This is a genomic window from Sphingomonas yabuuchiae, assembly GCF_001477495.1.
GTDB classification, from domain to species: domain Bacteria; phylum Pseudomonadota; class Alphaproteobacteria; order Sphingomonadales; family Sphingomonadaceae; genus Sphingomonas; species Sphingomonas yabuuchiae_A.
In genome coordinates this window covers 227785-283035 of sequence record NZ_LDTF01000007.1, presented here as the reverse complement: position 1 = coordinate 283035, position 55251 = coordinate 227785, and the positions used below count along the sequence as shown (strand labels likewise).

Below are 55251 nucleotides of genomic sequence, written 5' to 3'. Positions count from 1 at the left end.
CCGAGATGGCCGATATTGTCCTCATGCCGCCACTGGGCCGCACGCAACGCGTTGCCGAAGGCGTCGCCGGAGACGATCTTCAGACCCGAATAATCCTTCCAGCGATCGGGATAGCCGATCTTGGGCGTGAAGGCGGCCAGCTTGGCATGGGCCTTTGCCTTGGTTTCCGGTGCCATCCAGTCGAGCTGATCGATCCGCTTGCCCATCGCGGCCAGGACATTCTTGACCAGCGCATCGGCGGCCAGCTTCGTCGCGGGCGGGAAATAGCGGGCGACATAGACCTTGCTCACCTCGTCGCCGAGCGCGCTGCTCGTGAAGTCAACCGCGCGCTTCCATCGCTCCTGCTGCTGCGGCGTGCCCGACAGGACCGTGCCGTAAAAGGCGAACTGCTCGCGATCGAATCGGGCGGGCAGGACATCGGCGAACTCGTCGAGCGAGCGGAGCAGGAGCTGGTCCTTCAACACCGCAATCGGCGTCGACTGGATCAGCGCGGCGATGCCCGTCACCGCCGTCGGCTGCGCGACGACCAATGTGTCGACCGGCGTGCCTACACCCTTCAGATAGGTCGCGAAGTCGAAGCCCGGTGCGCTCTTCGCCAGATCGGCGACCGTCATCTTGTTATAGGTCTTGGTCCGGTCGCGGCTGTCGATCCGGGTCCAGTGGACCTTGGCGATCTCCGTCTCGAAGGCGACGACCGCCTGAGCCCGTGCCTCGGCATCCGGCTCACCCGCCATGGTCAGCATCTTGGACAGATGCCCCTGATAGGCCGCGCGCTGGGCGGCGATCTTCGGATCGCTGCTCAGGTAATAGTCACGGTCCGGCATCCCCAGACCGGCCTGGCGCAAGCCGACGGTGTAGAGATTGGGCTGGCGCGCATCCTGCCCGACGCCCGAACCGAAGGGGATGCCCACGCCGTTGCGATCCGCCTCGGCCAGCAGGGCGGCATAGCCCGACTTGTCGGTCAGCCCCTTGATCCGGTTCAGCCAGGGCTGGATCGGTGCCAGACCCTTGGCCTCGATCGCGGCGGTGTCGAGATAGGTGGCATAGGCGGTGCCGATCTGGTTCCGCTGCCCCTTGGCCTGTTCCAGAATGGTGTGGGTCCGCTCTCGCGACAGGTCGGCGAGCTTGTCGAACGCGCCATAGCTGGACTTGTCGGCCGGGATGGCGGTGGTCATCGCCCATTCGCCATTGGCAAAGGCGTAGAAATCGTCGCCGGGGCGGACGGACTTGTCCATGCCCTTTTCATCGAAGCCGAACCGCCCATAGGTCGGACCCTTCGAGGCGGCGGGGCTGGTCTGCGCGTTCAGCGCCACGGCCCCCGTGATCGCGGTCGCGCCGAGCAGCGCGGCGATGGCCAAGCTCTTCATCATTCTCTCCAAAACACAAAAAAGGCCCTCCGGTCGGTGCCGGAGGGCCTGTCATTCAGTCGATTACCAGATGCGGACGCGCTGCTCGGGCGTCAGCGCCATCTTGTCGGTCGGCTTGACGCCGAAGGCGGCATACCAGGGGTCGAGGTTGCGCACGGTCAGCACGCGCTCATGACCCGGCGAGTGCGGATCGGACAGCAGCGCCTGGCGCAGCGCCGGTTCGCGCCACTTGGTCCGCCACACCTGCGCCCAGCCATAATAGAAACGCTGGTCGCCGGTCGTACCGTCGATCACCGGCGCGGGCTTGCCGCCCAGCGACTTGTGATAGGCATCGAGCGCGACGGTCAGGCCCGCCAGATCGGCGATGTTTTCACCCAGCGTCAGGCCGCCCTGGATGTGCTGGCCGGGCAGCGGTTCGTAAGCATCATATTGCTTCACCAGCGCGTCGGTGAAGGTCTTGAACCGCGCCACGTCCTGCGGCGTCCACCAATCGGTCAGCTTGCCGGTCGCGTCGTACTTGCGGCCCTGATCGTCGAAGTGGTGGCTGATCTCATGCCCGATCACCGCGCCGATGCCGCCATAGTTCACCGCCGGATCGGCCTTCGGGTCGAAGAAGGGCGGCTGGAGGATCGCCGCCGGGAACACGATCTCGTTCATCGGCGGGTTGGCATAGGCGTTGATCGTCATCGGCGTCATGAACCATTCGCCGCGATCGATCGGCTGGCCCAGCTTGTTGAGGTCGCGCTGGAATTCGAAGGCATTGGCGCGCGCGACATTGCCGACCAGATCGCCGCGCTGGATCTGCAGCGCCGAGTAATCTTTCCACTTGTCGGGATAGCCGATCTTGGGCGTGAAGGCAGCGAGCTTGGCCAGCGCCTTCTGCTTGGTCTCGGGCGCCATCCATTCCAGATTGCGCAGCCGGTCGCCCATCGCCGAGATCAGGTTCTTGACCAGCGCATCGGCGGCGGCCTTCGATTCCGGCGGGAAATATTTCGCGACATATTGCTTGCCGACTTCCTCGCCCAGGCCGTTGGAGACGAGGCCGACACCCCGCTTCCACCGCGCCTGCTGCTCGGGCGTGCCCGACAGGGCGGTGCCGTAGAAGGCGAAGTTGGTCCGGTCGAAATCACTCGACAGATAGCCCGCATAGCTGCGCAGGACCTTCAGCATCGCATAGTCCTGAAGGACGTTCAGCGGCGCTTCGCTATACAGTTTGGCCTCGCCGGTGATCGCGCTGGGCTGCGCAACCAGATAGGCCGGGCGACCCGAGACGCCCAGCGTCTGCATATATTGCGCCCAGGGGAAACCCGGCGCCTTGGTGGCGAAATCCGCCGCCATCCACTTGTTGTAGGTCTTGTCCGCGTCGCGGCTCTCGATGCGGGTCCAGTGAACGCCCGCCAGCCCCTTTTCAAAGTTGAACACGGCCGCCGCGCGCGCCTCGGCATTGGGCTCGCCCGCCAGCGTCAGCATCTTGGCGAGATACGCCTGATAGGCGGTCCGGATCGTCGCCAGCTTGGCGTCGTCCTTCAGATAATAGTCGCGGTCCGGCAGGCCCAGGCCGCTCTGGCCGAAGTTCGGGATGTAGGTATCGGGCGCCTTGTCGTCCTGGCCGATATAGACGCCGAAAGGCGCGCCGACGCCCTGACGCTGGAGCTTGGCCATCTCGACGGCCAGCGCGTCACGGCTCTTGGTCGCCTTGAGGGCGTTCAGCCATGGCTTGACCGGAGTTGCCCCCTTCGCATTGACGGCGGCCTCATCCATGAAGCTGGCATAGAAGTCACCCGCCTTGTTGCCCGGCTGCTTGGTCGCCTCGTCCAGGATCGTGCGGGTCTGCTCCAGCGAGCGGTCCTGCAGGACGTGGAACATGCCATAGGACGAACGATCGGCGGGGATCGTCGTGCTCTTGTACCAGGTGCCGTTCGAGTAATCGAAAAAGTCGTCGCCCGGCTTCACGGCCGTGTCGCGGCCCGCCATGTCGAAACCAAAATTACCGATCTCGGGGCCGTTCTTGGCATTGGGCTTCACCGGGCCGACGGCGGCCTTGTCGACGGGGTTGGCGGTCTGGGCCATGACGGGGGAAATGGCGGTCGTAAGAAGTGCGGCGATCAGCAGAGAGCGCATCTGAATTCCCGAAAAGGAGATGGATGCCACTGTTGTAGCGAGCCGATACGCCCAGTCAAACCGTTAGAAAGTCACGTCAAACCGCGATACCGCTATCAGATTGCCACGCTTTTCCGTCGGTTGCGCCATTTCCGAGCGATCCACACGCGCCATCCGAGCGCCGAGGCGGCATAGCCGAACACGGCGCACCCACCGGTCAGCACGCACAGGCCGAGACCGAAGGCAGGCCCCTGCTCCCACAGCCAGTGAAACGCGCTCAACGCCCATTGCAGCCAGCCGGTCGCGGCTTCGGCCACCGGCTGGGTGTTGATCGGCGTTTCGCTGCGCAACAGAAAGGTGCCGATCCGATAGGCGATGACCCAGATGATCGGCGTGGTCAGCGGATTGGTGATGAAGGTCGTCAGCGCCGCGACCGGCACATTGGCGCGGAACGGCAGTGCGAAGACCGCCGCGATCGCGATCTGCGCGACCGGAAACAGGAACCCGGCCACCACGCCCAGCGCGACGCCACGCGGCACGGATCGCCGGGTAAATCGCCACAACTCGGGCGCCAGGACACGGTGGGCGACCGGCCGGAGCAGCCGGTTGTTCTCCATCGAATCGCGGGTCGGCATGTTGCGCCGGACCCAGGCCAGGGAACGACCCCACAAGGTGGGCACGGCCGTGGCCATCAGCCGCGATCGCGCAGGATACGGCCCTGCTCACGCTTCCAATCGCGCTCCTTGATCGAATCGCGCTTGTCGTGCGCCTTCTTGCCCTTCGCCAATGCCAGCTCCACCTTCGCGCGACCGCGCGAGTTGAAATAGATCATCAGTGGCACCAGGGTCATGCCCTCGCGCGCCACCGCACCGTGGAGCTTGTTTATTTCGCGCTCATGAAGGAGCAATTTACGAGGCCGCTTGGCTTCGTGATTGAAGCGGTTGCCATGGCTGAATTCCGGCACGTTGGAATTGACCAGCCACACCTCCTCGCCGCGCACCTCGGCATAGGATTCCGCGATCGATCCCTCGCCGAAGCGAAGCGACTTCACCTCGGTCCCGGTCAGGGCGATACCGGCCTCATAGGTCGCCTCGATGGCATAATCGAAGCGGGCGCGCCGGTTCTCGGCGACGATCTTCTTCTTGTCGAAGGTTTGGGGTTTCGGACGCATGGACGGGCCGATGTAGGCGCTGAATGCCGCCATGAAAAGCCGCTGATAACCGCGCCGTTCCGTTTCTGGAACGAGGCGTTCAGGGCTTGCGGCGACCGCCCATCGGGATCGTCAGCCGGATCATCGCGCGCTTGCTGGGCATGCCGCCGACATCCACCTGCTCAGCCTCCGCCGAGAGGGTGCCGACACCAGCGATTTCGGTGCGTGCCTTGGACAAGGTCACGGCTCTGGAATAATCGGGAATGGCGCCGATCCGATCCGCGTCGGAAGAGCGACCATATACGACCACGTCACCTCCGCTATCGTCGGGTGGGCACCGGCGAGCAGTCGTCGTCTTCCGGGGCGCAGGCAGGATAGGCCCGGCCACCGCACCCGTCTGCAAGGCGATCATCATCAAGGCCCACATCGGCCGCTCTCCCGGCAACGCCCATCGTCAACGCGATGTTCGTCCGGGATTGCGGCCGAAGGAAGGCCCCAAACGGGAGGGTGGGTTCAGATCAATCCGGCATGGGCCAGCGCGGCGTCGACCTGTGCACGCGAAGCCTCTGACGGCCAGGTCATGGGCAGGCGAACGCCTTGCGGGAAATGCGGCATGATCCGGCTCAGCGCATATTTGACCGGCCCCGGCGAGGCGTCGGTGAACATCGCCTCGTGCAGCGGGAACAGCCGGTCGTGCAGTTCCAGCGCAAGCGCCATATCCCCGCTCGCGCAGGCCGCCTGGAACTCGGCGCACAGGCGCGGCGCGACATTGGCCGTTACCGAGATGCACCCCACGCCGCCCATCGCGTTGAAGGCCAGCGCCAGATCGTCATTACCCGACAGCTGACAGAAATCGGCACCCAGCGCCCCGCGATGATGCGATACGCGGGCCAGAGCGCCACTCGCGTCCTTTACGCCGACAAACACCTGCGGCGCGGCTTGGACGATGCGGATCAGCGTCGCAGGCTGAATGTCCGTCACCGTACGGCCGGGCACATTGTAGAGGACGATGGGCAGCGGCGCGTTCTTCGCCAGCTCGGCGAAGTGGAGCGCGATGCCCTCCTGGCTCGGCCGGTTGTAATAGGGCGGCACCATCAGCGCGGCGTCGGCGCCGGCTTCCTGCGCGGCCTTCAGGTTTTCGATCGCGACGATCGTGTCGTTTGAGCCCGCGCCCGCGATCACGGGCACCCGGCCCCGCGCCTGGTCGACGCACACGCGCACGACATGGAAATGCTCGTCCTTCGGCATGGTCGCGGCTTCGCCCGTCGTGCCGCAGGCGACCAGCGCCGTGGAGCCCTCGGAAATCTGCCATTCGACGAAGTCCCGGAATTTCGCCTCGTCGAACGCTCCGCCGACATGACCGCCCTGATCGTCGAACGGCGTCACAAGCGCCGGAATGGACCCTGAAAACATGAGAGGAAATGCGCTCCTGCTGCGCCGAATGGGACAATTTGTTCAGGACATGTACGGGTAGAGTCCCTATTCTGTCCACCATGATGGCATTGACGAAGGCGGGGGCGCTCCTCGCGACATTGGCAGGATCGATGATCACGCCGGGCGGCCAGGACCAGCTGGACCGGTATCGCACGCAAATGGCGAATATGAGCCCCAACCAATCGACGCAGGGTATGCCCGCCCCGGCCGATGGGGCGATCGCGGCGGCGCTGGCCCAGTGGCGGGCGCTGCAACAGACCGATTCGCTGCCCTTCGACAGCTATGCCGGCTTCCTGATGGCGCATCCCGGCTGGCCGGGCGAAGCGGGCAACCGCCGCGCCGCCGAGAAGCAGGCGGCGAACTTCACCGCCGCGCCGTCGAGCATCGTCGCCTATTTCCGTCGCTTCCCGCCCCAGTCGGCGGCGGGCGGCGTGGCCTATGCCCGTGCCTTGCTGGCGACTGGCGCCCCTGCGGAAGCCGCGCAGGCCGCGCGGACGGCCTGGCGGCGCGGCGCACTGTCGCCGAACGACGAGGCGCTGGTGATGTCGACCTTCGCCTCCGCGCTGACGCCGGAGGATCAGGATGCGCGGATGGATGCACTGCTTTGGTCGGGGCAGACGAGTGCGGCGGCGCGACAGCTCAATTATACCAGCCCGGCACGGCGTCCGATCTTCGCGGCGCGGCTGGCCTTCCGCTCGAAATCGGCGGACGCGCCGAGCCTGTCCGCTTCGACGGCCGAACTCTATGCCAATGATGCGGGCTATGTCGCCGACCGCGCCAGCTGGTTGCGCGACACCGGCGACAGCCTGACCGCACGGTCATGGCTTGCCCGTTCGAGGCAGCTCGTCACCCGGCCGGGCAATGTCGAGAAATTCTATGAGGCGCTGCTGGTCAACGCGCGGGCGGCGGCGAATGACGGTCAGCTCCAGACCGCCTATGACATTGCCCGGCAGGTCGACGACGCCTATCCGACGGGCACCGACGTCTCGACCAAGCCTTATGGCGAGCGCGACGACTATACGAGCCTGGTCTGGCTTGCCGGACAAAGCGCGATGAAGCTTGGGCGCCCTGCGGATGCGATGACGCTGTTCGACCGATACGGCCGGGGCAGCCAGTCGCCACAGACTCGTGCGAAGGGCTTTTACTGGGCAGGCCGCGCGGCCGAGGCGGCGGGTCGTTCGACCGAAGCGGCAGGTTTCTTCGGCCGCGCCGCGCAATATCGTGACCAATTCTATGGCCAACTCGCGCTGGAGCGGACCGGGCGCCCGCTCGTCGCGCCGCCCGCCATCGCTGCGACAAACGTCGCGCCCGCCGTGCGCGCCGCCTTCGATGCGCGCGAGACCGTGCGCGCGGCCAGATTCCTGGGCATGATAGGCCAGTGGCAGGACCAGAGCGCCTTCATTCGCCAGATCGCGGCGGATGCGGAGGACGAGAACGACCATCTGCTCGCGGCCGATCTCTCTCGCAGCATCAACCGCCCCGACCTGGCCGTCATGGTCGGGCGCAGCGCGATGCAGAACGGGCTGACCGACTATTCGGCGGCCGGTTTCCCGACCGTGCCCGTGCCTGCGGGCTATGAGCAAAGCTGGACGATCATCCACGCCATCGCGCGGCAAGAAAGCCAGTTCGACCGCGCCGCAGTCAGCCATGCGGGCGCACGCGGCCTAATGCAGCTGATGCCCGCCACCGCCGCCGAACAATCGGGCAAGATCGGCCTGTCCTACTCGCCCGCCGCGCTGACCACCGATCCGAACCTGTCGATCCAGTTGGGCGCCAGCTACTTCGAGCGAATCCGCAACAATTATGGCAGCTATCCGCTTGCAATCGCAGCCTATAATGCGGGAGGCGGCAACGTAAATAAGTGGCTGCGCGCCAATGGCGATCCGCGCACCGGCACGGTCGACATCGTCGACTGGATCGAGGCCATCCCGTATATGGAAACCCGCAACTATGTGCAGCGGGTGCTGGAGAATGCGGTCGTCTATGACCTGATGAACCCCGCCCGCGCGACCAGCCGGGGGCCGACCCCGCTCAGCTGGTATCTGGGCAAGTCGTCGCGGCCGGGTTGATCGCGGCGGCATAGAGAATAGAGGGGGGCGATGGATCGTCCCAACTATATCACCCCGGCCGGCTATGCCGCGCTGCGTCAGGAATATGAGGCACTGTTCGCGGTCGAACGGCCCAAGCTGGTCGACACGATCGCCTGGGCGGCGGGCAATGGTGATCGCTCGGAAAATGGCGACTATATCTATGGTCGCAAGCGCCTGCGCGAGATCGACCGGCGGCTGGGCTGGCTGTCCAAGCGCATGAAGGCCGCCAAGGTCATCGACCCGGCCCGGCAGGAGGATCGCAGCAAGCTCTGGTTCGGCGCGACCGTCACCATCGCGGACGAGGACGATAACGAGCGCGTCCTGACGCTGGTCGGGGATGACGAGGCCGATGCAGGCCAGGGGCGGGTCGGCTGGAATGCTCCCCTCGTCCGGGCATTGCGAGGGGCCTCGGTCGGCGATCTGCGGCGGGTGACGCTGCCTGCGGGCGAGCGCGAGTATGAAGTGATCGCCATCGCTTATCCCGATCCGTAACCGCATCCGCAACGGTTCGTTTCGCATCCGGTTCTTGCTGCGGATCGGGTGGAGGACAGAATATGCTCAAAGGACGGCGATCGGCGCGGTCCTTCGTGAATGAGTATCGGCCATGCCTATCCCCGCCCGATTTTCCGCCCCGCTTCTCTCGCTGTTCCGCGTCGTCTTCGGCCTGATGTTCCTGGCGCACGGCGTCTCGAAATTCTTCGGGCTTCCGCCCTTCCCCATGCCGCTCAATCCCTTGCTGACGGCGGCGGGCGTATTGGAGCTGGTCGGGGGCACATTGCTGTTCGTTGGGTTGTTCACCCGGCCGGTCGCCTTCCTGCTGTCGGGCCAGATGGCGGTCGCCTATTTCATGGCCCATGCGCCTCAGGGCTTCCTGCCGCTGGCCAATGGTGGTGAGGCGGCCATCCTTTACTGCTTCGCTTTCCTGTATCTGGCGGCTGCGGGTGGCGGATCGATCGGCGTCGATGCGATGCGGCGTGGCGGCTGATCCTCAGCTCTGATAGTCAGGGCGACATGAACGCCCTGACCCGAAATATCGCGCTGCTCATCGATGCCGACAACGCCCAGTCGGCGGCCATCGACCCCGTCCTGACGGTGCTCGCCGAATTGGGCACCGTCAATGTCCGTCGCGCCTATGGCAACTGGTCCAAACCCGGCCTGAAGGGCTGGCGCGACGTCATGGTCAAGCACGGGATCGAGCCGCAACAGCAGTTCGACCTGACCAAGGGCAAGAACGCCACCGACATGAAGATGACCATCGACGCGATGGACCTGTTGTTCCGGGGCCGGATCGACGGGTTCGGCATCATGTCGTCGGACAGCGACTTCATGCCGCTCGCCACACGCATCCGGCAGGACGGCTTCCCCGTCTATGGCTTCGGCAACAGCCGCACGCCGGAGGCATTCAAACAGGCATGCAGCCGCTTCATCGATGTCGGCGCGTTGATCGGCGAAACGACCCGCTCCACCAACGTAAAGCCAGTTTCGGCCGATGTTCCACTGGCCGACTCGCTCCCGCCCTCAATCGAACAGGCAAAGCGCACGGCAGGCACACCGCGCCCGATCGACGAAGAACTGCTGAAGTTGCTGGTCGACGCCTATAATTCCGTAAAGCGCGACGAGCGCGGTTTTGCCAGCCTGTCGGCGATGGGTCAGCTGGCGGGCAACCGGTCGAGCTTCGACACGCGCAATTTCGGCTTCAAGCGGCTGTCCGACCTGATCGAGGCGGTCCCCAATTTCCAGACCGAACGGCGGGAAGATGGCCGGACCTTCGTCAAGCGGGTGCGGTGAAGGATCAGATTTCTCCCTGCAAGGAGAGGGAATCAGTCCCTCGGATCGGGCATCGTCAGCGTCGCGCACGTACCCGGTGCCGCGTCATCGAACCGCACCTCCCCCCGCAGCTGCCGGGCCAAGCTGGTGATCATCCGCATGCCCAGGCTATGGCGGGACGCGACCTTCATGTCGAATTCGGCGGGTAGCCCCTTGCCCGTGTCGCGCACCGACAGCACGATCTGTCCGTCCCGCGCATGCAGGCCCACATCGATCACCCCGCCGTCCTCGCCATAGGCATATTTGATCGCATTGGTCAGCAACTCGGTCAGCATCAGCCCGATCGGGATGGCGGTATCGGCGTTCATCTCGATCGCCTCGATATCGCAATGCACCTCATGATTCTTGGCCTGCTGGGCCAGTTGATCCGCGATGCCGCAGGCCAGATCGTCGAGCGACACCATGCCGACCCGCTCGCTGCGCCATAGCTGGTCGTGGGTCTGGGCGATGGCCGCGATCCGCGCCTGCGCGTCGTTCAGCATCCTGAGGACACGGGGGTCGTCATCCTCCTGCTTTTGGAGGTTTAGCATCGCGGACACCAACGCCAGGCTGTTCTTGACCCGGTGGCTGGCTTCGCGGGTCAGAAGCTGCTGATGCTCCACCGCCTCGGCCAGGCGGCGCTCCGCCTCCTGCCGCTCGATCGCGACGCCGATCAGATTGGCGAAACCCTGCATGAAGGCAAGGTCGGCCTCCTCGAAACGACCTTCATCCGGACTGTCGACCTCCAGCACGCCGTAACGCTGGCCGGATGCCTCGACCAGCACGTTGATCGCCCGGCGAATCTTGTGGTCGGCCATGAACTGCGGCGTCCGAAACCGCTCTTCCTGATCGAGATGGTTGGAGATGACCCCCTGCCCCGTCTGGAGCGCAAAGCCCGCAGGAGAGCCCATATCGGTGCGCATCTCGGTCGAGCCGACGACACCCGGTCCCCAACCTACGCCGGTGCGGACCAGAAGCGTTTCGCGGTCTGCCTTGTATTCCAGGAACTTGCAGAAGGAAGATCGCATTCCCTCTGCACAAAGCTCGGTCGCCCGCTGCAGCATCGGGTCCAGGTCGCGAGCGCGCAGGGCCTCGATTCCGAAGGCGGCAAGGACCGATTGCTGGCGAAGTCGGTAATGCAACTGCCCTGCGCCGGCGATCTCACGATCCTCGCCTTGCGCCTGCTCCACTACCGCCATTCCCAACCGCGCCCTTTATTACCTTATCGTTATAACGGCTGAGATGGGAATTGGCCGCATCGGTTTAAACCTGTTGGCCATCCCATGATATGACAACGCCCTCCCCGATCGCTCGGGAAGGGCGTCACCAGAAACCGAAATCGCAGGGATCAGCGGGTCAGTTTCTTATAGGCCAGACGGGTCGGACGATCGGCGGCATCGCCCATGCGGCGACGCTTGTCCTCTTCGTACGATTCGTAATTGCCCTCGAACCATTCGACATGGCTGTCGCCCTCGAAGGCCAGGATGTGGGTGCAGAGGCGGTCGAGGAAGAAGCGATCGTGGCTGATGACCACGGCGCAGCCCGCGAACGTCTCCAGCGCCTCTTCCAGCGCGCGCAGCGTTTCCACGTCGAGGTCGTTGGTCGGTTCGTCGAGCAGCAGGACGTTGCCGCCCTCCTTCAGCATCTTGGCCATGTGGACGCGGTTGCGCTCACCGCCCGACAGCTGGCCGACCTTCTTCTGCTGGTCGGGGCCACGGAAGTTGAACGCGCCGACATAGGCGCGCGTGCCGAGCTCCTGTTTGCCGAAGCGGAAGACTTCCAGTTCGTCGGAGATTTCCTGCCAGACATTCTTGTTGGGATCGAGCTCGTCGCGGCTCTGGTCGACATAGCCGAGCTTGACGGTCGAGCCGATCTCGATGGTGCCCGCATCGGGCTGTTCCTGGCCGGTAATCAGCTTGAACAGCGTCGACTTGCCCGCGCCGTTCGGCCCGATCACGCCGACGATACCACCCGGCGGTAGCATGAAGTCGAGATTTTCGAACAGCAGCTTGTCGCCATAGGACTTGGTCAGGCCCTTGGCCTCGATCACCTTGCCGCCGAGGCGCTCGGGGATCTGGATCAGGATCTGCGCCTTGCCCGCGACGCGGTTCTCCTGCTTCTCCATCAGCTCCTCGAACGCGCGGATACGCGCCTTCGACTTGGTCTGGCGGGCCTTGGGCGTCTGACGCATCCAGGCCAGCTCGTCGGCGATCGCCTTTTGCTTGCCCGCCTCATCGCGCTCTTCCTGCTCCAGGCGCTTGGCCTTCTTTTCCAGATAGCCGGAATAGTTGGATTCATAGGTGTAGTAACGGCCGCGATCGAGCTCGAGCACCCAGTTCACGACGTTGTCGAGGAAGTAACGGTCGTGGGTGACGAGGATGACGTTGCCGGTATATTCCTTGAGATAGTTCTCCAGCCACGACACGCTCTCGGCGTCGAGGTGGTTGGTTGGTTCGTCGAGCAGCAGGATGTCGGGCTTTTCGAGCAGCAGCTTGCAGAGCGCGACGCGGCGCTTCTCACCGCCCGACAGGCGGGTGACATCGGCATCGCCCGGCGGGCAGCGCAGCGCTTCCATCGCCTGTTCCAGCTGGCTGTCGAGCGACCAGCCGTCGACGGCATCGATCTTGGCCTGAAGCTCGCCCATTTCTTCCATCAGGGCGTCGAAATCGGTGTCGTCCTTCGGATCGCCCATCTCGGCCGAGATGGCGTTGAAGCGATCGACCAGATCGGCGATCGGCCGCACGCCGTCCTTGACGTTGCCCATCACGTCCTTCGACGGATCAAGCTGCGGCTCCTGCGCCAGATAGCCGACGCGCACGCCCTCGGCGGCCCAGGCCTCGCCGGTAAAGTCGGTGTCCATGCCCGCCATCACCTTCATCAGCGTGGACTTGCCCGCGCCGTTCGGGCCGATGATCGCGATCTTCGCGCTCGGCAGGAACTGAAGGTGGATGTTGTTCAGGACAGGCTTGTTGGCGCCGGGGAAGGTCTTGGTCAGACCCTTCATCACATAGGTATATTGGACGGCCATGGCGGCGCGGGGCTCCGTGCTTTTGCGACTGTGGGATGTTTGAGCGCCCATGTAGTGGTTGCGCGGGCGGTTGGCAAACGGGACCGGCTGCGTAACACTCCATTCCATGAAGCGCATTCTTCTTGCGGCCCTGACCGCCTCCGCCCTGTCCTCCCCCGCCTTGGCGCAACGGACCCCGCCGCCACCGCCAGCCATGGTCGCACCCGAAGTCGAGCGGCTGCGCGACGCGGCGCTGAACGATACGGTCGCCTGGGATATCGTCGAGGGTCTGACGACCGAAGTCGGGCAGCGACTGGCGGGCACCGAGGCCGAAGCCCGTGCCCGCGCCTGGTCGGTCGCCCGGCTGACAGCGCTGGGTTTCAAGAACGTGCGGATCGAACCCTATCGGATGCCGGTATGGGAACGCGGGGCGGAGAGCGCCGAAATCCTGGCCCCCTTCCCGCAGAAGCTGACCCTGGCCGCGCTGGGCAATTCGGGGGCCACCCCGGCGGGCGGCCTGACGGGCGAGGTCGCGGTCTTCCCCAGCATGGCGGCGTTCCAGTCGGCACCTGATGACGCGATCCGGGGCAAGATCGTCTATATCGGCAACACCATGCCCCGGACCCAGGACGGATCGGGCTATGGTGCCTATGGCACGGCACGCTTCACGGGCCCGGCGCTGGCCGCAAAGCGCGGCGCGGTCGCGATCGTCATCCGCTCGATCGGCACCGACCATCATCGCTTCCCACATACCGGCACGACCAACTTCCCCGATGGCGTGAAGCCCATCCCGGCGGCCGCGCTCTCGGTTCCCGACGCGGAGCAACTGGAGCGAATCGCCAGCCGGGGTCAGCCGATCCGGATGAAACTGCTCCTGACCCCCCGTATGGTCGGCACCCGCGAATCAGGCAACGTGATCGCGGAGGTGCCCGGTAGCGATCCTTCGGCAGGGATCGTGCTGGTCGGCGGCCATCTCGACAGCTGGGACCTGGGGACGGGCGCGATCGACGATGCCAGCGGGATCGCGATCACCGCCGCGGCGGCCAAGCGGATCATGGATGCGGGCCAGCCGCGTCGTACCATCCGCGTCGTCTGGTTCGGCGCCGAGGAAGTCGGCGGCATGGGCGGCGAGGCCTATGCCAAGGCCCACGCCGATGAGCGTCATGCCACGGCATCGGAAAGCGACTTCGGTGCGGACCGGGTCTGGCGGTTCGAGGTCAATCTGCCCGCCACCGCCAAGCCGGTCGCGGACCGGCTGCAGACCGCGCTCGCACCGCTGGGCATCACGCGGGGCAGCGGCCTGGGCGGCGACGGCACCGATATCGGCCCGACGATCAAGCTCGGGACCGCCGGGATCGACCTGAACCAGTCAGGGTGGGATTATTTCGATACCCACCATACGCCCGACGACGTATTGGACCGCGTCGATCCGGCGGCGCTTCGCCAGAATGTCGCCGCCTGGACCGCCATGCTGGCGGTGGTCGCCAACGCGCCGGAGACGATCGGCCCGGTTACGCCACGCTGATCCGTGGGTTCCTCGGTAACCTTTTGGTAACGCCAACGCCTTGAAAAAGCCCGATCCGTGCCATCCGTTCGTCGCGAACCTTGCGATCCGATGAATTTTGCGGATTGACCGCGATGAACCGCACGTTATTTGAGCCGCTTCGCGACGGCATTCGGGCCGGCCGCGATTTTTGCTTTGCTTGGGAGCATTCGAATGAAGAAGATCGCTTTCGTTCTCGCTGCCGCCGGCCTGATGTCCGTCGCCGCCTGCAACAAGTCGCCGGAAGCTGCCGCTGTTGAGAACAACGCGGACATGCTGGCTGACAACATGGAAATGTCGGCTGACAACCTCGAAGCCGCTGCCGACAACACCTCGAACGCTGCTGCTGCCGCGACCCTCGAGAACGCTGCCGACAACATGAACGCCGCTGCCGACAACGTCCGTGACGCTGCCGACGCCAAGGCGGACAACATGCAGTAATAGTCGCCTCGGACCTTCGGGTCCGACGCGCCGACTGCTATGTCGGAAAAGGGCGCTTCCCCTGCGGAAGCGCCCTTTTTCTTTGCCCGATTTCCTGTGCAAAGTTGCTCCACGACGCTTGCGAAGTCCGGCTGCATCACGCTAACGACATTCGCGGTGGGGCCTGTAGCTCAACGGTTAGAGCTGGCCGCTCATAACGGCTAGGTTGCGGGTTCGAGTCCTGCCGGGCCCACCAATTTCCCAAACAACATATTGTTTTTTAAGCATTTTCTGCTCGGATATGTCTAACTGCTGGACCATGGTTAGACAATTTTGGTCATTTTTGATCTGAGAATCGGTTGATGGTGCGGCTGATCGCACCATCGGCGAGGCCTTCCTGGTCCGCAGCGGCGGTATAAATTGCGACTTCGCTATCGCCTTTCCAGCCGCCAACCGCCTTGATCTCCAGCTGCGTGGCTTGGCTCTGAGCCATTCGCCGGGCGATCGCCTTGCGTAGGCCGTGGGCGGTGCAGTGTGGCAAACCTGCCTCATTGCACCATTCCCGCATCTTGTTGCCGAAGCCATCCTTCGTGAACGTCTTACCGGCGGTCGTGACGAGGAATGAACGCAGCCCCACGCTATCCATAGCGTCAATCGCTCGGCGTAGATCGGGGGCGATCGGCAGCCAAAGGTCAGCCTGATTCTTTGCGGCCGTGAAATTGATCTTGCCGCGCACGACATGGGCCGGGCCGAACAGGCGGGCATCCCCTCGCCGCTGACCCGTCCAAAGCATGATCTCCAGCGCCAGCCTTGCGCGTGTGCCCAGCGGGTGCCGCGCTTTGTACTGGGCGATTTCCTGCTCCGTCCACGTGTGAAAGCCGGTCAGCTTGGTCTTGCCGATCGTCGCGGCATCCTCGACCGGATTATGCTCGATCCACTTCAGCTTCTTGGCGTAAGCGAACAGGCGGCGCAGTTCCTTGCGGAGTTTAACGGCCGCGACCTGACCGCCCATCGTCCGCTTGCGGGTATCATCCCAACGCTTCTCGGTCCGGGCCAGCAGGATCGCCTCGATATGCTCAAAGCCGAAGTCAGAGATGAGATCGTCGGCAAAATCCTCGCGGAAGCTGTCGATCAGATACTTCCGACGGGCCTGAGTTTCTGCCGTGCCGCGCCCTTTGAAATCGCCCGCCGCATAGTAGCGCGACACGAGGTCGCCAACGCTACCGGGGACAGCCGGGCGCACGACGATCATCGGCCTGTCGGCCAACAAAGCCTCGTATTCAGCCTTGAAACCCTTTTCGTCGGGTAGGTGCTTCATATAGACCGGCTTGCGCCCGGCTTTGCGGAACCGGGCGCGAAGTTTCCCGTGGCGATCGGGGTCTACCGTGACATTCTTATATCGGGTCTTCACTTCGGAAGCAGCCTGTCGAGCGGGTTGGGTCGGCCGACGATCGTCGGTGAATCGCTGGCGTCGATGACCATGTTACCATGAACATCGATCGCAACGCGAACATGGCCAAAGCCTGCGTCCCGAGCGCCTTTCATGGCCCGGGTGACGTCGGTCTTTGTAAAGCGAGCAGGCGCTGTCATCCGGCCGCCCTCCTTCTCTCCCACTGTTGATAGTCGTGCGACAGCCAGATGTGCGGACCGGAGCCTGCGCACACCGGCTGATGCTGCCATGCCAGTGCCTCGACCAGTTCGGCCTGCACGGCCGCGTCGCGGTCGTCGCGCTGTTTGCGCGCCAGATCCCGCGCGCGGACTGCCGCTCGGCCCAGGTCGTCGCGCATCTCCTCCCATGTCGCGCCGAAGCGCGCCTGGAAATCGATCGGCTCGGGCAGAGCCTCGTCGTTCAGGACCGCGCGCCAGATCGCGACGACCGCGCGCATGACGCGGATCCGTGTGTCGGCGAGCGCCTGATCCAGGTTCTGGGCCGCGACCATGGCAGGATAGCCCTTTTCGCGTTCCGACAGCAGCTGAACGGCCGTGCGGCCAAGGTCCGCCCAGTCGCCACGACGACGCGGATACGGACCGTTGCCGACGAAGGTCATGGGCGACCGGCTCATGCCGCGCGCTCCTGTGTGCAAAAGAGGGTCAGGACAGGACGGCGCGCGGGCGCGGTCCTTGGCGCAGGCGCGGTCCATTGCTCGTCATGGATGTCGAGCATCCAGCCGCGCTGATAGCCGTGCTCGGTCGCCCAGGCGGCGAACTGGTAGTTGAGGCGCTTGATCAAGACGGCGATCGCGTCCTCGGTCCACCATGTCGGACCGCCCTCCCCATCCTCGCCGAACGTCTCTCCGTTCCGGGCTGCGAAGGCGTCGGCGATGGGGCCGCCCTCCGTGGCCATGGCGGGGGTGAAGATGTCCAGCTCGTTAGCTTGCGGCTCGGCCTGGGCCGTCCAGAAGCCGACATCCGGGAAGCGCGTGGTGGCGGCGGTCGCTGCTGCTTCGCGGGTCGGATGGGGGCCGAACCACAGTTCCGCATTCTCGAACGCGGGCGTGGTGCTGTAATAGAAAGCGGGCATCAGATCCGGCCCGCCAGATGGGCGGCGATGATGCCGCTGCCGATCCACATCAGCAGCGATACGGCCGCGACCACCAGGATCGCCCGCATGACGCGGTGGCCCTCGTCGATCTCGATCCCGACGCTGGGCGGTGCGATGCGGCGGTCACGCAGGCGGCGGACCCGGCTGGCGAGGTCATGCGTCGCGCGCGACTGATGATCCGGGTCAGCGGCCGGACGGCCGTCGTGTCCGGGGCTGATCAGAAAGCGATGTAGCGAGGCGTTGGTCCCGACGCCGTCATGGTGCTGTGGTGGGATGCGCATGGCGGTCTCCATCGCCGCTGGATGCGGGCGATAGGCCTATATCTGCCATTACGGCATATTCCGTCAATCTGATAATTGCCGTTTTGGCATTTACGGGTTTGACATCTTGATCTTGTTCTATCTTTGTTCCAGCCAAGAGGCATTAGGGATGGACGGACAATGGGTCGGATCGTGGTTCACTGGTATCGTGCGACGTGCTTCGGAAGGCCAATAGGCCCATGGCGCCAAGGAATTAAGGCGGCCCGAGCTGACCTGATCGCGGCGAAACTTGGGTCTTATGATTCGGATGGCTTCTTCATCACGATACCCGGAGGCCTCGATCGCCAATCGGAATGGATGGACTTCGACGACGCGCTCAGCGCTCGCGGATCAGTGAAACAACACGGCCTAACACCGTGAAGGGCTGCCCGTCGCCAATAAGTATAGTAGAATGAATCGGGTTCGAAGATCTTGGAACGAGGCGCAATGGATCTGTCTCGAACTGCTTAAAGGTGGCTTCGCCCTCGCCGTTCAGAACGACGAACAAGCGCCCCGGATATAGCCCTTTATCGTCCATATCGACGACGACGTATCCACCCTCGTCAATTTCTAGGTCCATGCTATCGCCATACACCTCCAGAACAATAGCGTTCGGGGAAGCGGTGGCCGCTCTAACTGGCATATGACCCAATGGTTGCTCGATCGCCTCTCTCCACGATCCAGCGGCAACTTGGCCGATGATAGGAAGCATTCTAACTTGCGCGCCTTCGATTATTGGCGCGGGTTGTTGGCCAAGCCACGACTCGATCTTGCGCATTTCGTCATATTTGAACGCGCGTTTGCCCGTCAGGCGCTTCGACACGGCCGTCGGATCGATCCCAAGCAAGTTCGCAAGGTCGGCTTGATTGAAGCCTCGCTCCTTCATCAGCGCGCGGATCTGGGCAATTTCCATACCTATACGCGTCGCTGAAAACATGCCGATATGGCAAATGCCTTTTTGGCATTTTCCACCTTGCTGGAAAATTGCCATTTTGGCATGTTGTGCCGCATGGATGCTTTCGCCAATGCTCTGATCGATGCCCTTGGAGGCACGACCGCCACAGCCAATCTCGCTCATACGGGCGTGTCGACCGTGCACAACTGGCGCAGGAACGGCCTTTCGCCATCCCGGCTCGATCATCTGCACCGCATCGCTCAAGGCCTCGTCCCCCCGGTAGACGTCGCGTCGCTCGCCATCAATTACGGCGTGACGCTGCCTTGTACCCATTGCGATCCGATTGGGTCATTCGGAAAGGCGGACAAAATTTCCGGCCGGGTGTCGGCATGACCGCGCGGCATCTCGTTGAATTGGGCGGCCGGGTCTTGCCCTCTGCCCAGCGGGCGGACGGTCATTTCGAGTACACGACGACGCTGAACGTCGTGCGTGGCCCGCATGGCGACCCGCGCGTCGATCCGCTGATGCGGGGGCGTCATGCGCGGATCACCACGGCATCGAGCATCCGGGTCGATTATGCCACGGCGTATCCCAAGAAAGGACGGGTCGATCCGATCTGGATGGCGGGCGGCAAGTCGTTGCGGGTCGTCGAGGCGGGCGCGGCCAATCTCGTATCCGCCCAGGCGCTGGGCGATGCGCTATTCGAACTCCTCGTCCTCGTTGATGTCGTCCTCGTCGAGGGCGGCAGCGTCTCGGTCGGCGGTATCGCGTTCCCGTATCTTGCGTTCCACGAATTCATCGAGCTGCTGCTTTACTGGCCCGTGATCATAGGTGTTGCAGGCCCAGCACCGGGGGCAGTCGATGTCGTAGACCGCCACATGTTCCAACCAGCTGAAGGGCACGCGGATCTCCTGACCGCACTTCTTGCACGGGATTGGCCCGCTTTCTTCGTCATCCTCGAACATGAATTCACGGACCCTAGCTGGACGCTGTTTCAGCGGTCGCGGTTTCCCGGTCACGCGGAGTTGTTCTTGGCGAATATCCGGCGTGGCGCAAGCGCAGCGGGGTTGGGCCGATGACGCCGGAACTCCTGAAGCTGAAGCAGGCGACCGCCGAGATGATCAAGGGCGTCGGCGGGGTTGAGGCGGCCGCCACCTTCTGCCGCGTGGGCAAGTCGACGCTGTCCGATGCGCAATCTTGGCGTCGGCCGGAGGTCTTCGTCGCGCTCGACGTGGTGGCCGATCTGGAGCCGCTGGCGCGGGATCGGACGGGGTGGCCACACGTCACCCGCGCGCTTTGCACGGCGATGGGTGGTGTCTTCGTGCCCCTGCCGGAAGCGCAGGCAACGCGCGGCGATCTGCTGACGCTGCTGGCCGCCAAGGCGCGGGAAAGCAGCGAGCTGACCGAGGCCGCCATTGCGTGCTGCACGGCCGTCGACGGCGATCCGGCGGCCCGTGCGGCAGCGGCGCGGCGGGCCATCAAGGAACTGGATGATGTGGTCGCGGTCGTCATGACGATGCGCGCCGAACTCGAAACGCTTGAGGGAGGGAATTGATGGGCAAGCTGCATCTCATGGCCAAGCCAGCCAGCGAAGGCGCGCGGCGAGTGGCGCAATGGGTGATGACGTTGCCGGGCGGTGTCGCCCAGGCGGCCGAGGCGCTGGAGATTTCGGAAGAATGGGTGCAGCGGATCGTCGACGGCGACCTGATCCCCGGCCTGCGGATCGGCGTCGCCCTGACCAAGCTGATGGGCGTCACCGCGGCGATGTTCCAACGGCCTGCGCGATCCGGCTGGTTCGACCGGGTGCCGGAGGCGCTGGCGGCGTGATGGCGACTCTGCCTGCGTTTCACGCGACGGACGAAGCGCCGGGCGTGGTCGCGTCGCCCGAAAGGATCGATGCGTGGATGCGCGTCGCCAAGGCGGGTGACACGTTCCTCTATGCCACGCGGGCCTGCCTGCCGGTGCGTTCGGCCGGTGCCAAGCGGATGTACGAACTGGCGACGCGCGGCCTGGTCTGCCTGACCCGGCCGCGATCGAAGCTCGACCCGACCGTGTTCAATTATACGGCGACGCGCACGTCCAAAGTCTCGCCGCTGACCAAGCCGGAACGGCCCGTTTTGCGCGCGCCGATCGTCACCGTCCTGGAACAGGAAGTCGCCGTCGTCGACGCGCTGCTGCCGGTCGTGTCCCGGTTCGCATCGGCCGCACGCCCCTGCCCCACCGATCGCCAGTTGGCAGAGCGGGCGGGCATCGCGCGGGACGCGGTCGCGCCGGGGCTGGCGGCAATGGTCGAGGCCAATCTCATCCGCATCGTCGGCGCGCCCGCCCCGACGAACCGCCGGATCTACATCATCGCGACGGGCGCCATGACGGGGTTTGCCAAATGAATGGTTCGTTCGAGATCGAAGTCGCGCAGCTTCGCGGCGTCCTGAAGGATGTCGTCGGGGTGGTCGAGGCGCGCAACACAATCCCCGTGCTATCCAATGTCCTGCTGACGGTGGATCATCAGTCGTTGACGGTGACGGGCACGGACCTGGACCTGATGGTGCAGCGGCGCGTGCCGCTGGCCCAGGCCGAGCCGTTCACGACCACGGTGGAGGCGCTGATCCTCGACCGGATCGCGTCGAAGCTGCCCGCCGACGTCGATGCAAAGGTCAAGCTGGCGGATGGCAAGCTGACCGTCTCGGCAGGGCGATCGCGGTTCCAGCTGCCGACGCTGGCGGCCGAGGATTTCCCGGTAATGCAGCCGGTGGCGCGGGACGCCTGCGCGTTCGCCATGCAGTCCATCTATCTGGGCGCGGCGATCGGGCTGGTCAGCCATGCGATCAACACCGAGGAAACGCGCTATTATCTGAATGGCATCTTCATGCACGCGCCGGACGGGCAGGATTTGCGCTTCGCGACGACGGACGGTCACCGGCTGGCGCGCGGTGTCGTGACCCTGCCGGACGGGGCGGATGGGGTGCCCGACACCATCATTCCACGCAAGCTGACCAAGCTGCTGAGCGGGTTGCTCGATCGGCATGAGGGCGAGGTGCTGATCACCGTCACCGATCGGCTGTTGCAGTTCGAAATGGGCGATACGGTGGTCACTGGAAAGGTGATCGACGGGCAGTATCCCGATTATGCGCGGATCATTCCGGTCGCGAACCCGCATCGCCTGGACATCGAGCGGGACGCCCTGATCGCGGCGATCGGGCGCGTCGTGACGGTGGCGACGGACAAGACGCGGGTCGTGAAGCTGTCCTTCTCGCGCGATCTGCTGATCATCACGGTCACGTCGCCGGAGAAAGGCGAGGCGCGCGAGGAACTGCCGTGCGGGTGGGACGGCCCGCCGCTGGAGGTGGGCTTTAACAGCAAGTATCTGCTCGACGCGCTGGGGCAGCTGACGGCGGATGCTGTCGAGATGCTGTTCGCCGATCCCGCCGCGCCGGTGGTGTTGCGGGATCGTGCCGATGCGCCCGCGACGTTCGTCATCATGCCGTCGCGGGTCTGAAGCGATGATGCAGAATTTGGTCCGGGTCGAGGATGGCCTCGTGGTTGCGGACAGCCGCAACGTGGCGGAGGCGTTCGGACGTGATCATCGCAACGTTCTACGAGATATCCGGGACCTATGTGATCGTCGTCCAGACCTTGCGCTCACTTTTGAGCGCAAGGTCACGCAGGTCGATATCGGCTCCGGCGCGCGGCGTGGCACTCACTATTACACCATGACCCGCAAGGGCTTCGTCGTGCTGGTCGGCGGGTTCAAGGGCGACCGCGCGCTGGATTTCCGCATCGCCTTCTATGACGCATTCGAGCAGCTGGAGCTGCGACTGGCGGCGATGGCGGCCGAGGAAGCGGCGCTGGCGGCACCGCCCGCCCCGTCGATCATGGATGACCATGACCGGATGCGCAACGCCATCGCCTTCGTCCGCGCGGCGCAGATGGCCAAGCGATGCCCGGTGGCGCGGCGGGCCTGGGTGGTCGCGGGCCTGCCCGACGTGTTCGAGGAAGGCCCGGCCCCGACAACCGTCGGGCTGGATCCGGCGGTTTCGTCGACTGTCCGGGACTGGGCGACGGATCGCCTGGAATGGGTCGAGGGCGCGCGGACGCCGATGGCCTGGCTGTACGAGGATTTCCGGCATTGGTGCCGGGAGCAGGGTCTGCCGCCGATCCCGATGGTCGGCTTCGGCCGCAACCTGACGCGCATGGGCGTCGACAGTTTCAAGAGCAGCGCCATGCAGCGTTGCGGCATTCGCCTGCGGGCGCGGGAGGTATCATGAGCAGCGTGAATAAAGTCATCCTGGTCGGCAATCTGGGGCGCGATCCCGAGGTCCGGTCGTTCCAGAACGGCGGCAAGATGGCCGAGCTGCGCATCGCCACGTCGGAGAGCTGGAAGGACCGCAACAGCGGCGAGCGCAAGGAGAAGGTCGAGTGGCACACGGTCAAGATCTTCAACGAAGGTCTGGTCGGCGTGGCCGAGCGGTTCCTGCGCAAGGGATCGAAGGTCTATGCCGAGGGCGCGCTGACCACCCGCAAGTGGCAGGATCAGCAGGGGAATGACCGCTATTCGACCGAGGTGACGCTCCAGGGCTTTTCCGCGAAGCTGGTCCTGCTCGACGGGGCCGATGGCGGGCAGCGCGGCAGCCGGTCGACCGGCGGGGCGCAGGGTGGCGGTTCGTCCGGCGCGGGCGGCGGTGGTGGCTTCGGTGGCGGTGGCTTCACCGACGATCTGGACGACGACGTTCCCTTCTGACGCCGCAAGCGCGCCGATCGCGCTGCTGACCCGCTCACAGACCGGGCAATGTCTGTGACATCCATTCAGGGGCATCATCCGTGGTTCAAGAATCCTCGCTGTCGGCCATGGGGCAGGCAGCGCTCCTCTACGCGCGCCTAGGCTGGCCGGTGTTCCCGTGCCGCGAGCGGGACGGCGCGCCCTATTTCGACACGAAGACGGGGGAAGAGCGACGGTCGAAGGCGAAGCAGCCCTATATCGGCAAGGGCCTGAAGGCCGCGACGCGTGACGAGGGGCAGATCCACGCGTGGTGGCGGCGCAATCCCGAGGCGATGATCGGCCTGCCGCAGGGCGCAAACGGCATGTTCGTCGTGGATTTCGATCCGCGCTGGGAGGAGGCGATCGATCCGGAGACGGGCGAGGTACAGGTCGACGACGATGGCCATCCGGTCAAGCGACTGTGCACGCTGGAGGAGCTGAAGGCGGCGCTGGAGGCGCAAATGGGGGTGCCGTTGCCGCGATCGGTGACGGCGATCACGCCATCTGGCGGCGTGCATGTCTATTTCCGCCAGCCGGAGGGGGAGCCGATCCGGAACAAGGGTTCCCTGCCGCTGCACGTCGACGTGCGGGGTGCGGGCGGGTACGTCATCGGCGCGCCCAGCCGCTGCATCGAGGCGGCCGATAGCGCGACGGGCGATTATCGCTGGCTGCGCGATCGTGGGGACTGGCGGGACGGCGCGGCCTATGCGGAGGCCCCGGCCGAGCTGATCGCGATCCTGCGCGCTCCCAAGGCCAGCAAGGCGAACAACGCCGCTGGCGACCAGCCAGCGTCCGCTCGATCTTCCGCGCCTCCCCGGCCGTCTGGGAGCGGCGATGATCCCGTGGACGCGGCTGTGCGCAAATATGCCCTGGCGGCGCTGGCGGCCGAGGAAGAGAAGCTGCGCAACACGCCCGGCGGTACGCGCAACAACCAGACCAATGCTTCGGCGTTCGCGGTCGGCCAGCTGGTCGGCGCCGGGGCCTTGTCGGAGTCGATGGCCCGGTCGTTCCTCCATGGTGCGGTCGCCGGGTTCAATGATGTGGCGCTGGCGCACCGGACCATCGAAAACGGGCTGACCGCTGGTATAGCGTCGCCGCGCGACCTGTCGTCCGTCATTGAGTCCGCCCGTCGTCGTGCCGATCGCGGCCCTTCCCGCCCCCATGCCCCCTCCCGTGGGGAACGTGATGTCGCAAGCTCCCAAGCGGGAGGGTCCCCGGCCTTGGAGCGGCAGGGAAAGGGCGCTGAGGTCGATCGGGAGGCCGAGGCAGCGCAGACATGCGCGTTGCTGCCCCAGACGGACCTGGGCAACCTCGAACGCTTCCTGAAGCGTCACGGGGCCAATTTCCTGTTTGTCGAACAGTGGGGCTGGCTGGCCTGGGACGGGCAGCGGTGGAGCCGGAACATGGCGGTGCCGCTGCTCGGCCGGGCGGTGCAGGATACGGCCCGAGCTATCCAAGCCGAAGCCGAGTTCGTGAAAGGGACAGGCGTCCCGGAGCCAGAGGAGATCGGTTGGGATGCCGAACAAATCCGCGCGCATCAGGCGCAACAGAAGGGCAAGCTGGATCGGATCGTGAAGGTCGCGCGCGATGGCACGGTCACAATGCTGTCCGACGTCATTTCCAAGTGGGGGCGAACCTCCGAGGGCGCAAGCCATATCAAGGCGCTGCCCGGCATGGCCGAGGCGCGGCTGGCGGCACGGACCGAGGATTTCGACACGGATCCGCTGCGGCTTAACGTCGCCAACGGGACGCTGATCTTCACCCGGCCGGGGAATGGCGCGCCTGCCCGTGTCGAGCTGGTCGCCTATAGCCGCAAGGACAAGATCACGAAGATGGCGGCGGCCGAGTATCTGCCCGATGCCACATGCCCGATCTATGATGCGTTCCTGGAAGAGGTGCAGCCCGATCCCGAGATGCGCGCGTTCCTGGATGTCTGGTCGGGATACAACTCCCTTGGCCTGGCTGACGCGCAGAAGATGTCGATCTTCTATGGTCAGGGATCGAACGGCAAGGGCGTCTGGCTGAACACCATTGCGCACATTCTGGGCGACTATGCCTGGGCGGCCGCGATCGAGACGTTCATTGATCAGGGCAAGTATCGCAAGGGGTCCGACGCCTCGCCGGATCTGGCGGCGCTGGCCGGGCGGCGCATGGTCTATGCCAACGAGCCGGAGGAAGGGTCGAAGTTCTCTGACGGCCTGATCAAGTCGATGACCAGCGACGAGCCGATCGGCGGTGTGCGCGAGCTGATGAAGCCTCCCTTCCAGCTGGAGGTCACGTTCACCAATACGGTGGCGGCCAACCACAAGCCGCGCATCGGCACGGACCATGGCATCCAGCGGCGTGTCGAGATCATTCCGTTCGACGTGATCGTGCCAAGCGACCGCGCGGATCCGCTGCTGAAGGCTAAGCTGAAGGCCGAGGCGTCGGGCATCCTCAATCGGATGGTCGCGGGTGCCCTGCGCTATCTGGACAGCGGATTGCCCCGTCCCAAGGCCGTGGAGGATGCCACGCGCTCCTATCAGGAGGAAAACGACCTACTGGGCCAATTCCTGAACCTGTGCATCCAGAAGGTGCCCGGCGAGTCGATTGGGTCAACGGCGCTGCACGAATTGTTCGCGGCGTGGCAGGCATGGGCGCAGCTGCTGGCCGCCAGCGGCAAGCCGTGGTCTCCGAAGTATCTGGCGGGCCAGATGGAGAAGAAGGGCTTCAAGAAGCGCAAGTCCTCCTCGATGGTGTGGGACAACATTCACCCGCTTTATTCGCCGTCCGACTTTGTCGACGAGCATGGCAAGCCGATCGCCGACGATCTGCCGTCGCCGCGCCTGATGGACGGGCACGCCGCGCCGTCCCCCTCCCCCAGCCCCTCCGAAGGTGCCGGTTATGCCGATGACGAACCGCTCTGATCCTCCCAACCTCTCGTGGCAGGGAGGGTGCGGGGAGGCACGAAATCGCGGTTTTCCGCCATTCCGGGAGCGCTGGGAGGGACGGGAGGCAGTTTCAGGAAGGTGGCCGTGCGTGCAGGCGCGCCCGCGCACATAGGTGCGCACATGAGAAACCTTCCGCGATTTCCCTCCCAAGCTCCCTAAGGTACAAAAAATGGCTGATTTCTGCGGTTCCTACCCTCCCAATGACCCTCCCTCTGTTGGGAAGGACAATTCCAAGCTCCCTGAACCTGTGGTCATGAACTTCGCCATGGTCGAAGACCGCTTGGTCGAAGCGCTGCTAACGTGCTGGCGGACGCCGGATCGCGAGCAGGGCTGGCAGCAGCTGCGCTCGGCATGGCCGGAGATCACCCGCGATCCGCTGTCCGGGGACTATGACGCGCGTGGTGGTGACGGCTCCAGTTCCGACGTGCCGTTGCGGCTGGCTTCGCAAACGCGGGAAGAGGTGGCCGAGATGGAGGAGGCATTCGGATGGCTGAGCGTGCTCGACGCCGACGATAGGAAGCTGGTCGGGCTGGCTGTCGCCCAGCTGGCGGCGGGCAAGCGCGAGATCTCGTGGGTCAAGATGTTGCGGCGCATGGGCCTGGATCATGGCGCTGACGGCCTGCGGATGCGGTATGGCCGCGCCCTCGCCGCCATCATCGCGGCGCAAAACCGCAGAAAAGCAGGCGTTAGCGTGTCAAGCGGGTGAATGTGCGGCCGACGCACATTTTGCTGTTCGTCTATCGGGCGAAATCGGCCTATTTCTTATCACGCTGGAACGGGCCTTTAGCGGCGCGGCTTCCACTCCTCCCTTAGCCTTTCAGGGCGGCGCGGCTTCGGCCTCGCCGCCCTTTCCTTTGGTGGTGCATGGTCAAATTGACTGGACTGAAGCCGCGCCTGAACGGGTTGCGGTCACGGATCGGCCGGGATGCGCCCAGCACGCGGGTTGAGCGGGACAGGGAGCGGGACGCCCAGCCGTGGCGGCGCTGGTACAAGACGGCGCGATGGCAGCGCCTGCGCATGGTCATTCTCACGCGCGATCTGTTCACCTGCCAATGGCCGGGGTGCGGTCGCGTCGAGCCTGACACGGCCCAGCTGGTCGCGGACCACCGCGAACCGCATCGGGGCGATGAGGCCATGTTTTGGGATCAGGACAACCTGTGGTGCCTGTGCAAGCCCTGCCACGACAGCGCGAAGCAACGGCAAGAGCATCGCGCCCGCTGACAGGTGGGGGGTGGGTCCAATCTCTGGGACGCCCCTGGCCCTAGACCGCAACCGCTCTCATTCGGAGAATTTTTTTCCAGTGGCCGATAATTCTGGGCTCGATCTGTTTGGCGACCCTATCCAGCCGGACAGGGAAGCCCGTGGGCGGCCGGAGCATCGGTGGACCCTCCAGAACAGCAACAAGGTGTTGTTGGCGTTCGCACGCGGCCTAAGCGTCAAAGAGGCCGCGATTGTGATCGGTGTGTCGGCTCCGACTCTGCGCAAGGTTTATTTTTCCGAGGTGCGTCGCCAGAAGGATGCGCGCCTTCGCATGGAAATGACGCAGCTGTCGCGGCTGAACGACGCCGCCCAGGCGGGCAACGTCGCGGCCGAAAAGGAACTGCTGAAGCAACTCGACAAGGCTGCCCTGAAGGACGTGGCGAACAGCGTCCGTGATCGCGGCCGTGGGCCGAAAGCCCCCGCCCTTGGCAAAAAGGAATTGGCGCAGGAAGCCGCCAAGGAAGCCGCGCAAAAGTTCAAGCCCCGTCAGGGGCCGAGACTGTTGAACTGACGCCGTGCGACAGTTGGAATGGTCAACCGGGTGTCCCGATTGGGAAACCCGGATCGTGGAGGGGCGCAGCCTTGTCCCGCCACCGCTGTTCCCCGATCAGGCGGAAGAGGCGTTGGCCATCTTCAAGAGCCTGCGCATCGTCGACGTGCCCGGACAACCGACGTTCGGCGAAGCCTGTGACGATTTCGTGTTTGAGTTCGTGGGGGCCATTTTCGGGGCCTATGACCCGATCAAGTGCCGCCAGCTGATCAACGAGTTTTTCCTGCTGATCAGCAAGAAAAACGCCAAGTCCACGATTGCCGCCGGGATCATGATCACGGCGCTAGTGCTGAACTGGCGCGATGCCAACGAACTGTTGGTGCTCGCCCCTACCAAGGAGATTGCGAACAACGTCTTTACCCCGGCCATGGGAATGGTTCGGGCTGACCCGGAATTGTCGAAGCTGCTGAAACCCGTGGAGCATCTACGGACGATCAAGCATCTCGATAACGGCTCGGAACTGAAGGTGGTGGCCGCTGACAGCGAAATCGTCGGCGGCAAAAAGGCCGGGTTCGTCTTGGTCGAAGAGGTATGGCTGTTCGGAAAAAATCCGAAGGCCGCTGCGATGCTGATGGAAGCTCTTGGCGGGCTGGTCAGTCGCCCGGAAGGGTTCGTGGTCTACCTCTCCACTCATTCCGACGAAGCGCCGCGCGGCGAGTTCAAGCGGCTGCTGGACCTGTTCCGGGGCGTTCGTGACGGGACGATCATCGATCCGCGCAAGCTGGGGATGCTCTATGAGTTCCCGGCCACGATGATCGAGAGCAAAGCCTATCTCGACCCGGCCAATTTCTATGTGACCAATCCCAACATCGGCCGCTCGGTCGACGCCGAATGGTTGGAAGGCAAGTTGCGGGAGGCGATGGCCGGGGAACCGGGCATCCTGCAAATCTTCCTGTCCAAGCACCTTAATGTTGAAATCGGCACCCGCCTTTCGCGTGATCGGTGGACCGGCGCTGATTTTTGGGATGCGGCTGCTGATACGGCGCTGACCCTCGATGCGATGATCCGGCGATGCGAAGTCGTCGTGGCCGGGATCGACGGGGGCGGTCTGGATGACCTTTTGGGGCTATGCCTCATCGGCCGGGAAAAGGGGTCAAAGCGCTGGCTGGTCTGGTGCCGGGCTTGGGCTTGGTCGGTCGTGTGGGATCGCCGCAAGGATATCGCGACCAAGCTGGACGAACTGGTCGCGGAAGAAACCCTCTTCAAATGCGTCATGCCCGATTGCGTCGTCATCGACCTGGAGGCGGATGACGACGAGGAAGACCAAGAGTTGACCGAGGATGTGCGCGGCGTCGTGGATGCGCTTTGCCGCGTCAGGGATGCCGGGCTTTTCCCCGAAACCGGCGCGATCGGGCTGGACCCGGTGGGCGTGTCGGCGATCGTGGACGAACTGGTCGCCCGAGGCTTCGACCCTGACAATCAGCTGCGGTCGATCGGGCAGGGCTACAAATTGAGCGCCGCTATCAAGGGCGCGGCCCGGAAGGTCGCAGCGCGGACGCTGCGGCATGAGGGCAAGGAACTGATGCGCTGGTGCGTCGGCAACGCGAAAATGGAGCCGCGCGGCGCAAGCGCGGTGGCCATCGTGAAGGCCACGCCCAGCGCCAAAATCGATCCGCTGGCGGCAATGTTCAACGCCGTGATGCTGATGACCGAGAACCCGGCAGCAGCCGGTTCATTCGAATATACGGGGATTTGAGCATGGGATTTATCGATCGCGCCCGGAACGCGGCGCGCGCGTTCCGGGCCGATGCGTCCCATGTGGCCCCGGCCGCGCCGATGCCGTCAGTGCATGGCGGGTGGGCCATCCGTGGCGACGCCGGGCAGGCTGGGCTGATCGCAGGCGCGGACGGTCTGAACGATCCCAAGGGCATGACCGTGTTGAACCTGCTGGGCGGCAATCGGTCGGGTGCCCCGATGGGGGAAGCGCGGGCCATGAGCGTTCCGGCCGTGCTTCGGGCGCTGGAGGTGCTTTGCGGCCTCTACGCCATGACGCCCGTCCATTATTACCGCAACACGCCCGAGGGCAAAGAGCGGGTCGACGACGCGCCGCAAGCCCGAATGCTGTCGACCAGCGCCAACGCCGTCCAGCCCGCCTATCTGCTCAAAGAGCTGATGATGGGCGATTTGCTGATGCGCGGTCGCTTCGGGGCCTTCATCCACCGCGACGCCCTCTACCGCCCCAATGCCCTTAGCCGCTTGGTGCCGGATGGGATCGCGCCGGTTCAGCATTGGGACCGGCAGGACGGGCTGGAAATGTTTTATGACGCACAGCTGCCCGATGGGTCGCGGGATCGCCTGACCCGCAACGACATTTGGTTCGTGCCGGGGTTCAGCCGTGACGGTCTGGTCGGCATCGATCGGCTGAAGCTGTTGGGCAACACGTTCGAGTCGGCCGCGTCGACCAGCGATTTCGCCCGGCGGTTCTGGGAGAACAACGCCCAGCCGTCGACCATCCTGACCACCAAGGCCAAGATTGACCGGCCGGGCAAAGAGGCGATCCGGTCCGACTGGCAACAGCGCTTTGCGGGGCCGCAAAATGCGGGCTCGGTTGCGGTGCTGGATCAGGAAATGGACGCCAAGTTTCTGGCCCATGACAACAAGGCTTCGCAGTTTATCGAGTCGCGTGGTTTTGGCGTTCTGGAGGTAGCGCGGGCCTTTGGTGTTGCACCGCACGTCCTATTCGAACTGACCCGTGCGACCTTTTCGAATATCGAGCATCAGAGCCTCGAATTGTACCTGTATTCGATGCTCGCCCACTTCGAACGTGGCGCGGCCCACATGACCCATCAATTCGCTGATGAGGGTCATTTCTTCGAGTTCATGCCCGAGGCCATGCTGAAGGGCGATATCCTGACCCGTTATCAGGCTTATGCCGTGGCGATCGACAAGGGGATCATGAACCCCAACACGGTCCGGCGGAAAGAGAACATGAACGACCGCCCCGGCGGTGACGAATACCGCGTCGGTTCCGGCTCGCAGATTGAAGGGCAGCCCCTTGCCCAACCACCCCGGCCGCCAGCGCCGCCCCAACAGTCCGAGGAAGACGAATGAACCAGCATGTCCTGGCCGCGATCCGGTCGGAGCCGTGGGCGATCGTGCCCGCCTATCTCGACGCGATCGAAGCGATTGCGCTTCGCATGATGGATCATCCGTCGCTGATCGCGGTGGAGCGGGACGGGCATGAGGCGCGGTTTGCCGATGCGACCGCCCGGATGGGTGAACGGGCACCGGGGACGCGCACGGCCGCCCTTCGTGATGGCGTCGGTATCGTGCCGATGTTCGGGCCGGTCTTTCCCCGTGCTGGGGGACTGGCGACGTCTGGCGCGACGACGCTCGACGCCGTGGCGGCCGATCTGCGGGCGCTGGAGGCCTCGCCGGAGGTGCGGAACGTCCTGATGACGATCGATAGCCCCGGCGGGGCGGTGTCGGGCATCCACGACTTTGCCCGCTTTGTCGCCAATTTTTCCAAGCCGTTGGCGGTTCATGTGTCGGGCCAATGCTGTTCGGCCGTGTACTGGATCGCCAGTCAGGCGTCGGGCGGGATCAGTCTTGATCCAACCGGCGTGGTGGGTTCGATCGGCGTGTGCATGTCGACTTCCTATCAGGAAGGGCCGGACATGTCGGGGCGGCGGTCTATCGACATCACCAGCACCGGCGCGCCGAACAAGCGGCCGGACCTTTCGACCGAGGAAGGCCGGGCCGCTCTGCGCTCGACGCTCGACGCCATCGAATCCGTGTTCATTAGCACCGTGGCCAAGGGGCGCGGTGTCTCTGAAGCTACCGTCCGGGCCGATTTCGGCAAGGGCGGCACCCTGACCGGGAAGGACGCAAAGGCGGCCGGGATGGTCGACCGCGTGGAGGCCGATGGCCTTGACGGGGCGATCCGGCGGCTTGCCCGAACCGCCCCTCCGGCAGCGCCCCGGCGGGCCGCCGCGGCGAACCACCTGGCCTTGGCGCAAGCGCGCGCCGGGCTGTAATCCACCAAGGAGAATGACGATGCGCATTACCGCGCTACGGGCAAGTCTGGCGGCCGAAGTCGGATCGATGGAAGCGATCCTCGACGCCGCCAGCAATGACAACAACCGTGACCTGACGGCCGAGGAACAGACAGCGTTCGACAAGCACAAGGCGGAAGCCGAACGTCTCCAAGCGGCGGTCGGTCGCGAGGAAACGACGCTGGCGCTGAAGGCATCGGCCGCCAAGCCGATCCATGTCGGTGGTGCCGGCGCGGGCGGTGGCACCGTTCCGGCAGCCGTGAAGGAAAAGCTGGAGCCGGGCGTGATGGTCGGTCGCATCGCCCTGTCGTTGGCCGCGACGGGTGGCAATGATCAGCGGGCGATGGCGAACCACGCGCAAACTGTGTTCGGTGATGAAACCGGCCAGATTGTCGCCAACATGGAACAGTCGACCAACACCAAGGGCGGCTATCTGGTCGACACCGATTACAGCCGCGACTTTATCGGCTTGCTGCGCCCGCGCGTCGTCATCCGCAATCTGGGGGCGCGGTCGGTGCCGATGCCGGATGGCAACTTGACCATGCGCAAGAAGACGGCGGGCACGCAGGCGGGCTATGTGGGTGAACGCGTTCCGGCGCCGACCACCGACATGCAGGTTGGCAATCTGAACATGACCGCCAAGAAGCTGATGGCACTGGTGCCGATCACCAATCAGCTGATCCGTCGTGCCAGCTATGGCGTCGACCAGATGGTCCGCGACGATCTGCTCGACAGTGCGGCGGTCAAGGAAGACCAGCAGTTCCTGCGCGGTGCGGGCAGCGCAGTTGCGCCGACCGGCGTTCGCAATCTGGTCGCGGCCGGGAACATTCTGGCGATGACCGGCAATCCCAACCTCGTGACCGTTTCGTCGGACCTGGGGCGCATGACGCTGGCGGTGAAGAACGCCAATGTACCGATGATCAGCTGCGGCTGGGTCATGAGCCCGCGCGTTCGTGAGTTCCTGGCCAGCCTGCGCGATGGCAACGGCAACATCGTCTATCCGTCGATCGAAGCGAACGGCACGCTGAAGGGCTACAAGATCGCCGAGACGACTTCGGTGCCCGACAATCTGGGCGCGGGCGGCAACGAGTCGGAACTGTATTTCGGCGACTGGTCGCAATTCCTGATCGGCGACACCTATCAGGTCGCGTTGGCGGCGTCGGACACGGCCGCGTATGACGATGGCGGCGTGATCCGGGCGGCATTCTCGAACGACGAAACGGTCATCCGCCTGATCGAAGAGCATGACACGCAGCTGCGCTACGATCGCGCAGCGGCGGTCCTGACGGGCGTGACCTGGGCACCGTAAGCCCGGCGATCAATCTCCAACCATCTCAGGCGGGTCCGCGTGTCGGGTCCGCCTTTTCCATTTCTGGAGGCCATCATGGCGGTCACTTTTCTCGAAACCACTCAGGTGGGCACCATTTACAATCAGGATGAGGTCGCGGCGTTCGACGCGGAAACCGAGGCAGAACTGATCAAGGCCGGGGTTGCGGAGGCCGTCGAGGCTCCGAAGGGTAAGAGCGGTTCGGCCGCTCCCCAAGCCTGATCCAGCGCGGGCAGAGGACACGTCATGGCGGAAATCGTCTCGCTGGCCACTGCCCGCGAATGGCTGAAGGTCGATGACGAAATCAGCGACAGCCTGTTGCAGTCGCTGATTTCCACCGCCGTTCAGTTCGTCGCGGACTATATGGAGCGGCCTTTGACCGGGGAGCGCGGATGGCCGGACGGTCAACTTCCCCCGCCTGTGGTGCATGGCATTCGGGTGGCGCTGATCGACCTGTTCAACAACCCCGAGGATCCATTTTCCAACCTTACCGCACTTACGGCGCTGGTCGGCCCCTATAGCCGTCCATCGGTCGGTTGATGGCTGGCAAGGATCAACGGGCCGCTTTTCGGCCCAATAAGCGTGTCCAGCTGGAGCAACCCGAGGCGGACAAGACCTTTGGGGGTGCCGGACGGGGCAAATGGGTATCCGTGACCAGCGGCAAGATTTGGGCAGAGGTCCGCGACACACTGCCCAGCCGGGGGGAAAATCTGTCAGAAGGGCTGACGATCGCCAAGCGTCCCGCCCGCATCCGCATCCGCTATCGGCCGGGGCTGACCGCCCGGATGCGGTTCATCGTCGATGGGCGGGTGCTGCAAATCGTTGCAGGTCCAGCCGAGATCGGGCGGCGCTATCTGATTGAGTTTATGGCCGAGGAAACCACCCCGGCCGGAAACCCGGCCTGACGTGGCCAAGGTCACAGGGCGCGATGAGGTCAAGCGCTACATAGCCGCGATCCCCGACTATTGCCGGACCAAGCTGCTGCCCGGCGCGGCGCGTGCAGGTGCGAAGGTCATTGCAGAGGAAGCGCGCGATCGGTGCGAGTCGGACCGCGTAGCGGCGGATATCGTCGTGAAGGCCCGCGCCGTCACGGATGACACGATCCGCGTCGTCGTGACGGTCAAGCGGGGCTTCAGCTATTCGCTAGGCGTCTGGCTCGAATACGGCACCGCGCCGCACTTCATCGCGGCCGTTGGCGGCATCGGCGCGCGAAAGCTGAATCAGAAACTGAAGGACAGCAAGGCCAGCCCCACGCTTGTGATTGGTGGGCGGCCGGTCGGGCCGGAGGTCTTTCACACCGGATCGCGCGCCTTCCCGTTCCTGCGTCCCGCGCTGGACGTGAAGGAAGCCGAGGCGATCCGCGCCGCGCAGCAATTCATCACCAACCGCCTGACCCGCAAGGGGATTGGGCCAGACGACATGGACGATGACCAATGAGCGATCAGCCGATTGAGGACGTGATCGACGGCGCGACGATCATGGGGGCGGTCCTGTGCGCCTACGCCCCGTTGATCCGGCTTGTCCCTGTCGAGAATATTAAGGGCGGCCGTTTGCCGGAGGGCCAGCCGCTGCCCGCCATTCTGGTCCGCACCGTCAGCAGCACGGGGCCGCAAATGCTGCGCCGGGAAGGGACGCGGCGGTGCATCGACCGGATTTCGGTCGCCGTGCGCGCCGCCACCTGGGCCGAACAGCGCGCGATCATCCGTCAGGTGCGCGAAGCCGGGGCCGATCGGGTCGGCCCGATCGGGGGCGGGTCCAGCGTGACCATCCTGTTGTCGGGGCTTGGCCCGGACGTGGATGGCCCCGGCAACACCTACGAACAGACCCAAGATTTCCGCGTCAGTTACGACGCCACCACAGGAGAATGAGCATGTCCGACACCGACACCCCCAAGAAGTCCGCGAAGGTGCTGCGCGATTTCAAGGACGCGGGAACGCTGCGTTCCTTCACCCAGGGCACCACCGTCGACATCACCGAAGGCGAATATGCCAATTATGCGGCGGCCGGTCTGGTCGGCGAGCCCGACGCGGCCGAGGCCGCCCCGACCGATAACGGCATCCCCGTCGCCCAGAACTGACGCGGCCTTCACCCTCCCGCCTCTCAACAGGAGTAGACACCCATGACTGCCCAGACTGCGGCGGGCACCAAGCTCGCCATTTCCGTCGCCAGCCCGGCGACCTTCGACGCGGCCGGTTTTGCCGCATTGACCATGACCGCCATCGGCAAGGTCGAAAAGATCGGCTCTTTCGGTGCGAGTTTCGCCAAGGTCGAGTTCCAGCCGCTCGACGGCCCCAAGGAAAAGTACAAAGGGCCGGTCGATAACGGCGCGCTTAGCCCGTCGCTGGCGCTGGACAGCGCCGATGCCGGTCAGGGCGTCCTCCAGACCAGCGGCGCGGACAAGTCGCAGAAGCTGTATAGCTTCTGCGTGACCTATCAGGACGGGTCCAAGCGCTATTTTCAGGGCCGCACCTTCGGGATGCCCGAGACGGCCGATGGCGCGGGCACGATGCTGATGGCGAACCCCGCCATCGAAATCTGCACCGACATCGTGAAGGTCGCAGCCGCCTAACCCCCTTCCGGCCCAGCCGGTTCATGAGCATCGGCCTGCCCCGCGTTGCGCGGGACGGGGCGGGTCGGTGCATCCCGCGCATTCCCGCCGCAATGAGGTTTCCATGTTCGATATTGCCAAGATCGCCGTCGCTTCGACCGGCGCGCTGCACCTGAAGGATGCCAGCGGCAACCTGATGTACGATGGCGGTCAGCCCGTCCGCATCCACCTGTATGGCCCTGCCTCGCCGCAATATTCGCGGATTGAGGAACTCCAGACCCAACGCGCCCTGAAGCGCGCACAGGACAATGACGGCAAGCCTTCGGCCATGTCCGCCGAACAGCGCCGGGAAACCACGGCCGAAGATTATGCGGCCGTCACCGCTTCGTTCGAGAACTTCACCTATTCCCCGGCAGGCAAGGCGACGGGTGAAGACCTGTACCGCGCGACCTATTCCGACCCGGCGCTGGGCTTCATCGTCAATCAGATTACCCGGTTCCTGGCCGACTGGGGAAACTTCAAGCCCGCGTCGGCCAAGGCCTGACGCTTTACGTGCGGCAAATGGCGTGGCTGGCCGCCACGCCAAAGCCACCCGAGGGGTCCAGACTGTCCGAGCAATGGGACAAGGTAGATCCCGATGCGAAGAAGAGCCGGGCGGACCGGATGGGCAAGGCGGCGGCCGCTGCGGCGATGCCGCCCAATCCCATGCCGCATATCACCGAACGCCTGATTGAAATGGGTTTGGTGGAGGTGGCCGGCATGGGCACGGTTCCGCTTAGCTGGTCCACCCTTTCGGCATGGTCGCAGATGACCGGCGTTCGGCTCTGCCCTTGGGAAGCGCGAACCATGCGCCGCCTGTCGGCCGAGTATCTGGCCGAAGGGCGACGGGCCGAGGATATGACATGCCCGCCGCCATGGGCCGCCCCGGTCAGTGAGGTCGAGATTTCGTCCGAACAGGCCGCGCTGGAACGTGTGCTGGGCTGATCAGCGATGGTCGGTCACGTAGCGCTTCAGCACATCATCCAGGCGGGATTGCCAGCCCGCCCCGGTGGCTTCGAAATAGTCGACCACCTCCGGGGACAGCCGGATGGTCTTTGGGATTTTGGTCGGCTTTTTCTGGGGGCCGCGCACGCGTCGCATTTCGGCCGCCATGGCGGGCAGCGCTTCGGCGAACGGCCGCGCGCTGGCCAGCTGGGCGTCGGTCAGTTCGGGGTTGTCTGACACGGCATCCATGTCCGCTTGGGTGTATTTCGTCATTCCACGAATTTCCTTTCCTTGGCGCTGGCGGGGCGGGCCGAGATGATCGAAAGCCCTTCGGTGCCCAGCGTGGCGAAAATCACGGTGATGACGCCGTTGAGGCGTCCAACCGCGAACCAGCGGCCTTGTTTCGCTTCACCGATAATCGCGGACAGGAAGAACGCTTCGTCGATATTGGCGAAATCAATGCCGTGCTTGGCAAGGTTCGCGGCGCGCTTCGGTTCGTCCCATACGATCATCATGGGTTTTTTGTACGCACGAAAAGCCTAAGCGTCAACATAAATTGTAAGTACAAATAGGGCTGTCCGTTCGGGCGGCCCTTTTTCTTTTGGAGCGCCGCTGATGGACAATTTCGAAGGTGCGGCGCTTGGCGTCGGGTTCGATATCGATACCGGCGGTTCGTTCGAGGCGCTGGCGCGTCTGGACACGGCTATCGACCGGGCCAGCGCGAACGCGATCGATGAGTTTAACAAGGTCGAACGTGCGTCCGCCTCGATGCTGAACCTGAACGGGGCGCAGGCTTCGCTGCGTTCGTTCGGCGCAGAGACGACACAGGCGGCGCGTGCGGCCATTCGTGAGTTGGCATCGGTCGAAAAGACCGGCGAGCGGCTGGTTGCCCAGATTGAGCGCCAGAACGGTGCCTTTGGGAAAACCCGCGAGGAAATGCGGCTTGCAAAGGTGGAGGCGGCCGCGCTGGCCGCCGAACAGCAGGGCCTGACCGAACTGGCCGGACGGCTGCGCGCGGCCGAGTCCGATCTGGCGGGCAAGGAACTGGCGGCCGCGCGCCGCGCCCGGTTCGAGGCCGAGGCGCTGGCCGAAGCGCGCGCAGAGGCCGAGGCGAAAGCCGCCATCGAGGCCGCGCGGGAGCGCGTGCGCGCGGAAGCGGCGCTAAATGCCCAGCTGCTGGAGCGATCGCGACTGCAAGGGCTGCTGGAACAGAATTTCGGGGTAAACCAACCCCGCGCGACCGATGCGGGCGCGACGTTCAGCGCGCTGGCCGCGCGTGCGGCTGAGGAAGAAACGCAGGCGCTGCGATCGGCCACCCTCGCCCACCAAATGTTTGAGGCGCGCGTCAAGGCGGGTGTGACGGCCCTGCGGGAGCATGAGGCGGCCGAAATCGCGGCGACCCGCGAACATGAAATGATGGCGTCGGCGGCCGATCGCCTGCGCGCGTCGATCGACCCGGCCTTTGCAGCGCAACAGCGATTCAACAAGGAAATCGGCGATGCGCGCAAGCTGGTATCGGCGGGCGCGATCGGTCTGGACGAATATGCCGCCAAGCTGCGGATGGAACAGGCGCTGCTGGACCGTGTGACGGGCGCGCATGAGGGCTTGGGGGATGCGCAGCGCCTGACCAGCTATGAGACGCTGAACCTGACCCGCAATCTGGCGGACGTGGGCGTGACGGCGACCATGGGCATGGACCCGTTCATGATCCTTGTGCAGCAGGGTCCGCAAATCTGGGACGTGTTCCAGCAGATTGAGGCGCGCGGGGGCAGCGCGGCCGCATCAATGCGCCAGCTGGGGCAGGACGTGCTGGGCTATGTGGTCAGCGGGTTCGGAAAGCTGGTGCCCTATCTGACGCCGACGAACCTGCTGTTGGCGGGTACGGCGCTGGCGGCCGTCGCGGCGGTTCGCGCGCTGGGCGAATATGGCGCGGCGATGCAGCGGCTGGAGGTCACGGCGGCTGGGCTCGGTCGCACATCCGGCCAGACGGCCGCCCAGCTGGAGACGGTCGCCGAGGCGGCGGCATCGGCGGGCAATCGGTCGCTGTCGGCCACCCGCGATAGTGTCGCGGCCTTCGCGTCGGCCGGGATCGAAAGCGGCCAGACCATCACGGCGCTGGCGGCCAATGTCGAAAAATACGCCAAGCTGACCGGGCAGGATGCCCCTGCCGCGCAAGCCGCGCTGGCCGAAGCCATGTCCGATCCGGGGCGGGCGGCCGACACCTTCACGCAACAGCTGGGTCTGCTGACCGGCGCGCAATATGAGCATATCCGCGCCTTGGCGGCGCAGGGTGACGGCGAAAAGGCGGCGTCCGAGCTGACCCGCATCCTGACCGCCGATCTGGTCGCGAACAGCCATGAGGCCACCGGGCTGGCCCATTACATGGACGCGCTGGGCGATGCCGTGTCCGGCGTGGCGGTGATGTTCGGTCGGCTTGATCAGCGGATCAAGAATGCCGGGGCGTCCTATGATGCCTGGCTAAAGCGGAATGTCGGTGGCTGGGCTGTCGACCTGATTGGCACCGGCAACACGTTGCCCACGGGGCCGAACGCGGCGGCAGGGCGCAATCAGGATCAGGTTGCGGCGCTGAACGCATCGCAATCGCTGAACACCAGCGGCATGAAGCAATTCAACGATCTGCTCGCCCAGCAGCGTATCCTGCAAAAGGGACTGGCGGATACGACCGGCCTGACCGCCGCCCAGATTGGTGCCCTGCGCCATGACTATGCGGCCGTCACCGACACGATTGCGGCGAACCGCAATGCATCGGGCCAGTGGATCACGACGCAGGAACGCGCCCATCTGGTCGCGCAGGCGCAGGTGCGATTGGGTGCCGCGCGCAATCAGACCGAAAAGGCCGCCGCGCAGCAGCAGCTGACCCGTCTTCAGCTGGGCGGTCAGGTTCTGACGCAGCAGGAACGCGAGACGCAGGCGCAGGACGCCTATTCCCGCGTGTCGGAACGGTATCACCGCGCCAAGAATGACCACGCTGCGCAGCTGGTCCGCGACGCGCAGGCGGTCGAGGCGTCCATCCGCAACCTTTATGCGCTGGCCGAGGCTTACGGCGTGTCCGGGTCGGCCGCGCTCATCGCGGAAGCCCGCGTGCGTGCGGAAAGCCATGCCATCCGCCAGCGCGGCGATATCGAGGCGGCGGTCAATCGGCAGATTGAACTGGCAATTGCGCAGCGTGTCGCGGACGGCGCGAAGTCCGTCCAGTCGATGAACGATCAGTCGCGGATTCAGGCTGACGTGAATGCGGCCGTAGCGGATGGCCTGATCCCGGCAGGCCGCGCCAACGAGATGCTGCGCGACCGGATCGCCGAATTGCCCTTGTTGGCGGCTCTGGAGGCCGCACAGCAGCGCGGGCTGACCAAAGGGGCAGCCGAGGCGCAAAAGGCGCTGGATGCTCTGCACGACGCCCAGAAGCGATCGAACGCGGCCGCTGTCGGTGCGAGGTTCTTCGCGGCCGATCAGGCCGCCGATCGCCGGTTGGCGCAGCTGGAAAAAGAACGGGACCTGATCGGCGCAACGGACGCCGAGCGGACCAAGGCTTTGGCGACGCTAAAGGCCACGCAGGAACTACCGGACCATGACTTCAAGGGCAGGTTCGCGGACGATTACATCGCCAAGCAAGTCCAGATTGCGGAAAATCAGCAGCAAATCCAGTTGCTGACCAACGCCTACAACGATTCGTTGAAGCATCAGGCCGAGTTGTTCGACGCGATCGCTGCGAATGTTCAGAATGCTGGGCATGGCATGGCGGAAGCCTTTGGCGAGGCGGGCCGCGCCCTGGGCGATATGGCGTCCGTCTTTGCGGGGCATCTGTCCGATCGCCAGCGCCTGAACGACTGGCAGCAGAAGGAACTGCGGGATGCCAGCCAAATCACGGTGGCAGAGGTCCGCGCCCGCAAGGAACGGGAGATTTCCGCGCTCTACACGGCCCGGTCCAGCACGATGCAAATCGCCATGTACGGCGACCTTGCGGCATCCGCGCGCGGGTTCTTCGACGAAGGTTCGACCGGGTATGAGGCGATGGCGGCGGCCGAAAAGGCTTTCCGTGCCGTCCAGTTCGCCCTGTCGGTGCGAGCCGTGGCACAGGACGCCATCGAGACGGGCAGCGCCATCGCCAAGAGCGGCGCGCGCGCGGCCGCCCATGCCGTCGAGGCGGTGGCCAAGGCGATTGCGGGCCTGCCCTTCCCGCTGAACATCGCGGCCGGGGCGGCCACGGCGGCCGTGCTGGGGTCGATCGGCCTGTCGATCGTCGGGGCGTTCGGCAAGGGCGGTGGCGATCTGCCGAAGGCCAATGCGGGCACCGGCACGGTGCTGGGCGACAGCGCGGCCAAGTCGGAGAGCCTGAAGCGGTCGCTCGATGCGCTGAAGGAAGTCGATACCGTTACGTCCGTCTATGCGCGCGAAATGGCCACGTCGCTGCGGTCGATCGACAACCAGATTGGCGGGCTGGCCAGCGTGCTGGTCCGGGCGGGCAATATCAATGCGTCGGCCGGGATCACCGAGGGGTTCAAGACGGACCTGACCGGCAAGCTACTGTCCAACGCGGTCGACCCGCTGGGCATCCTGTCCAAGATTCCTGTGATCGGTGGCCTGTTCAGCGGCATCAAGGGCCTGATCGGCTCGCTGTTCGGATCGACCACCACCGTTGTCGGCAATGGCCTGTATGGCGGCGCACAGTCGCTAGGCAGCATCCTGTCGGGCGGCTTCGACGCGTCCTATTATTCGGATGTCGAGAAAAAAAAGCGGTTCCTGGGCATCACGACCGGCAAGTCCTATTCCACCCAATATACCGGCGCGGATAGCGGGCTTGAGAACCAGTTCACGCTGATCCTGAAGGAGTTCAACAGCGCGATCGTCGCGGCGGCCGGGCCGCTGGGAGTGGCGACCGGCGATATTCAGGCGCGCCTGAACGGCTTTATCGTCGACATCGGCAAAATCGACCTGAAGGGCCTGACCGGAACGCAAATTCAGGAAAAGCTGACCGCCGTTTTCGGCGCGGCGGCTGATCGCATGGCGGACAGCGCGTTCCCCGGTTTCCAGCGCTTCGCGAAGGTCGGTGAAGGCGCATTCGAGACGCTGGTCCGGGTGGCGTCCACCGTCGAGGCCGCGACCACCGCGCTGCAAAATCTGGGCGGCGCGGCGCAGGCGCTGGGCGTGGATGCGAAGATGGGGCTCGTGGCGCAGTTCGAGAGCGTCAGCGCGTTCACCAGCGCCACGGATGCCTATTTTCAGGCCTATTACAGCAAGGCCGAACAGTCGGCTGCGAAGACCGCGCAGCTGGGCCGCGTGTTCGACAGCCTAGGTCTGTCGATGCCTGCCAGCCTGTCGGCCTTCCGCTCGCTGGTCGAAGCGCAGGACCTGACCACGACGGCCGGACAGGCAACCTATGCCACGCTGCTGAAGCTGGCGCCTGCCTTTGCCGATCTGCAATCGGCCTTGGAGGGCGTGAAAAGCGCGGCCGATATCGCCAGCGAACGCGCCGATCTGGAACGTAGGCTGCTGGAGGTGAATGGCGATACCGCCGCGATCCGGGCGCTTGATCTGGCCAAGCTGGATAGCAGCAACCGGGCGCTTCAGCTGCAAATCTGGGCAATTCAGGACGCGCAGGAAGCGGCCAAGGCGGCCGACGATCTGCGCAAGGCATGGTCGGACGTGGGCGACAGCATCATGGATGAGGTCAAGCGCATCCGGGGTCTGACCGAGGCGGGCGGGGATGGATCGTTCGCGACCATCATGGGGCAGTTCAACGCGGCTAATGCGTCGGCGCGGGGCGGCGATCAGGACGCGGCCAAGCTGCTGCCCAGCCTGTCGCAGTCGCTGCTGACGGCGGCCGCCAATTCGGCGACCAGTCGGCAGGAACTGGACCGCATCCGCGCCCAGACCGCCGCCCAGCTGGAAGCGACGTGGGCCGCTATTCAGGGGCGCAGCACCGTCCCCGTGACCGGCAGCAGCATCGTCGCGGGCAAGGCCGTGACGATGCCCGGCGTGGATGCGGCGACGGGACAGGCCGTGCCCCCGGCGAATGACGATCTGATCGCCGAGTTGCGCCAGCTGCGGGACGAAGTGGCCCATCTGCGCCGGGAGAATGTCGCGGGCCATGCGGCCACGGCGAGCAACACGGGAGGCATCAAAAAGACCTTGGACAATGTGACCGCCGAGCATGGTGGGCAGGCGATCAGCGTAGCGGGGGCGGCGGCATGATGGAGGTGGTGACGGCCGATGGCGGCCGCCTGACGATCGGCACTGTCGAGACGGGCAGCACGGTCGGGATCATCGACTATAGCCGCCGCGTCACGGACGATTTCGGCGTCACGACCGTCGTGCAGCGCGGTTTCGCGCGTCGACTGTCGGTGCGGCTGGCGGTGCCATTCGATGATGCCAGCGCATTGCAACGCCGTCTGGCCGATCTGCGCGCCACGTCCGCCCAGTGGATCGCCGATCCGCGTTTCGCATGGCTGAGCCCGACCGGCTTCTACAAGGATTTCGATATCGATGTGGCGGTTCGACCGCTGTCCTTTTGCACCTTGTCGGTCGAAGGGCTGGCCGAAACCGCGTCTGTGGCCGATCCGGGCGGCGATCCCGCGCCGAATGGTCGTCGGTCCACCCTCCAGCTGCTCCAGCCCTATACGGTCACGGAAGCGATCCTGACCGCCTCCAGCGTCGCGGAAGACGACGCCCCGGCATGGTCGGGCGTGACCGGCTATATCAAGGGCGCGCGCGTGCTGCGTCAGCACCGGGTCTATGAGGCCCTGATTGCCAACAAGGCGGCCGATCCGCTGCTGGCGGCCGGTGGGCAATGGCTCGATACCGGCCCGTCGAAGCGCTGGGCACCCTTTGACCAGGCGCTCGGTACGGTGGCGCAGGCGGACGGCTTGATGACCATGCGGCTGGAGACGGCGCGCATCGAGGGCGTGGCGTTGCTCGACGTGACGGGTGCGACTGTCCGTGTTCAGGCCGATGGCTATGACCGGACGCAGGCCGTGACCGGCGGGGCTGTCACCTTCCTTGATCTGGGCGGCAAGGCCCGCGTCACGGTGACGATCGCCGGGGCGGGATCGGTATCGGTCGGCACGCTGCTGATCGGCCGTGTCGTGGCGTTGGGCACGACCGAGGCGGCCCCCACGGCCGGGATCACCGATTTCAGCCGCAAGACGGTCGACGACTTCGGCGAGGTCACGATTGCCAAGCGCGGCTATGCCAAGCGGATGACCGCCAAGGCGCTGATCCGCACGGACGCGCTCGATATCGTCGCCAATCGCATCGCCACGGTGCGGGCCTTACCGTCGCTCTGGATCGGACAGGACGGGCTGGACTGCCTGACCGTGTACGGCTTTTTCCGGGATTTCGGCATCGAGGCGGGAGCGGGCGTCAGCAAGCTGTCGCTGTCGATCGAGGGTCTAAGCGCAGCCGATAAGGCCGCGCCGCTCGTATCGTGGCCGGATATCGGCGATCCGAACGGCACGAAGCCCAAGGACAATGCGGACAAGACCAGCGAGAATACCGCGAAAGACACGGCGGCCGTAGGCGGCCGGGACAGTCAAAAGTTCGTGTCCGACTTCGATAGGGTCCAGACTGACCTGAAATCGGCGCTGACCGATATCGGCGATATCAACACCGACCTGACCGCCGCTCTGGGGAAATTCGACGGCGTGTTTGAAACGGTCGAATTGCTGACCCCGAGCGTGTTCGACGTGGTGCGCATGTTCGGCACCCTCAATTCCTACATGCGTGCGCGCACGACGCTGGAGGGGATGCCGATCGGGACCGTCGTGGTGGAGACGCGGGAAAAGACGGACAGCGCCGTCGAGGATTTGAAGTTGCTGGGCGCGCGGTCGCTGAACGGAACGGCCTTCAGTCTCGACCTGACCACGGTCATGGTCGATGCAAAGACCTCGCTGGCGCAGCGGTTCACGCAGATTGAGGCCAAGGGCGCGGGCGATCTGAACGCGTTGGCCTCGTCGCTCACCACCGCCATCACGGAAGGCGACAATGCCAGCGCGACCCGACTGGAGACGCTGGAGGTCGGAGCCAAGGGCATATCCGCCAAGGTGCAATCCCTCCAAGAGGCGGTGATTGACGGCGACGATAGCCTTGTCCGCCAGCTGTCGACCTTGAAGGCGGCAAACTCGCTATTGGCCACCACCATATCGGACCTTGAAGAGGCCACGGTGTCGGGCACCAACTCCGTGGCCAAGCGCGTGGGCGTTATCGAATCGTCGCTGAATACGGCGGATACCGGGGTATGGGCGCGGATCGGAAAGGCCGAACAGGTCATCATCGCCAACAACACCGCGACGCTGAGCAAATTCGAGGAATTGAACGCCGCGATCTACAGCCCGAACGGGGGCGTCAAGGCGACCATTGCCGATCTGGTTGAGGCGACATTGACCGGGGATACCTCCGTCGCCAAGCGGGTCAGCACGATCGAGCTATCGCTAAACACGGCGGATACCGGCGTTTGGGCGCGGATCGGCACGGCCGAACAGGCAATCGTCACCCAAGGCAGGGTGTTCGGCGAGCGGATTTCCACGCTGGAGGTGGGCCTGAATACGCCGGGAACGGGTGTGTGGGCGCGGATCGGCACCGCCGAGCAGGCGATCACCGAACAGGGGCGCAGTTTCGCCAGCCGTATCAGCGTGATCGAGGCGGGCCTCAACACCCCCGAAACGGGTGTATGGGCGCGCGTAGGTTCGGCCGAACAGGCGATCACCACCGTCAATAGTGCCCTCGCCACCTTCAAACAGGATGTGACGGCATCGCTCGACACGCCGGGGACGGGCCTTAAGGCCAAAGTCGGGTTGCTGCTGTCCGCGACGGTCGATCCCCAAAATGGGGCCGAGGCTAAAGCGGTCCTGGCGCTCGACTCGCAAGGCCTTGTGTCGGGGATCGTCGGGACGAACAACGGCACGGTTTCGCGTATCTCGTTCAAGTTCAGCCAGACGGACTTTTTCCGGCCGGATGGGACTTTGCTGCTGCGCATCGGCAATGCGAGCGCAGGAGAGGACCCGAACGCGGTCTATATGCCCAATGTCGTCGTTGATCGACTGAGGGCCGATACCGTCCAATCGCAGCATATCCAAAAAGGGGCGGCGTCGGCCTCCCGCTTTGCGGTGCTGACCCAAGATGCGTCCGTGGCGCGGGTGGCGACCTATCAGAACATCGCCACCGTCAGCTTCAAGAAAGAAGAAGCCGGTAGCTATATCTTGGTTCGCACCAGCCTCAACTGCCGAAGTCAGGATGACCTTCAATTCATCGTGGCGATGTCGGTTTCACTGGAGGGCGGCGGGACTTACACCGTCAGCAGCGAGACAAACATGGTGTTCGACAACACCAATTCTTTGGCGCGGATGCCGATCAGTCCGTTCGCTTTGTTCAGCGATCCGGCTGTTCTGGCGCATGTCGGCTATGTCGCAATCAACATCTCAATTCGCAACACGGAAGTCGACAACATCCCGCTGATTATCGCGGCGGGATCGCTGGTCGAATTTGTCGAAGTCAAAGGCGCGATGCTGGGCGCGTAGGGAGAAACCTTCATGAGTGATTTTACCGCTGCGACGGCCGCACTGCTGCGCGCAACGACGCTGATGCTGACCACCCGCAATGAAGTGCTCGATTGGGCAAGCGGGGCGGCGACCGGCGGCCCGAAAGGTGACGGCACCTATCCATTCACGCAGGATGACGGGTCGGTGATCTATGTTCCGTCGCCCGCGCGGATTACCGCCGCCAATCCCAATCGCGTGCTTGTCCCGGCCATCGTGACGATCTGGGCGGGCCAGTCCAACGCAGTGGGGTCGCCCACGGACCGAACAACCGATTATGTCGCTGACCCGCTGACCATGGCCTATCACAAGGTTGATGGCCTGCGGCCGTACCTGCCCAACACGTTCGCGGGCTACAGCAAGGGCAATCCGACTGGCGAATGGGCGGCCGAACTGCGCTATGCGCAGCGGTTCCGCGCGGCCTATCCGCGCATCCCGCATTTCATCGTCAAATACGCGATGGGCGGGACCATGATCTATCGCTCTGACGATGGTCAGGCGACGCTCGATTGGAATGTGCAAAGCCAAGATGAGCTTTATGCGCGGACCCGGACCCATGTCCGCGACGCGATGGCGGCGATCAAGGCGGCTGGATATGATCCCATCATCCGCTTGGTCGGATGGGTGCAGGGCGAGAATGACACTTCAATCCCCCTGTGGGCGGACGCCTATGCCACCAATCTGACAGCGCTGCTGCGCGGGATGCGCGATCTCGATGACGGCTGGCGGGTCGGGCCTAGCGCGCAAATCTATATCGCCCGATTGAGCCAGACCTTTGTGGACTACGCGATGGGCGCGCAGGCCAATAACAGGGCCTCGACCGTCCGCGCGGCGCAGGATCAGGTCGTCTCGGCAAGCCCCGGCGGCCCAACGATCTTGGTCAACACGGATGGCCTGCCGATCGAGGCGGACAAGACGCATTACAGCAAGGCGGGTCTGTACCAGCTTGGCGACCGCTTCGCCGATCTGGACGCCCTGGGCAGTCCCGCACAGGACATGCCGGGCGCGGTCACCGGATTCGCCGTCGCCAGCACGACTTCCACCTCCGTGACGCTGACGTTCAATGCGGCCGCACGCGCGACCAGCTACCAATATCGCCTGAATGGCGTGGGGTCGTGGGAGGCGCTGCCCAATGGCAAGACGATCGAGGGCCTGACGGCGCAGACGAATTTCTCCGTCCAGGTTCGGGCGCTCAATAGCGGCGGGTCCGGGCCGGAAACCGCGCCGGTCGGCTTCACAACCGAGAATAGTGGCCCTGCGCCGATCCTCAAGAACGGCACGTTTTCGACGGCAGCCGGATGGCTCCTACGCGACGGCTTCACAATCAGCGGCGGCAAGATGCACCTGAACGCTGTTCCGCAATGGACCTATTCCGAGCACGCCAACATCAGTCTGGTCGCGGGGCAGCAATACAAGATTACGGCCACGCTTAGCAATGTAGTCAAGGGCATGATCGTCTTTGGAACCGAGGGCAGCAGTTCCGAGACGATTCGGATCGGCTTTGATGCGAATGGCACAAAATCGGCCACCTTCGTCGCTGCGGCGGGTGCAACCACGCTTATCGTCAAGTCCACCGAGGAAGGCACGACGATGGACCTCGACGACATCATTATTGAACTGGCCTGAAGGCCCACGTTCTTCCCGACCCGCCAGATAAGGATTTTTCCCATGACCGAAGCCATCCGGCGCGGGCCGATCGGCCCGCGCCACCTGTGGGCGCGCGTGCGAAATGGCTGACCCGCCCGTACCCGGCTCGCCAAGCTGGAAGGACTGGATTCCGGTCATCTCGCTCGCTGGCTTTCTGGCGGGCGCGCTGCTGACCGGGGGAGGCTTCATTCGGGAGTTGCACGACAACACGCGCCGTCTCGACCTTCTGGAACAGCGCGTCGAACTGCTGCGCTCGATCGATACGCGCACGGCGCGGATTGAAGCCAAGCTGGAGGTGCTTGCACCCGACAAGGGGGCGCGGCGATGATCGAAGGCGGCGTCATGATGATCGTCATCAGTTGGGTGCTGATGTGCACCGCCCCGGCCGAGAAAATGGTCGCGGGGCGGCGTGCTTCCCGGCCGGTGGCGATCGGCATCGTCCTGCGGGAGGCGTATCCGCCGCCCGCATCCTCCCCCCTCATGAACGAATTGGTGGCGGCAGCGGACGCCAGCCTTGAACAAGATGCCCTGATGCGCGGCGAGCGCGGCATCCGCGCCATTTACGATCAGGCGTAACCGCTGACGGCCGGTTGCCGTCGAACCCTCCGACTGGAGATTTAGACCATGAAGCTGATTGCCGACTGGCGCCAATCGTGGCGCTGGTGGTCCGTTCGCGTGTCCGCGTTCGGGGCCATGATTTTCGCGTTCCTGCTGGCAGCCCCGGATCAGGCGCTGGCGATCTGGGCGGCTCTGCCACCCGAGGTTCAGGCACTGATCCCCAATGCCAAGGAAATTGGCCTTGCCCTGACGATTGCGGCCTTGGTGGTACGCGTGATGCGACAGAAGGGGTCGGGCGATGCAGCGCCGCGCTAAGACCGCGATCGGCGCGGCCATCGCGGCGGCTGTTGCTGTGGCGCTGCCCATCGCCCTGCCGCTGACCGATGCATCGGAGGGCCTGCGGCTGAAGGCCTATCAGGACCCGGCGCGCATCTGGACGATCTGTAACGGTCGAACAACTGACGTGAAGCCGGGTGACACGGCCACGCGGGAGCAATGCCGCGTCTGGCTGCACAGCGAATTGGCCGAGCATATGATGGCCGCTGCCGAGGCGACGCCGCGACTGGTCGAAAACCCGCAGGCTTTGGCGGCGGCCGGTGACTTTCACTACAATGCCGGGCCGGGATGGTGGGGCAAGTCGCCGATGGCGGCGCATTTCGCGGCAGGGCGATGGGCCGAGGGGTGCAAGGCCTTCATCGGCTATATCGTGATGGCGCAGGTGCCAAAGCCGATCGCGGGGGCGCGGTGCACCCGAAACGCAAAGGGCAAGCTGTATTGCGAGCTTCCCGGCCTTGTCACCCGCCGCCAACGCGAAGCGCGGATGTGCCAGACGGGACGCTGGCAATGAAGGCGCGCGGCGTTGCGTGGCTGGTGGTCGCGGCCGTTGTCGTCGGCCTGATCGTGCTGGCCTTCATCACCGGGCGCGGCGCGGGGTCCGATCATGTGACGGCGGAAGCCCAAAAGGATCACGGCGCACGGGTAGCCGAGGCGCGCAGTGATGAACGGACGGCCGCGACCAGCACCGCGACGATCGCCGCCCGCACGGCCCGCGCTGATGCGCTGTCCGATCGCCTAGTCCGTCAAACCATAGAGGATCTGCGAAATGCGATATCCCAAGTCCCTCCAGCTCGGGGCGGCGATCCTGTGCCTGCCGCTCCTGTCGACAGCGTGCGCGCCAGCCTTAACGCGGGCATTGATCGCGCGAACCGAGCGGCCGGTCCCGCCAGCGCTGCCCACTGATCTGACCCGGACCGAGCGGCTGGAGCCGTTGACGGCCAAGCCTTCGGGCAAGCTGATGACGATCGATCAGGCCATTTTCCTCGAAATCGTGGAGCGCCTGGCCGAGGCGATCGGCGCGGTTGAGAGGGGCAATGGCCGCGCGGTAGCCGTCGCCCATGAGCGCGAATGCCTTCGCGCGATTTTCTCCACGGGAGCCACCCCCAAGGGCTGCTGACCAATCGAAAGGATGGAATATGAAAACCTGCCTCTTGGCGGGCGCGGTGGCGCTCGCCTGTTCATCGGCCGCGATCGGGCAACGGGCCGGGTCCGCACAGGCCCCGGCCGGATTTGCGCCGATGCAATCCCCATGTGCCGTGCAGGGTGACGGCACCTGTGTCGCGGTCAGCACGGCCGCGCCGCTGCCCACGGCCGCCAAGCAAGAGACGGTGCAGCTGGTCGCGGGCAACGTCACGGCCGCGCCGGTCGTGGTGTATGGAGGTAGCTATGTGCTGGTCCAGTCGTGCACCGGGTATGGAACTCTGACCGTGCGGTTTCTCGGGCCGGATGGCCTGACCATGCTGCCGCTGACCAGCAAGACGGCGGCCGATAGCGGTGGCGGCTCCCTGCTGTCGCTGGGCGCAAATGCGGTGGTCGATGCCACCGTGTCGGGCACCACGGGCTGCAATGCCCTTCTGTCGAGGATTCCGTGATGCGCGCGCTCTTGATCCTGCTGGCGGCGGCGCTGTCGTCGCCAGCCATCGCCCAGACCGTACCGCTGGGCGGCGGGCAGCTGGTCGGCACGACCGTGCCCGCGCCGCCCAGCGGGTTCGGCCATACGCCGCCCTTTACCGTCATCCGCTCGCCGAGCGGTGTCTACCGCCACACCTTCGACGTGACGACGCGGCGGCCGACGCCTACCGTGACAGTCTATGTCGGGCCGGGTGGCGACAACACCAAGGATTGCCTGTCTTGGGCGAACAGGTGCCGGAGCCTGCGACAGGGCATGGTGCGGGCCGGTGCCCAGACGACGGCGCAAGTCGTGCGGGTGCTGGCGCAGGCGGGCGTCTATCGCTCGACCAGTGTCGATGCGTCGAACATCCCCGACGACTTCGGCGCATGGCTGGGCGCACGCAATCTGGTCATCGAGCCGTGCGACAGTGCGGGCAATCCGCTGCCCGCATCGGACGGGCGCTTTTCGCGGGCGGCGCAGGTGATTTCGAGCCACGAGGCAACGCTGCCCAGCTTCACCGTGACCAGCGACCCGCGCGTCTACGTGGCGACCTATACGACGCAGCCGGTCGACAGGCAGGCTTGGGACGAAAAATATTCCAACCGCTTCGGCAGGCCGTTGGGCTTGCTGACCGTGCCGCCCGATGGCGTCGCGAATGTCGCCAATCCGCTGGCCGAAATTAACATGGCGGCCGACACCTTCGGCAAGGGAGCCATGTTTCTCGACACGACGAACAAGAAGATTTGGGTTCGCCTGTCGGACGGCCGCGCGCCCGACGCCGATCTGCATATCAGTGCCACCGGCCGCCAGCTTTATCTGGCGATCGGCACCGACCTGAATTTCTCGCTCTACATGCGGCAGGTCGACCAGTGGGGTGGGTATTTCCAGCTGAACGGCTGGCCGAATAGGTCGACCTGGGCAATCTCGATGGTCGACACCTATCAGGGCTATGTGATCAATGGCGCGAGCCTGTTCACCACAGCCGGGTCGGTGGTCTGGGAACGCAGCGTCATTTCGGATTATGCGATCGATGCGTTCGGCACCGGGACCGAGGGCACCGAAAACGGGTATTTCATCTGGTACGAATTGGACACGATCGCGGAATGGGGCGGCTTTGCCCAGACCACGAACGACGGCAGCGCCAATTCGTCGACGCAGCACCGGCATTCGATCGGGGTCAGCGTCAACACCGTGTACCGCTATAATACCAACAGAGCGGTGCACGACATTGGTGACGCACGAAGCTGGCGGCTCGGGCTGACGGTCGGGCCGTCCACCCGCGCGGTGCAAGAGGCCAGTGGGCTGGTCAAGCCGCTATCGACCAGTGCCAAGCTGGCGGCCGTCGCGGTCGCGGCGGGCTATTATGACGAAACAGGTCCACAGACGACCAAGGTATGGGTTGATGGCCTCACCGTCGTGGGGCCGATGAACTACGCCTTGGGAGCCTATAATAACGTCAACGGTGCCGGGCCGGGCGGGACGATCTACTACCGCAATGTCACGATCCCGGCGGGCATCCCCAACACGGTCGCCTCGCCCTATTCCGGGCAGACCCAGACGGGTGCGATCCAGCCTTATTGATGCACGGACGCCTTGCCGATGAGGCGGGCGACCGTATCGGGTTCTGCCGCGATCATGGCGAGCAGAACCCGCGCTGGCGCGTCGGGCTGCCGCCTGTTCTGTTCCCAATCACGCACGGTCCCAATCGGCAGGCGATAGGTGTCGGCAAATTCCGCTTGGGTTTTCTTGGTGGCCTTACGGATATCCTTTACGTCCAGCGGGGCCGCCACCCGCCCGCGCGTCGTGTCGCCTTCGGCAAAGGCGATAGCGTCGGCCAGCCCGGCCGCGATTTTGTCCACTGCTCTCATGTTTGCCCACTGTTCTCATGTTTGCCCACTGCTCTCATGAATTTAATTGTTCAGAGGCCTATTTGCGAAGAGCCACCTATCTACGAAAATAAATAATTCGGTGGCGAATTGAACACTTTTTTCAATATAGAAACTAACTATTTCCCCCTTAATGGCAAATCGATCTCCAATTTCGTATCTTGGGATTATCTCTGACTTCTGAACCCTGCTCAAAAACTTCTGATCCACAACACCGCTTCGGTGAGCAAAAAGATTTCTTATAGCCTCCAGATGAGATACATCTGGATCGAATTTGGCAAATATTTCATCTGTATTACTGTCAGAAAAAGCAGATTTATATGCAGACCTTATTCCAGAAAGGGAATTCATATCCACCTTGTTCATCGACGTGATTATTTCACCCATTTTATTCGAGACGTTAAAATCAAATTTTCTCAGAATTTGAACAGGGAAGCTTTTTTCACTACCCAAATAGTTAGCTGCTAGGGGCTCGGGCGAGATATTAAGTGCTACAACCCAAATATCGCTCACCATTGCCTCGACTGCGCTCCATGTCTCCAGAAGTTCGGCTGACATCAGCGTCTCAAGACCAAGTCCATGGCGCTGGGGGTCCGCATCAACAATCGAGCGCATCAAGTCGCAGCCATCCCGCCAAGCTTCGCCCGATAATGGCGCCATAGTCGTCCACTCATCAAAAGCCGCCTCGAATTTACGTTGAAATTCGGCATCAGCCGGAGCTGCGCCCCGAACTCTACCCGGCAATTCGATTTCCCGACCTAAGCGAACCTTTGCCACATCCCCAATGCGCACCATAATCCTTATCCAGTACGCCATATCTGGAACCAGTCCTCCGAGGCTGCGCACTCTCATCATATTAGCAAGGAACGCAGAAGCGACAGGCTTAAGTTCGTCAGTCAGAATCTCAGAAAGCCTCGTCTCATAGTCACAGTTGGTAAGCCAATGAGACGAATGGCCAAACCTATAAACGTCTTTTGGATCAAACATGTAATTTTCCCGCCAAGGTATTGCAGATCATCATGCCATACTTGCACTGTCGCAACACCGCCGCCCAAAAACCGACGTTGCTCGTGCTGCCTGCTGGCCCCAAAAACTGATGTCCGCTTCCCACCCATAAGCGGACGGTCTGCTTTCGCCCAATAGCGGACGCTTGGAAGCAGGCTTATAGCATTGGCATGTCAGACGGGGCCAACATGCACATACGGTGGAATCCTCTTCCCGAATTGCCGGAGCATCCGTGCGAAACAGCGCATATAAACTACGACGGCGAACGTCTGGCCGTGACAGCGATATATGCCATGAGTCCACCCGCCAGGGCGATCCTAATCGACTTTGGAAGGGTCGAGGCGTTCAAGGCGTATGAAGAGATGTCGGACCCGTGGATGGACAAAAAGCCGTCTCAACCATTCATCGAAAACGCTGCGCTGAACCCATGGGTTTGGCCGCTGCAACAGGTTGTGCATTCCAACTGGATCGAGCGTGTCTTACGCCGGAACGGCGGCATTGATGACTACGATTGGCGGCACTACGTTATCGTCACAACGGATATTACGCTTCATGTCATGACCGCAGGCGAACCAGACGAGGTGGCGCTGTTGCCATAGCCTCAGGTCGGCTTCCGCCCACTTGAAGACATTCGACAGTGGTGCGACTAGGCGCAATCGATGGTGTTTGCTGCTTTTGTTTGCTGCCTGTTGAAAGAGGCGGGATGGACCCCTGCACCCTAACAATCTCGACCAACGGGGACGAAAGTCAGTCATGGCCATGCCATGCTGCGTGTTACCGGGCGAGGCTCGGCGACTTGCCATACGGGGACGCGCTCTTCGAGGCTAGCGACGGCTAGCGGATGCCTGCTTTCCCCCCAGTAGCGGACATTCCGCTTGCGCCCAATAGTGGACAATCAAGCTTGCAGTCCGAGGGATCAGCAGTAGCAGGATCTCAACGCAGCCCGTCCATCGGACGGGCACAGTTCCCCCGCGTGCGAGGACGGTGCGACCCAGTCGGGCTGCTCCTGGTCATCGAGCGATTGCAGGTCTACCCCGCCAGCGGCTTAATATACGGGCACCGGCCACAGCCGCGGTCGCGGTCGCGGTCGCGGTCGCGGGCAACTTTTGTTCAGTTTAGCCCTAGACTCTTTTGCTCCGCCACCTAGCATGAGCTGAAGGGGGACTTCAGATGCCGACGACCAGTGACATAGCAAAGAGTATCGAAGGCGCGGCCACTCGCCTCGAGACGATCTTTGGGAACACCGGCTGGTCAAAGTCAGCGCCGATGATAGGCACGTTCGGGTACAATGCACCGGCCGCAAGCGTAGATTTCATCACTATTTGGGCTCGGTCGATAGCAGACCGTGTCAAGTCGCTCACCAAGGCCGAACTCGACAAGGGAAGTCTTTCTGACCTGCTGTCCAAGTCAATGCCGCTGTTCGACACGATCCAATTCGGAAATGTAAGTCAAGACGCCGACGGGGTCGTAGGGGGCTTCACGACGCTTCTCGCAGCGCTTGATGCGCGCCTGCCGCCGATCCCGTCGCCGCCTCCACCACCTCCAAAAGTTGATTGGGAGGATCTTCGCGAAGAGAAGACGCTGTTACCAAAGGATTTGGCGCGTCGGCTTCGTGGCGTGGCCTCCAAGCTGAGCGAGCTCGAGCCGCGGGGC

Annotated in this window: 61 protein-coding genes and 1 tRNA gene (2 of these 62 cut by a window edge); 44 read left to right on the top strand and 18 right to left on the bottom strand. The window is 64.3% G+C overall.

All coding sequences use genetic code 11. The features are described from left to right. The 6 genes from NS355_RS02575 to dapA all read right to left on the bottom strand — a co-directional run. Nucleotides 1–1367, bottom strand: partial view of a M13 family metallopeptidase gene (locus NS355_RS02575; RefSeq protein ID WP_058744299.1) — the 5' portion only. 661 nt of this gene lie to the left of the window's left edge; the window shows 1367 of its 2028 coding nt (coding positions 1–1367); the start codon lies at nt 1365–1367; its stop codon lies beyond the left edge, outside the window. 63 nt (nt 1368–1430) lie between these two features. After that, on the bottom strand, nt 1431–3488 hold the full coding sequence (locus tag NS355_RS02570) for a M13 family metallopeptidase (RefSeq protein WP_058744221.1): 2058 nt from the start codon (nt 3486–3488) through the stop codon (nt 1431–1433). A gap of 95 nt (nt 3489–3583) precedes the next feature. Then, nucleotides 3584–4159 (bottom strand): DUF2062 domain-containing protein, encoded by a 576-nt coding sequence (locus NS355_RS02565; protein ID WP_058744220.1) that lies wholly within the window; start codon nt 4157–4159, stop codon nt 3584–3586. Beyond that, the gene (gene smpB, locus NS355_RS02560) at nt 4159–4638 is read right to left on the bottom strand and encodes an SsrA-binding protein SmpB (protein WP_058744298.1); all 480 of its coding nucleotides are present in this window, start codon (nt 4636–4638) and stop codon (nt 4159–4161) included. The genes NS355_RS02565 and smpB overlap by 1 nt, the downstream gene beginning before the upstream one ends. A 79-nt stretch (nt 4639–4717) precedes the next feature. After that, the gene (locus NS355_RS18525; protein ID WP_153008001.1) at nt 4718–4927 is read right to left on the bottom strand and encodes a hypothetical protein; all 210 of its coding nucleotides are present in this window, start codon (nt 4925–4927) and stop codon (nt 4718–4720) included. Nucleotides 4928–5130: 203 nt separating this feature from the next. Further along, nucleotides 5131–6030 carry a 4-hydroxy-tetrahydrodipicolinate synthase gene (dapA, locus tag NS355_RS02550; protein ID WP_058744218.1) on the bottom strand — a complete coding sequence of 300 codons (900 nt, stop codon included), beginning with the start codon at nt 6028–6030 and terminating at the stop codon, nt 5131–5133. 80 nt (nt 6031–6110) lie between these two features. On the opposite strand from dapA, the gene NS355_RS02545 reads away from it, so the two are divergent. From NS355_RS02545 to NS355_RS02530, 4 genes are all read left to right on the top strand, one after another. After that, a complete protein-coding gene (locus tag NS355_RS02545) occupies nt 6111–8120 on the top strand; it encodes a lytic transglycosylase domain-containing protein (protein ID WP_058744217.1) in 2010 nt (669 codons plus the stop codon). A gap of 30 nt (nt 8121–8150) precedes the next feature. Beyond that, nucleotides 8151–8633, top strand: coding sequence for a transcription elongation factor GreB (gene greB / locus NS355_RS02540; protein ID WP_058744216.1), 483 nt, complete (start codon nt 8151–8153; stop codon nt 8631–8633). A gap of 112 nt (nt 8634–8745) precedes the next feature. Further along, a complete protein-coding gene (locus NS355_RS02535; protein ID WP_058744215.1) occupies nt 8746–9126 on the top strand; it encodes a DoxX family protein in 381 nt (126 codons plus the stop codon). Nucleotides 9127–9152: 26 nt separating this feature from the next. Next, nucleotides 9153–9929: an NYN domain-containing protein gene (locus tag NS355_RS02530; protein ID WP_058744214.1), complete on the top strand. Its 777-nt coding sequence runs from the start codon at nt 9153–9155 to the stop codon at nt 9927–9929. A 32-nt stretch (nt 9930–9961) separates the two neighbouring features. Here NS355_RS02530 and NS355_RS02525 read toward each other — a convergent pair whose 3' ends face one another. Then, entirely contained in the window at nt 9962–11146 is a 1185-nt protein-coding gene (locus NS355_RS02525; protein WP_084787442.1) for a sensor histidine kinase, read from the bottom strand. A gap of 149 nt (nt 11147–11295) precedes the next feature. Then, nucleotides 11296–12975 carry an energy-dependent translational throttle protein EttA gene (ettA, locus tag NS355_RS02520; protein ID WP_007403394.1) on the bottom strand — a complete coding sequence of 560 codons (1680 nt, stop codon included), beginning with the start codon at nt 12973–12975 and terminating at the stop codon, nt 11296–11298. A gap of 106 nt (nt 12976–13081) precedes the next feature. Here ettA and NS355_RS02515 point away from each other — a divergent pair, with 106 nt between their 5' ends. The 3 genes from NS355_RS02515 (at nt 13082) to NS355_RS02505 (ending at nt 15173) form a co-directional block, all read left to right on the top strand. After that, nucleotides 13082–14479 (top strand): M20/M25/M40 family metallo-hydrolase, encoded by a 1398-nt coding sequence (locus tag NS355_RS02515; protein WP_058744213.1) that lies wholly within the window; start codon nt 13082–13084, stop codon nt 14477–14479. Between the two features lie 192 nt (nt 14480–14671). Continuing rightward, on the top strand, nt 14672–14938 hold the full coding sequence (locus NS355_RS02510; RefSeq protein ID WP_058744212.1) for a hypothetical protein: 267 nt from the start codon (nt 14672–14674) through the stop codon (nt 14936–14938). Nucleotides 14939–15097: 159 nt separating this feature from the next. After that, a tRNA-Ile gene (locus NS355_RS02505) sits at nt 15098–15173 on the top strand. A gap of 81 nt (nt 15174–15254) precedes the next feature. On the opposite strand, the gene NS355_RS02500 is transcribed toward NS355_RS02505, so the two are convergent. The 6 genes from NS355_RS02500 to NS355_RS02475 form a co-directional block, all read right to left on the bottom strand. Beyond that, on the bottom strand, nt 15255–16328 hold the full coding sequence (locus tag NS355_RS02500; RefSeq protein WP_058744211.1) for a tyrosine-type recombinase/integrase: 1074 nt from the start codon (nt 16326–16328) through the stop codon (nt 15255–15257). Next, nucleotides 16325–16507, bottom strand: coding sequence for a hypothetical protein (locus NS355_RS02495; protein ID WP_058744210.1), 183 nt, complete (start codon nt 16505–16507; stop codon nt 16325–16327). Before NS355_RS02495 ends, NS355_RS02500 begins: the two co-directional genes overlap by 4 nt. Continuing rightward, nucleotides 16504–16980: a hypothetical protein gene (locus NS355_RS02490; protein ID WP_153008000.1), complete on the bottom strand. Its 477-nt coding sequence runs from the start codon at nt 16978–16980 to the stop codon at nt 16504–16506. The genes NS355_RS02495 and NS355_RS02490 overlap by 4 nt, the downstream gene beginning before the upstream one ends. Then, nucleotides 16977–17438 carry a hypothetical protein gene (locus NS355_RS02485; RefSeq protein ID WP_058744208.1) on the bottom strand — a complete coding sequence of 154 codons (462 nt, stop codon included), beginning with the start codon at nt 17436–17438 and terminating at the stop codon, nt 16977–16979. The genes NS355_RS02490 and NS355_RS02485 overlap by 4 nt, the downstream gene beginning before the upstream one ends. Then, nucleotides 17438–17740, bottom strand: a complete 303-nt coding sequence (locus tag NS355_RS02480; protein WP_153007999.1) for a hypothetical protein — start codon at nt 17738–17740, stop codon at nt 17438–17440. Before NS355_RS02480 ends, NS355_RS02485 begins: the two co-directional genes overlap by 1 nt. A 355-nt stretch (nt 17741–18095) precedes the next feature. Continuing rightward, nucleotides 18096–18917 (bottom strand): LexA family protein, encoded by an 822-nt coding sequence (locus NS355_RS02475; RefSeq protein WP_167345387.1) that lies wholly within the window; start codon nt 18915–18917, stop codon nt 18096–18098. A 125-nt stretch (nt 18918–19042) separates the two neighbouring features. On the opposite strand from NS355_RS02475, the gene NS355_RS02470 reads away from it, so the two are divergent. From NS355_RS02470 to NS355_RS02360, 24 genes are all read left to right on the top strand, one after another. Then, nucleotides 19043–19732, top strand: a complete 690-nt coding sequence (locus tag NS355_RS02470) for a hypothetical protein (protein ID WP_153007998.1) — start codon at nt 19043–19045, stop codon at nt 19730–19732. Then, nucleotides 19729–20208, top strand: a complete 480-nt coding sequence (locus NS355_RS18900; protein WP_058744204.1) for a hypothetical protein — start codon at nt 19729–19731, stop codon at nt 20206–20208. Before NS355_RS02470 ends, NS355_RS18900 begins: the two co-directional genes overlap by 4 nt. Continuing rightward, nucleotides 20208–20480 carry a hypothetical protein gene (locus NS355_RS02460; protein WP_058744203.1) on the top strand — a complete coding sequence of 91 codons (273 nt, stop codon included), beginning with the start codon at nt 20208–20210 and terminating at the stop codon, nt 20478–20480. The genes NS355_RS18900 and NS355_RS02460 overlap by 1 nt, the downstream gene beginning before the upstream one ends. Next, nucleotides 20480–21040 (top strand): hypothetical protein, encoded by a 561-nt coding sequence (locus NS355_RS02455; protein WP_058744202.1) that lies wholly within the window; start codon nt 20480–20482, stop codon nt 21038–21040. Before NS355_RS02460 ends, NS355_RS02455 begins: the two co-directional genes overlap by 1 nt. Further along, nucleotides 21037–22149, top strand: a complete 1113-nt coding sequence (dnaN, locus tag NS355_RS02450) for a DNA polymerase III subunit beta (protein ID WP_058744201.1) — start codon at nt 21037–21039, stop codon at nt 22147–22149. The genes NS355_RS02455 and dnaN overlap by 4 nt, the downstream gene beginning before the upstream one ends. A 4-nt stretch (nt 22150–22153) precedes the next feature. Continuing rightward, nucleotides 22154–22918 (top strand): Rha family transcriptional regulator, encoded by a 765-nt coding sequence (locus NS355_RS02445; protein WP_058744200.1) that lies wholly within the window; start codon nt 22154–22156, stop codon nt 22916–22918. Beyond that, nucleotides 22912–23391 (top strand): single-stranded DNA-binding protein, encoded by a 480-nt coding sequence (gene ssb / locus NS355_RS02440; RefSeq protein WP_209445009.1) that lies wholly within the window; start codon nt 22912–22914, stop codon nt 23389–23391. Before NS355_RS02445 ends, ssb begins: the two co-directional genes overlap by 7 nt. 80 nt (nt 23392–23471) lie before the next feature. Beyond that, a complete protein-coding gene (locus NS355_RS02435) occupies nt 23472–26315 on the top strand; it encodes a phage/plasmid primase, P4 family (protein WP_153007996.1) in 2844 nt (947 codons plus the stop codon). Between the two features lie 193 nt (nt 26316–26508). Next, nucleotides 26509–27045: a hypothetical protein gene (locus NS355_RS02430; RefSeq protein ID WP_244489527.1), complete on the top strand. Its 537-nt coding sequence runs from the start codon at nt 26509–26511 to the stop codon at nt 27043–27045. Between the two features lie 158 nt (nt 27046–27203). Continuing rightward, nucleotides 27204–27560: an HNH endonuclease gene (locus NS355_RS02425; protein WP_058744196.1), complete on the top strand. Its 357-nt coding sequence runs from the start codon at nt 27204–27206 to the stop codon at nt 27558–27560. Between the two features lie 79 nt (nt 27561–27639). Continuing rightward, on the top strand, nt 27640–28110 hold the full coding sequence (locus NS355_RS02420) for a hypothetical protein (RefSeq protein WP_244489526.1): 471 nt from the start codon (nt 27640–27642) through the stop codon (nt 28108–28110). 55 nt (nt 28111–28165) lie between these two features. Further along, nucleotides 28166–29845, top strand: a complete 1680-nt coding sequence (locus tag NS355_RS02415; RefSeq protein WP_244489525.1) for a terminase TerL endonuclease subunit — start codon at nt 28166–28168, stop codon at nt 29843–29845. 2 nt (nt 29846–29847) lie between these two features. Further along, nucleotides 29848–31200, top strand: a complete 1353-nt coding sequence (locus NS355_RS02410) for a phage portal protein (protein WP_058744194.1) — start codon at nt 29848–29850, stop codon at nt 31198–31200. Next, nucleotides 31197–32126 carry a S49 family peptidase gene (locus NS355_RS02405; protein ID WP_058744193.1) on the top strand — a complete coding sequence of 310 codons (930 nt, stop codon included), beginning with the start codon at nt 31197–31199 and terminating at the stop codon, nt 32124–32126. Before NS355_RS02410 ends, NS355_RS02405 begins: the two co-directional genes overlap by 4 nt. A gap of 19 nt (nt 32127–32145) precedes the next feature. Continuing rightward, a complete protein-coding gene (locus NS355_RS02400) occupies nt 32146–33453 on the top strand; it encodes a phage major capsid protein (RefSeq protein ID WP_209445006.1) in 1308 nt (435 codons plus the stop codon). A 75-nt stretch (nt 33454–33528) separates the two neighbouring features. After that, on the top strand, nt 33529–33693 hold the full coding sequence (locus NS355_RS18895) for a hypothetical protein (RefSeq protein WP_167345386.1): 165 nt from the start codon (nt 33529–33531) through the stop codon (nt 33691–33693). Between the two features lie 24 nt (nt 33694–33717). After that, entirely contained in the window at nt 33718–34011 is a 294-nt protein-coding gene (locus NS355_RS02395) for a head-tail connector protein (RefSeq protein ID WP_058744191.1), read from the top strand. Continuing rightward, the gene (locus NS355_RS02390; protein WP_058744190.1) at nt 34011–34376 is read left to right on the top strand and encodes a phage head closure protein; all 366 of its coding nucleotides are present in this window, start codon (nt 34011–34013) and stop codon (nt 34374–34376) included. Before NS355_RS02395 ends, NS355_RS02390 begins: the two co-directional genes overlap by 1 nt. 1 nt (nt 34377) lies before the next feature. Then, a complete protein-coding gene (locus NS355_RS02385) occupies nt 34378–34908 on the top strand; it encodes a hypothetical protein (RefSeq protein WP_058744189.1) in 531 nt (176 codons plus the stop codon). Further along, nucleotides 34905–35339, top strand: coding sequence for a hypothetical protein (locus tag NS355_RS02380; protein WP_058744188.1), 435 nt, complete (start codon nt 34905–34907; stop codon nt 35337–35339). Before NS355_RS02385 ends, NS355_RS02380 begins: the two co-directional genes overlap by 4 nt. 2 nt (nt 35340–35341) lie before the next feature. Beyond that, entirely contained in the window at nt 35342–35548 is a 207-nt protein-coding gene (locus NS355_RS02375; RefSeq protein WP_153007994.1) for a hypothetical protein, read from the top strand. 42 nt (nt 35549–35590) lie between these two features. Next, on the top strand, nt 35591–36040 hold the full coding sequence (locus NS355_RS02370; protein ID WP_058744186.1) for a hypothetical protein: 450 nt from the start codon (nt 35591–35593) through the stop codon (nt 36038–36040). Between the two features lie 103 nt (nt 36041–36143). Beyond that, nucleotides 36144–36563, top strand: a complete 420-nt coding sequence (locus NS355_RS02365; RefSeq protein ID WP_058744185.1) for a hypothetical protein — start codon at nt 36144–36146, stop codon at nt 36561–36563. Between the two features lie 17 nt (nt 36564–36580). Next, nucleotides 36581–37003: a hypothetical protein gene (locus NS355_RS02360; protein ID WP_244489524.1), complete on the top strand. Its 423-nt coding sequence runs from the start codon at nt 36581–36583 to the stop codon at nt 37001–37003. On the opposite strand, the gene NS355_RS02355 is transcribed toward NS355_RS02360, so the two are convergent. Next, nucleotides 37004–37276 (bottom strand): BrnA antitoxin family protein, encoded by a 273-nt coding sequence (locus NS355_RS02355; RefSeq protein WP_056431455.1) that lies wholly within the window; start codon nt 37274–37276, stop codon nt 37004–37006. Beyond that, on the bottom strand, nt 37273–37518 hold the full coding sequence (locus tag NS355_RS02350; RefSeq protein WP_058744183.1) for a BrnT family toxin: 246 nt from the start codon (nt 37516–37518) through the stop codon (nt 37273–37275). Before NS355_RS02350 ends, NS355_RS02355 begins: the two co-directional genes overlap by 4 nt. Nucleotides 37519–37618: 100 nt before the next feature. Here NS355_RS02350 and NS355_RS02345 point away from each other — a divergent pair, with 100 nt between their 5' ends. From NS355_RS02345 to NS355_RS02295, 11 genes are all read left to right on the top strand, one after another. Continuing rightward, a complete protein-coding gene (locus tag NS355_RS02345; protein ID WP_058744182.1) occupies nt 37619–43216 on the top strand; it encodes a phage tail length tape measure family protein in 5598 nt (1865 codons plus the stop codon). Beyond that, on the top strand, nt 43213–46536 hold the full coding sequence (locus tag NS355_RS02340) for a hypothetical protein (protein ID WP_153007993.1): 3324 nt from the start codon (nt 43213–43215) through the stop codon (nt 46534–46536). Before NS355_RS02345 ends, NS355_RS02340 begins: the two co-directional genes overlap by 4 nt. 12 nt (nt 46537–46548) lie before the next feature. After that, entirely contained in the window at nt 46549–48180 is a 1632-nt protein-coding gene (locus NS355_RS02335; RefSeq protein WP_058744180.1) for a sialate O-acetylesterase, read from the top strand. A gap of 103 nt (nt 48181–48283) precedes the next feature. Further along, nucleotides 48284–48529 (top strand): hypothetical protein, encoded by a 246-nt coding sequence (locus NS355_RS02330; protein WP_058744179.1) that lies wholly within the window; start codon nt 48284–48286, stop codon nt 48527–48529. Next, nucleotides 48526–48777, top strand: coding sequence for a hypothetical protein (locus tag NS355_RS02325; protein ID WP_058744178.1), 252 nt, complete (start codon nt 48526–48528; stop codon nt 48775–48777). Before NS355_RS02330 ends, NS355_RS02325 begins: the two co-directional genes overlap by 4 nt. A gap of 48 nt (nt 48778–48825) precedes the next feature. Then, complete coding sequence (locus NS355_RS02320; protein ID WP_058744177.1) at nt 48826–49074, top strand: hypothetical protein; 249 nt, start codon at nt 48826–48828, stop codon at nt 49072–49074. Next, on the top strand, nt 49058–49606 hold the full coding sequence (locus NS355_RS02315; RefSeq protein ID WP_058744176.1) for a lysozyme: 549 nt from the start codon (nt 49058–49060) through the stop codon (nt 49604–49606). The genes NS355_RS02320 and NS355_RS02315 overlap by 17 nt, the downstream gene beginning before the upstream one ends. After that, a complete protein-coding gene (locus NS355_RS02310; RefSeq protein WP_058744175.1) occupies nt 49603–49998 on the top strand; it encodes a hypothetical protein in 396 nt (131 codons plus the stop codon). The genes NS355_RS02315 and NS355_RS02310 overlap by 4 nt, the downstream gene beginning before the upstream one ends. A 55-nt stretch (nt 49999–50053) precedes the next feature. Then, a complete protein-coding gene (locus tag NS355_RS18890; protein ID WP_167345385.1) occupies nt 50054–50212 on the top strand; it encodes a hypothetical protein in 159 nt (52 codons plus the stop codon). A gap of 19 nt (nt 50213–50231) precedes the next feature. Then, entirely contained in the window at nt 50232–50687 is a 456-nt protein-coding gene (locus NS355_RS02300) for a hypothetical protein (RefSeq protein ID WP_058744173.1), read from the top strand. Beyond that, complete coding sequence (locus tag NS355_RS02295) at nt 50687–52288, top strand: hypothetical protein (RefSeq protein ID WP_058744172.1); 1602 nt, start codon at nt 50687–50689, stop codon at nt 52286–52288. The genes NS355_RS02300 and NS355_RS02295 overlap by 1 nt, the downstream gene beginning before the upstream one ends. Here NS355_RS02295 and NS355_RS02290 read toward each other — a convergent pair. Together NS355_RS02290 and NS355_RS18515 are read right to left on the bottom strand one after the other, a co-directional pair. Beyond that, nucleotides 52282–52575 carry a helix-turn-helix domain-containing protein gene (locus NS355_RS02290; RefSeq protein WP_167345384.1) on the bottom strand — a complete coding sequence of 98 codons (294 nt, stop codon included), beginning with the start codon at nt 52573–52575 and terminating at the stop codon, nt 52282–52284. The two genes, NS355_RS02295 and NS355_RS02290, sit on opposite strands and share 7 nt — an antisense overlap. A gap of 42 nt (nt 52576–52617) precedes the next feature. Beyond that, nucleotides 52618–53580: a hypothetical protein gene (locus NS355_RS18515; protein WP_153007992.1), complete on the bottom strand. Its 963-nt coding sequence runs from the start codon at nt 53578–53580 to the stop codon at nt 52618–52620. Nucleotides 53581–53768: 188 nt separating this feature from the next. Between NS355_RS18515 and NS355_RS02285 the strand changes: the two genes are divergently transcribed. Together NS355_RS02285 and NS355_RS02280 are read left to right on the top strand one after the other, a co-directional pair. Then, nucleotides 53769–54197, top strand: coding sequence for a hypothetical protein (locus NS355_RS02285; protein ID WP_058744170.1), 429 nt, complete (start codon nt 53769–53771; stop codon nt 54195–54197). 571 nt (nt 54198–54768) lie between these two features. Continuing rightward, nucleotides 54769–55251, top strand: partial view of a hypothetical protein gene (locus NS355_RS02280; RefSeq protein ID WP_058744169.1) — the start only. 882 nt of this gene lie beyond the right edge of the window; the window shows 483 of its 1365 coding nt (coding positions 1–483); its start codon is at nt 54769–54771; the stop codon falls past the right edge of the window.

Excerpts from the sequence above, each read along its gene's own strand:
- NS355_RS02410 (WP_058744194.1), top strand. The coding sequence starts at position 29,848 with ATGGGATTTATCGATCGCGCCCGGAACGCGGCGCGCGCGTTCCGGGCC.
- NS355_RS02535 (WP_058744215.1), top strand. The coding sequence starts at position 8,746 with ATGCCTATCCCCGCCCGATTTTCCGCCCCGCTTCTCTCGCTGTTCCGC.
- smpB (WP_058744298.1), bottom strand. The coding sequence starts at position 4,638 with ATGCGTCCGAAACCCCAAACCTTCGACAAGAAGAAGATCGTCGCCGAG.
- NS355_RS02470 (WP_153007998.1), top strand. The coding sequence starts at position 19,043 with ATGACCGCGCGGCATCTCGTTGAATTGGGCGGCCGGGTCTTGCCCTCT.
- NS355_RS02480 (WP_153007999.1), bottom strand. The coding sequence starts at position 17,740 with ATGCGCATCCCACCACAGCACCATGACGGCGTCGGGACCAACGCCTCG.
- NS355_RS02330 (WP_058744179.1), top strand. The coding sequence starts at position 48,284 with ATGGCTGACCCGCCCGTACCCGGCTCGCCAAGCTGGAAGGACTGGATT.
- NS355_RS02455 (WP_058744202.1), top strand. The coding sequence starts at position 20,480 with ATGGCGACTCTGCCTGCGTTTCACGCGACGGACGAAGCGCCGGGCGTG.
- NS355_RS02295 (WP_058744172.1), top strand. The coding sequence starts at position 50,687 with ATGCGCGCGCTCTTGATCCTGCTGGCGGCGGCGCTGTCGTCGCCAGCC.
- ettA (WP_007403394.1), bottom strand. The coding sequence starts at position 12,975 with ATGGCCGTCCAATATACCTATGTGATGAAGGGTCTGACCAAGACCTTC.
- NS355_RS02390 (WP_058744190.1), top strand. The coding sequence starts at position 34,011 with ATGGCTGGCAAGGATCAACGGGCCGCTTTTCGGCCCAATAAGCGTGTC.
- NS355_RS02510 (WP_058744212.1), top strand. The coding sequence starts at position 14,672 with ATGAAGAAGATCGCTTTCGTTCTCGCTGCCGCCGGCCTGATGTCCGTC.
- NS355_RS02530 (WP_058744214.1), top strand. The coding sequence starts at position 9,153 with ATGAACGCCCTGACCCGAAATATCGCGCTGCTCATCGATGCCGACAAC.
- NS355_RS02320 (WP_058744177.1), top strand. The coding sequence starts at position 48,826 with ATGAAGCTGATTGCCGACTGGCGCCAATCGTGGCGCTGGTGGTCCGTT.
- NS355_RS02325 (WP_058744178.1), top strand. The coding sequence starts at position 48,526 with ATGATCGAAGGCGGCGTCATGATGATCGTCATCAGTTGGGTGCTGATG.
- NS355_RS02515 (WP_058744213.1), top strand. The coding sequence starts at position 13,082 with ATGAAGCGCATTCTTCTTGCGGCCCTGACCGCCTCCGCCCTGTCCTCC.
- NS355_RS02565 (WP_058744220.1), bottom strand. The coding sequence starts at position 4,159 with ATGGCCACGGCCGTGCCCACCTTGTGGGGTCGTTCCCTGGCCTGGGTC.
- greB (WP_058744216.1), top strand. The coding sequence starts at position 8,151 with ATGGATCGTCCCAACTATATCACCCCGGCCGGCTATGCCGCGCTGCGT.
- NS355_RS02350 (WP_058744183.1), bottom strand. The coding sequence starts at position 37,518 with ATGATGATCGTATGGGACGAACCGAAGCGCGCCGCGAACCTTGCCAAG.
- NS355_RS02315 (WP_058744176.1), top strand. The coding sequence starts at position 49,058 with ATGCAGCGCCGCGCTAAGACCGCGATCGGCGCGGCCATCGCGGCGGCT.
- NS355_RS02380 (WP_058744188.1), top strand. The coding sequence starts at position 34,905 with ATGAGCGATCAGCCGATTGAGGACGTGATCGACGGCGCGACGATCATG.
- NS355_RS02400 (WP_209445006.1), top strand. The coding sequence starts at position 32,146 with ATGCGCATTACCGCGCTACGGGCAAGTCTGGCGGCCGAAGTCGGATCG.
- NS355_RS02545 (WP_058744217.1), top strand. The coding sequence starts at position 6,111 with ATGATGGCATTGACGAAGGCGGGGGCGCTCCTCGCGACATTGGCAGGA.
- NS355_RS02370 (WP_058744186.1), top strand. The coding sequence starts at position 35,591 with ATGACTGCCCAGACTGCGGCGGGCACCAAGCTCGCCATTTCCGTCGCC.
- NS355_RS18900 (WP_058744204.1), top strand. The coding sequence starts at position 19,729 with ATGACGCCGGAACTCCTGAAGCTGAAGCAGGCGACCGCCGAGATGATC.
- NS355_RS02495 (WP_058744210.1), bottom strand. The coding sequence starts at position 16,507 with ATGACAGCGCCTGCTCGCTTTACAAAGACCGACGTCACCCGGGCCATG.
- dapA (WP_058744218.1), bottom strand. The coding sequence starts at position 6,030 with ATGTTTTCAGGGTCCATTCCGGCGCTTGTGACGCCGTTCGACGATCAG.
- NS355_RS02355 (WP_056431455.1), bottom strand. The coding sequence starts at position 37,276 with ATGACGAAATACACCCAAGCGGACATGGATGCCGTGTCAGACAACCCC.
- NS355_RS18895 (WP_167345386.1), top strand. The coding sequence starts at position 33,529 with ATGGCGGTCACTTTTCTCGAAACCACTCAGGTGGGCACCATTTACAAT.
- NS355_RS18515 (WP_153007992.1), bottom strand. The coding sequence starts at position 53,580 with ATGTTTGATCCAAAAGACGTTTATAGGTTTGGCCATTCGTCTCATTGG.
- NS355_RS02285 (WP_058744170.1), top strand. The coding sequence starts at position 53,769 with ATGTCAGACGGGGCCAACATGCACATACGGTGGAATCCTCTTCCCGAA.
- NS355_RS02290 (WP_167345384.1), bottom strand. The coding sequence starts at position 52,575 with ATGAGAGCAGTGGACAAAATCGCGGCCGGGCTGGCCGACGCTATCGCC.
- NS355_RS02340 (WP_153007993.1), top strand. The coding sequence starts at position 43,213 with ATGATGGAGGTGGTGACGGCCGATGGCGGCCGCCTGACGATCGGCACT.
- NS355_RS02395 (WP_058744191.1), top strand. The coding sequence starts at position 33,718 with ATGGCGGAAATCGTCTCGCTGGCCACTGCCCGCGAATGGCTGAAGGTC.
- NS355_RS02445 (WP_058744200.1), top strand. The coding sequence starts at position 22,154 with ATGATGCAGAATTTGGTCCGGGTCGAGGATGGCCTCGTGGTTGCGGAC.
- NS355_RS02405 (WP_058744193.1), top strand. The coding sequence starts at position 31,197 with ATGAACCAGCATGTCCTGGCCGCGATCCGGTCGGAGCCGTGGGCGATC.
- NS355_RS02460 (WP_058744203.1), top strand. The coding sequence starts at position 20,208 with ATGGGCAAGCTGCATCTCATGGCCAAGCCAGCCAGCGAAGGCGCGCGG.
- NS355_RS02425 (WP_058744196.1), top strand. The coding sequence starts at position 27,204 with ATGGTCAAATTGACTGGACTGAAGCCGCGCCTGAACGGGTTGCGGTCA.
- NS355_RS02490 (WP_153008000.1), bottom strand. The coding sequence starts at position 16,980 with ATGAGCCGGTCGCCCATGACCTTCGTCGGCAACGGTCCGTATCCGCGT.
- NS355_RS02570 (WP_058744221.1), bottom strand. The coding sequence starts at position 3,488 with ATGCGCTCTCTGCTGATCGCCGCACTTCTTACGACCGCCATTTCCCCC.
- NS355_RS02345 (WP_058744182.1), top strand. The coding sequence starts at position 37,619 with ATGGACAATTTCGAAGGTGCGGCGCTTGGCGTCGGGTTCGATATCGAT.
- NS355_RS02525 (WP_084787442.1), bottom strand. The coding sequence starts at position 11,146 with ATGGCGGTAGTGGAGCAGGCGCAAGGCGAGGATCGTGAGATCGCCGGC.
- NS355_RS02310 (WP_058744175.1), top strand. The coding sequence starts at position 49,603 with ATGAAGGCGCGCGGCGTTGCGTGGCTGGTGGTCGCGGCCGTTGTCGTC.
- NS355_RS18890 (WP_167345385.1), top strand. The coding sequence starts at position 50,054 with ATGACGATCGATCAGGCCATTTTCCTCGAAATCGTGGAGCGCCTGGCC.
- NS355_RS02365 (WP_058744185.1), top strand. The coding sequence starts at position 36,144 with ATGTTCGATATTGCCAAGATCGCCGTCGCTTCGACCGGCGCGCTGCAC.
- dnaN (WP_058744201.1), top strand. The coding sequence starts at position 21,037 with ATGAATGGTTCGTTCGAGATCGAAGTCGCGCAGCTTCGCGGCGTCCTG.
- NS355_RS02335 (WP_058744180.1), top strand. The coding sequence starts at position 46,549 with ATGAGTGATTTTACCGCTGCGACGGCCGCACTGCTGCGCGCAACGACG.
- NS355_RS02360 (WP_244489524.1), top strand. The coding sequence starts at position 36,581 with ATGGCGTGGCTGGCCGCCACGCCAAAGCCACCCGAGGGGTCCAGACTG.
- NS355_RS02485 (WP_058744208.1), bottom strand. The coding sequence starts at position 17,438 with ATGCCCGCTTTCTATTACAGCACCACGCCCGCGTTCGAGAATGCGGAA.
- NS355_RS02430 (WP_244489527.1), top strand. The coding sequence starts at position 26,509 with ATGGCTGATTTCTGCGGTTCCTACCCTCCCAATGACCCTCCCTCTGTT.
- NS355_RS02300 (WP_058744173.1), top strand. The coding sequence starts at position 50,232 with ATGAAAACCTGCCTCTTGGCGGGCGCGGTGGCGCTCGCCTGTTCATCG.
- NS355_RS02375 (WP_153007994.1), top strand. The coding sequence starts at position 35,342 with ATGTCCGACACCGACACCCCCAAGAAGTCCGCGAAGGTGCTGCGCGAT.